The 53,703-nt window shown below is 72.3% G+C and carries 57 protein-coding genes and 1 pseudogene (1 of these 58 only partly in view); 29 read left to right on the top strand and 29 right to left on the bottom strand.

Annotation, left to right across the window (positions count from 1 at the left end):
- On the top strand, nt 1–530 hold the 3' portion of the coding sequence (locus ACZ63H_RS25680; protein ID WP_469868788.1) for a helix-turn-helix transcriptional regulator. 331 nt of this gene lie to the left of the window's left edge; the window shows 530 of its 861 coding nt (coding positions 332–861); its start codon lies off the left edge, out of view; the stop codon is at nt 528–530.
- Between the two features lie 19 nt (nt 531–549).
- On the opposite strand, the gene ACZ63H_RS25675 is transcribed toward ACZ63H_RS25680, so the two are convergent.
- The 6 genes from ACZ63H_RS25675 to ACZ63H_RS25650 form a co-directional block, all read right to left on the bottom strand.
- Nucleotides 550–2,010 (bottom strand): HAMP domain-containing sensor histidine kinase, encoded by a 1,461-nt coding sequence (locus tag ACZ63H_RS25675; protein WP_469868786.1) that lies wholly within the window; start codon nt 2,008–2,010, stop codon nt 550–552.
- Entirely contained in the window at nt 2,007–2,741 is a 735-nt protein-coding gene (locus ACZ63H_RS25670) for a response regulator transcription factor (protein WP_469868784.1), read from the bottom strand. The genes ACZ63H_RS25675 and ACZ63H_RS25670 overlap by 4 nt, the downstream gene beginning before the upstream one ends.
- A 90-nt stretch (nt 2,742–2,831) precedes the next feature.
- Nucleotides 2,832–3,059: a hypothetical protein gene (locus ACZ63H_RS25665; RefSeq protein ID WP_469868782.1), complete on the bottom strand. Its 228-nt coding sequence runs from the start codon at nt 3,057–3,059 to the stop codon at nt 2,832–2,834.
- 47 nt (nt 3,060–3,106) lie between these two features.
- Nucleotides 3,107–4,096: a S1C family serine protease gene (locus ACZ63H_RS25660; protein ID WP_469868780.1), complete on the bottom strand. Its 990-nt coding sequence runs from the start codon at nt 4,094–4,096 to the stop codon at nt 3,107–3,109.
- A gap of 103 nt (nt 4,097–4,199) precedes the next feature.
- Complete coding sequence (locus tag ACZ63H_RS25655) at nt 4,200–5,225, bottom strand: LacI family DNA-binding transcriptional regulator (RefSeq protein WP_469868778.1); 1,026 nt, start codon at nt 5,223–5,225, stop codon at nt 4,200–4,202.
- A gap of 105 nt (nt 5,226–5,330) precedes the next feature.
- Entirely contained in the window at nt 5,331–6,110 is a 780-nt protein-coding gene (locus tag ACZ63H_RS25650; RefSeq protein WP_469868776.1) for a response regulator transcription factor, read from the bottom strand.
- A 180-nt stretch (nt 6,111–6,290) separates the two neighbouring features.
- On the opposite strand from ACZ63H_RS25650, the gene ACZ63H_RS25645 reads away from it, so the two are divergent.
- From ACZ63H_RS25645 to besB, 6 genes are all read left to right on the top strand, one after another.
- Complete coding sequence (locus ACZ63H_RS25645; RefSeq protein ID WP_469868774.1) at nt 6,291–7,154, top strand: alpha/beta hydrolase; 864 nt, start codon at nt 6,291–6,293, stop codon at nt 7,152–7,154.
- 55 nt (nt 7,155–7,209) lie between these two features.
- Complete coding sequence (locus tag ACZ63H_RS25640; protein WP_318202714.1) at nt 7,210–7,464, top strand: MoaD/ThiS family protein; 255 nt, start codon at nt 7,210–7,212, stop codon at nt 7,462–7,464.
- 2 nt (nt 7,465–7,466) lie between these two features.
- Nucleotides 7,467–8,810 (top strand): hypothetical protein, encoded by a 1,344-nt coding sequence (locus ACZ63H_RS25635; protein ID WP_469868772.1) that lies wholly within the window; start codon nt 7,467–7,469, stop codon nt 8,808–8,810.
- 344 nt (nt 8,811–9,154) lie between these two features.
- Entirely contained in the window at nt 9,155–9,910 is a 756-nt protein-coding gene (gene besD, locus ACZ63H_RS25630; protein WP_469868770.1) for an L-lysine 4-chlorinase BesD, read from the top strand.
- Between the two features lie 103 nt (nt 9,911–10,013).
- Complete coding sequence (gene besC / locus ACZ63H_RS25625) at nt 10,014–10,781, top strand: 4-chloro-allylglycine synthase BesC (protein WP_469868768.1); 768 nt, start codon at nt 10,014–10,016, stop codon at nt 10,779–10,781.
- Nucleotides 10,778–12,328, top strand: a complete 1,551-nt coding sequence (besB, locus tag ACZ63H_RS25620) for an L-2-amino-4-chloropent-4-enoate dechlorinase/desaturase BesB (protein WP_469868766.1) — start codon at nt 10,778–10,780, stop codon at nt 12,326–12,328. The genes besC and besB overlap by 4 nt, the downstream gene beginning before the upstream one ends.
- A 59-nt stretch (nt 12,329–12,387) precedes the next feature.
- Here the strand turns inward: besB and besA are convergent, their stop codons facing one another.
- The 5 genes from besA to ACZ63H_RS25595 all read right to left on the bottom strand — a co-directional run bounded on the left by besA (nt 12,388) and on the right by ACZ63H_RS25595 (nt 16,355).
- The gene (besA, locus tag ACZ63H_RS25615; protein WP_469868764.1) at nt 12,388–13,782 is read right to left on the bottom strand and encodes an L-propargylglycine--L-glutamate ligase BesA; all 1,395 of its coding nucleotides are present in this window, start codon (nt 13,780–13,782) and stop codon (nt 12,388–12,390) included.
- 211 nt (nt 13,783–13,993) lie between these two features.
- The gene (locus ACZ63H_RS25610) at nt 13,994–14,281 is read right to left on the bottom strand and encodes a DUF1416 domain-containing protein (RefSeq protein ID WP_030792004.1); all 288 of its coding nucleotides are present in this window, start codon (nt 14,279–14,281) and stop codon (nt 13,994–13,996) included.
- Between the two features lie 33 nt (nt 14,282–14,314).
- Nucleotides 14,315–15,160, bottom strand: coding sequence for a sulfurtransferase (locus ACZ63H_RS25605; RefSeq protein WP_469868762.1), 846 nt, complete (start codon nt 15,158–15,160; stop codon nt 14,315–14,317).
- A gap of 125 nt (nt 15,161–15,285) precedes the next feature.
- A complete protein-coding gene (locus ACZ63H_RS25600; RefSeq protein WP_351326910.1) occupies nt 15,286–15,393 on the bottom strand; it encodes an Ms5788A family Cys-rich leader peptide in 108 nt (35 codons plus the stop codon).
- Between the two features lie 224 nt (nt 15,394–15,617).
- Nucleotides 15,618–16,355, bottom strand: coding sequence for an LmeA family phospholipid-binding protein (locus tag ACZ63H_RS25595; protein ID WP_469868853.1), 738 nt, complete (start codon nt 16,353–16,355; stop codon nt 15,618–15,620).
- A 97-nt stretch (nt 16,356–16,452) separates the two neighbouring features.
- Here ACZ63H_RS25595 and ACZ63H_RS25590 point away from each other — a divergent pair, with 97 nt between their 5' ends.
- The gene (locus ACZ63H_RS25590; RefSeq protein WP_358687942.1) at nt 16,453–16,755 is read left to right on the top strand and encodes a DUF3099 domain-containing protein; all 303 of its coding nucleotides are present in this window, start codon (nt 16,453–16,455) and stop codon (nt 16,753–16,755) included.
- Nucleotides 16,756–16,770: 15 nt separating this feature from the next.
- Here ACZ63H_RS25590 and ACZ63H_RS25585 read toward each other — a convergent pair whose 3' ends face one another.
- Nucleotides 16,771–17,133, bottom strand: a complete 363-nt coding sequence (locus ACZ63H_RS25585) for a DsrE family protein (protein ID WP_469868760.1) — start codon at nt 17,131–17,133, stop codon at nt 16,771–16,773.
- Nucleotides 17,134–17,426: 293 nt separating this feature from the next.
- On the opposite strand from ACZ63H_RS25585, the gene ACZ63H_RS25580 reads away from it, so the two are divergent.
- From ACZ63H_RS25580 to ygfZ, 3 genes are read left to right on the top strand one after another with little or no spacing between them, the layout of a single operon-like run.
- Nucleotides 17,427–18,002 carry a heme-binding beta-barrel domain-containing protein gene (locus ACZ63H_RS25580; RefSeq protein ID WP_467935106.1) on the top strand — a complete coding sequence of 192 codons (576 nt, stop codon included), beginning with the start codon at nt 17,427–17,429 and terminating at the stop codon, nt 18,000–18,002.
- 16 nt (nt 18,003–18,018) lie between these two features.
- Nucleotides 18,019–18,456: a Fur family transcriptional regulator gene (locus tag ACZ63H_RS25575; RefSeq protein WP_469868758.1), complete on the top strand. Its 438-nt coding sequence runs from the start codon at nt 18,019–18,021 to the stop codon at nt 18,454–18,456.
- A 9-nt stretch (nt 18,457–18,465) separates the two neighbouring features.
- Entirely contained in the window at nt 18,466–19,431 is a 966-nt protein-coding gene (ygfZ, locus tag ACZ63H_RS25570) for a CAF17-like 4Fe-4S cluster assembly/insertion protein YgfZ (RefSeq protein WP_469868756.1), read from the top strand.
- A 72-nt stretch (nt 19,432–19,503) separates the two neighbouring features.
- On the opposite strand, the gene dtd is transcribed toward ygfZ, so the two are convergent.
- Nucleotides 19,504–19,929 (bottom strand): D-aminoacyl-tRNA deacylase, encoded by a 426-nt coding sequence (gene dtd / locus ACZ63H_RS25565; protein ID WP_469868754.1) that lies wholly within the window; start codon nt 19,927–19,929, stop codon nt 19,504–19,506.
- A gap of 171 nt (nt 19,930–20,100) precedes the next feature.
- Here dtd and ACZ63H_RS25560 point away from each other — a divergent pair, with 171 nt between their 5' ends.
- On the top strand, nt 20,101–20,691 hold the full coding sequence (locus tag ACZ63H_RS25560) for an RsiG family protein (RefSeq protein ID WP_469868752.1): 591 nt from the start codon (nt 20,101–20,103) through the stop codon (nt 20,689–20,691).
- A 28-nt stretch (nt 20,692–20,719) separates the two neighbouring features.
- Nucleotides 20,720–21,204 (top strand): annotated as a pseudogene (locus ACZ63H_RS25555) (TetR family transcriptional regulator); the annotation flags it as partial.
- A gap of 177 nt (nt 21,205–21,381) precedes the next feature.
- Here the strand turns inward: ACZ63H_RS25555 and ACZ63H_RS25550 are convergent.
- The gene (locus ACZ63H_RS25550) at nt 21,382–23,772 is read right to left on the bottom strand and encodes an ATP-binding cassette domain-containing protein (protein WP_469868750.1); all 2,391 of its coding nucleotides are present in this window, start codon (nt 23,770–23,772) and stop codon (nt 21,382–21,384) included.
- Nucleotides 23,773–23,905: 133 nt separating this feature from the next.
- Here ACZ63H_RS25550 and ACZ63H_RS25545 point away from each other — a divergent pair, with 133 nt between their 5' ends.
- Entirely contained in the window at nt 23,906–24,766 is an 861-nt protein-coding gene (locus ACZ63H_RS25545; RefSeq protein ID WP_469868748.1) for a GNAT family N-acetyltransferase, read from the top strand.
- Nucleotides 24,767–24,836: 70 nt separating this feature from the next.
- Here the strand turns inward: ACZ63H_RS25545 and ACZ63H_RS25540 are convergent, their stop codons facing one another.
- The gene (locus tag ACZ63H_RS25540; RefSeq protein ID WP_469868746.1) at nt 24,837–25,940 is read right to left on the bottom strand and encodes an ABC transporter substrate-binding protein; all 1,104 of its coding nucleotides are present in this window, start codon (nt 25,938–25,940) and stop codon (nt 24,837–24,839) included.
- Between the two features lie 192 nt (nt 25,941–26,132).
- Here ACZ63H_RS25540 and ACZ63H_RS25535 point away from each other — a divergent pair, with 192 nt between their 5' ends.
- From ACZ63H_RS25535 to ACZ63H_RS25525, 3 genes are all read left to right on the top strand, one after another.
- The gene (locus ACZ63H_RS25535) at nt 26,133–26,621 is read left to right on the top strand and encodes a helix-turn-helix domain-containing protein (protein ID WP_469868744.1); all 489 of its coding nucleotides are present in this window, start codon (nt 26,133–26,135) and stop codon (nt 26,619–26,621) included.
- Between the two features lie 80 nt (nt 26,622–26,701).
- The gene (locus ACZ63H_RS25530; RefSeq protein WP_469868742.1) at nt 26,702–27,358 is read left to right on the top strand and encodes a hypothetical protein; all 657 of its coding nucleotides are present in this window, start codon (nt 26,702–26,704) and stop codon (nt 27,356–27,358) included.
- A gap of 109 nt (nt 27,359–27,467) precedes the next feature.
- The gene (locus tag ACZ63H_RS25525; protein ID WP_469868851.1) at nt 27,468–27,812 is read left to right on the top strand and encodes a DUF2516 family protein; all 345 of its coding nucleotides are present in this window, start codon (nt 27,468–27,470) and stop codon (nt 27,810–27,812) included.
- Between the two features lie 164 nt (nt 27,813–27,976).
- On the opposite strand, the gene ACZ63H_RS25520 is transcribed toward ACZ63H_RS25525, so the two are convergent.
- The 3 genes from ACZ63H_RS25520 to ACZ63H_RS25510 form a co-directional block, all read right to left on the bottom strand.
- On the bottom strand, nt 27,977–29,278 hold the full coding sequence (locus tag ACZ63H_RS25520) for a PP2C family protein-serine/threonine phosphatase (RefSeq protein WP_469868740.1): 1,302 nt from the start codon (nt 29,276–29,278) through the stop codon (nt 27,977–27,979).
- 512 nt (nt 29,279–29,790) lie between these two features.
- Nucleotides 29,791–30,876, bottom strand: a complete 1,086-nt coding sequence (locus ACZ63H_RS25515) for a C40 family peptidase (RefSeq protein ID WP_469868738.1) — start codon at nt 30,874–30,876, stop codon at nt 29,791–29,793.
- A gap of 199 nt (nt 30,877–31,075) precedes the next feature.
- Nucleotides 31,076–31,843, bottom strand: a complete 768-nt coding sequence (locus ACZ63H_RS25510; protein WP_469868849.1) for a class I SAM-dependent methyltransferase — start codon at nt 31,841–31,843, stop codon at nt 31,076–31,078.
- 246 nt (nt 31,844–32,089) lie between these two features.
- On the opposite strand from ACZ63H_RS25510, the gene mshA reads away from it, so the two are divergent.
- Entirely contained in the window at nt 32,090–33,424 is a 1,335-nt protein-coding gene (gene mshA / locus ACZ63H_RS25505) for a D-inositol-3-phosphate glycosyltransferase (RefSeq protein WP_469868736.1), read from the top strand.
- Entirely contained in the window at nt 33,417–33,917 is a 501-nt protein-coding gene (locus tag ACZ63H_RS25500) for a type III secretion system chaperone family protein (RefSeq protein WP_469868734.1), read from the top strand. The genes mshA and ACZ63H_RS25500 overlap by 8 nt, the downstream gene beginning before the upstream one ends.
- A 29-nt stretch (nt 33,918–33,946) precedes the next feature.
- Here the strand turns inward: ACZ63H_RS25500 and ACZ63H_RS25495 are convergent, their stop codons facing one another.
- The gene (locus tag ACZ63H_RS25495; RefSeq protein WP_469868733.1) at nt 33,947–34,564 is read right to left on the bottom strand and encodes a hypothetical protein; all 618 of its coding nucleotides are present in this window, start codon (nt 34,562–34,564) and stop codon (nt 33,947–33,949) included.
- Nucleotides 34,565–34,644: 80 nt separating this feature from the next.
- The gene (locus tag ACZ63H_RS25490) at nt 34,645–35,445 is read right to left on the bottom strand and encodes a helix-turn-helix transcriptional regulator (protein ID WP_469868731.1); all 801 of its coding nucleotides are present in this window, start codon (nt 35,443–35,445) and stop codon (nt 34,645–34,647) included.
- A gap of 49 nt (nt 35,446–35,494) precedes the next feature.
- Between ACZ63H_RS25490 and ACZ63H_RS25485 the strand changes: the two genes are divergently transcribed.
- On the top strand, nt 35,495–35,920 hold the full coding sequence (locus tag ACZ63H_RS25485) for a DUF2000 family protein (protein ID WP_469868729.1): 426 nt from the start codon (nt 35,495–35,497) through the stop codon (nt 35,918–35,920).
- Nucleotides 35,921–36,017: 97 nt separating this feature from the next.
- Here the strand turns inward: ACZ63H_RS25485 and ACZ63H_RS25480 are convergent, their stop codons facing one another.
- Nucleotides 36,018–37,277 (bottom strand): MDR family MFS transporter, encoded by a 1,260-nt coding sequence (locus ACZ63H_RS25480; RefSeq protein ID WP_469868727.1) that lies wholly within the window; start codon nt 37,275–37,277, stop codon nt 36,018–36,020.
- 181 nt (nt 37,278–37,458) lie between these two features.
- On the opposite strand from ACZ63H_RS25480, the gene ACZ63H_RS25475 reads away from it, so the two are divergent.
- Nucleotides 37,459–38,220, top strand: coding sequence for a phosphoglyceromutase (locus ACZ63H_RS25475; RefSeq protein ID WP_469868725.1), 762 nt, complete (start codon nt 37,459–37,461; stop codon nt 38,218–38,220).
- 60 nt (nt 38,221–38,280) lie between these two features.
- On the opposite strand, the gene ACZ63H_RS25470 is transcribed toward ACZ63H_RS25475, so the two are convergent.
- Entirely contained in the window at nt 38,281–38,841 is a 561-nt protein-coding gene (locus ACZ63H_RS25470; RefSeq protein ID WP_469868723.1) for a flavoprotein, read from the bottom strand.
- 115 nt (nt 38,842–38,956) lie between these two features.
- Nucleotides 38,957–39,217, bottom strand: a complete 261-nt coding sequence (locus ACZ63H_RS25465; protein WP_469868721.1) for a helix-turn-helix domain-containing protein — start codon at nt 39,215–39,217, stop codon at nt 38,957–38,959.
- 554 nt (nt 39,218–39,771) lie between these two features.
- Here ACZ63H_RS25465 and ACZ63H_RS25460 point away from each other — a divergent pair.
- Entirely contained in the window at nt 39,772–40,977 is a 1,206-nt protein-coding gene (locus ACZ63H_RS25460; RefSeq protein ID WP_469868719.1) for a GmrSD restriction endonuclease domain-containing protein, read from the top strand.
- A complete protein-coding gene (locus tag ACZ63H_RS25455; RefSeq protein ID WP_469868717.1) occupies nt 40,974–41,588 on the top strand; it encodes a hypothetical protein in 615 nt (204 codons plus the stop codon). The genes ACZ63H_RS25460 and ACZ63H_RS25455 overlap by 4 nt, the downstream gene beginning before the upstream one ends.
- Before the next feature lie 593 nt (nt 41,589–42,181).
- Here the strand turns inward: ACZ63H_RS25455 and ACZ63H_RS25450 are convergent.
- The gene (locus ACZ63H_RS25450; protein ID WP_469868715.1) at nt 42,182–42,667 is read right to left on the bottom strand and encodes a ribosomal protein L7/L12; all 486 of its coding nucleotides are present in this window, start codon (nt 42,665–42,667) and stop codon (nt 42,182–42,184) included.
- Between ACZ63H_RS25450 and ACZ63H_RS25445 the strand changes: the two genes are divergently transcribed.
- Nucleotides 42,627–43,064: a hypothetical protein gene (locus tag ACZ63H_RS25445; protein ID WP_469868713.1), complete on the top strand. Its 438-nt coding sequence runs from the start codon at nt 42,627–42,629 to the stop codon at nt 43,062–43,064. The genes ACZ63H_RS25450 and ACZ63H_RS25445 overlap by 41 nt on opposite strands.
- Before the next feature lie 32 nt (nt 43,065–43,096).
- Here ACZ63H_RS25445 and ACZ63H_RS25440 read toward each other — a convergent pair whose 3' ends face one another.
- On the bottom strand, nt 43,097–43,594 hold the full coding sequence (locus ACZ63H_RS25440; RefSeq protein ID WP_469868711.1) for a hypothetical protein: 498 nt from the start codon (nt 43,592–43,594) through the stop codon (nt 43,097–43,099).
- Between the two features lie 190 nt (nt 43,595–43,784).
- Complete coding sequence (locus ACZ63H_RS25435; protein ID WP_469868709.1) at nt 43,785–45,158, bottom strand: erythromycin esterase family protein; 1,374 nt, start codon at nt 45,156–45,158, stop codon at nt 43,785–43,787.
- Nucleotides 45,159–45,752: 594 nt separating this feature from the next.
- On the opposite strand from ACZ63H_RS25435, the gene ACZ63H_RS25430 reads away from it, so the two are divergent.
- The 3 genes from ACZ63H_RS25430 to ACZ63H_RS25420 all read left to right on the top strand — a co-directional run bounded on the left by ACZ63H_RS25430 (nt 45,753) and on the right by ACZ63H_RS25420 (nt 49,840).
- Nucleotides 45,753–46,610 carry an ABC transporter ATP-binding protein gene (locus ACZ63H_RS25430; protein ID WP_469868707.1) on the top strand — a complete coding sequence of 286 codons (858 nt, stop codon included), beginning with the start codon at nt 45,753–45,755 and terminating at the stop codon, nt 46,608–46,610.
- Nucleotides 46,607–49,132, top strand: a complete 2,526-nt coding sequence (locus ACZ63H_RS25425; protein WP_469868705.1) for an ABC transporter permease — start codon at nt 46,607–46,609, stop codon at nt 49,130–49,132. Before ACZ63H_RS25430 ends, ACZ63H_RS25425 begins: the two co-directional genes overlap by 4 nt.
- Nucleotides 49,133–49,393: 261 nt before the next feature.
- Entirely contained in the window at nt 49,394–49,840 is a 447-nt protein-coding gene (locus ACZ63H_RS25420; RefSeq protein WP_469868703.1) for a nuclear transport factor 2 family protein, read from the top strand.
- Nucleotides 49,841–49,859: 19 nt separating this feature from the next.
- On the opposite strand, the gene ACZ63H_RS25415 is transcribed toward ACZ63H_RS25420, so the two are convergent.
- The 3 genes from ACZ63H_RS25415 to phoU form a co-directional block, all read right to left on the bottom strand.
- On the bottom strand, nt 49,860–50,108 hold the full coding sequence (locus ACZ63H_RS25415; RefSeq protein ID WP_469868701.1) for an SCO4226 family nickel-binding protein: 249 nt from the start codon (nt 50,106–50,108) through the stop codon (nt 49,860–49,862).
- Between the two features lie 124 nt (nt 50,109–50,232).
- On the bottom strand, nt 50,233–50,391 hold the full coding sequence (locus ACZ63H_RS25410; protein ID WP_469868699.1) for a hypothetical protein: 159 nt from the start codon (nt 50,389–50,391) through the stop codon (nt 50,233–50,235).
- 278 nt (nt 50,392–50,669) lie between these two features.
- Complete coding sequence (phoU, locus tag ACZ63H_RS25405; protein ID WP_469868697.1) at nt 50,670–51,359, bottom strand: phosphate signaling complex protein PhoU; 690 nt, start codon at nt 51,357–51,359, stop codon at nt 50,670–50,672.
- 237 nt (nt 51,360–51,596) lie between these two features.
- Here phoU and phoR point away from each other — a divergent pair, with 237 nt between their 5' ends.
- Both phoR and phoP read left to right on the top strand, forming a co-directional pair.
- Nucleotides 51,597–52,898, top strand: coding sequence for a two-component system sensor histidine kinase PhoR (gene phoR, locus ACZ63H_RS25400; protein WP_469868695.1), 1,302 nt, complete (start codon nt 51,597–51,599; stop codon nt 52,896–52,898).
- 5 nt (nt 52,899–52,903) lie between these two features.
- Nucleotides 52,904–53,575 carry a two-component system response regulator PhoP gene (gene phoP, locus ACZ63H_RS25395; protein ID WP_465195177.1) on the top strand — a complete coding sequence of 224 codons (672 nt, stop codon included), beginning with the start codon at nt 52,904–52,906 and terminating at the stop codon, nt 53,573–53,575.
- The last annotated feature ends 128 nt before the right edge of the window (nt 53,576–53,703 follow it).

Raw genomic sequence — 53,703 nt, 5'->3', positions numbered from 1 at the left:
TGATCCCCGACGCCCCCGCCTTCCTCATCGACCACCGGCTGACCGTGCTGGCCGCGAACCGCCTCGGCGACCTGCTCTACAGCCGGCCGGTCGAGGGCCTGAACATCGCCCGGCACGTCTTCCTGACCGAGGAGGGGCGGGCGCTGTTCGGCGACTGGGAGGACTGCACCCTCGACATCGTGGGCCATCTGCGGCTGTCCGCCGGCCGCTGCCCCGGCGACCGGGAGCTGGCCTCCCTCATCGGCGAACTCGCCGTGCACAGCGAACGCTTCCGGCGGCTGTGGGCGCGCGCCGACGTCCGCACCCGCACCCACGGCCGCAAGGCGTACCACCACCCGGCGGTCGGCCGCCTGGAACTGCACCAGGAGAACTTCGCCCTCCCGGATGTCACGGGCACGGAACTGATCGTGCAGTCGGCCGCCCCCGGCACCACCGCCCACGACAACCTGCGCCTCCTGGCCAGCCTCGGCGCCACCACGAAGGAGGCGCCGGGTCCGCGGGCCGCCCCCGTCACCGACCGGCCCGAGTAGGCGGCAGGCACCGGACGGGTCAGCCGGCCGCGGTCTCCGGGGACTCGGGCGGCGGGGTCGGGGCGCCCGGCAGGCGGACCGTGGCCACCGTGCCGGTGCCCTCGGCGCGGGCCAGGGTGACCTCGCCGCCCGCCTGCCGGACCGTACGGGCCACGATGGACAGGCCGAGACCGGAGCCGGGCAGCGCGCGGGCACCGGGGGAGCGCCAGAAGCGGTCGAAGACGTGCGGGAGTTCCTGCTCGGGGATGCCGGGACCGTGGTCGCGGACCGTCAGCACGCCCTCGTGCAGGCCCACCTCGACCGTGCCGCCCTCGGGGCTGAACTTCACCGCGTTGTCCAGGATGTTGACCACGGCCCGCTCCAGCGCGGACGGCTCCGCCCGGACGTACCAGGGCTCCAGGTCGGCGGTGATCGACAGCTCCGGGCCGCGCAGCCGGGCCCGGCGCAGGGCGGCCTCCACGGTGTCCCGGAAGGAGACTACCTGGACCCGCTCCCCGCGCTGCCCCTCCGAGCGGGACAGCTCCTGGAGGTCGCCGATCAGCGCGGCCAGCTCGGTCATCTGCGCCTTCACCGAGGCGAGCAGCGCCTTGCGGTCCTCGGGCGGCAGCGGCCGGCCCGTCTCCTCGCTGCGGGTCAGCAGCTCGATGTTGGTCCGCAGCGACGTCAGGGGCGTCCGCAGTTCGTGCCCGGCGTCGGCGATCAGCTGCTGCTGGAGGTCCCGGGAACTGGCCAGCGAGGCGGTCATCGAGTTGAACGACCGGGACAGCCGGGCCACCTCGTCCTCGCTGTCCTCCTCCACCGGGATGCGCACGCTCAGGTCCTCGGTCCGCGCGACGTGCTCCACGGCCTCGGTGAGCCGGTCCACCGGGCGCAGCCCGACCCGCGCCACCGCGAGCCCGGCCGCGCCGGCGCCGAGGACCCCGATGGCCGACACCAGCAGCAGGATCAGGGCGAGGTCGCTGAGGTTCTGCTGCGTGCTCTTGAGCGGGATGGCGACGAGCACCCCGACATTGGGCCCGCGCTCACCGGTCGTGGACGCGGTCGCGAGCAGGGGCCGCGTGAGCACCCGTACGTCGTTGCCCTCGCTGTCGGTGCCGTTGCGGAAGTAGAGCGTGTTGACGTCCAGGTGCCGGATCTCCGACTTGTCCGCCTCGGTGACGTCGATCTTCGCCGAGGCGCCCCCGAACAGGCAGACCTTGCCGTCCTCCGTCACCACCTGGGAGTACCGGTCCCGGAAGGGGTTGTCGGACGGCGCGGTGTCCGTGCAGCGGGTGAGGGCCAGCAGCACCTGGTCGGACTGCGTCGTGTTCTTCAGCGACTTGCGCAGATCCTCGTCCACCTGGTCGTACAGCTTGCGTTCCACGATGAACCAGCAGGTCATCGACACCGCCGCCACCGCGAACGCCACTGCCGCCGCGACCAGCATCGCCAGCCGGGCCCGGATCGGCAGCGCCCGGTACCGGCGCACCAGACGCCTCACTCGGCGCCGCCCTGCCTCAGGACGTAGCCCACGCCCCGCACGGTGTGCACCAGGCGCGGCTCGCCGCCCGCCTCGGTCTTGCGGCGCAGGTACATCACGTACACGTCCAGCGAGTTGGAGGACGGCTCGAAGTCGAAGCCCCATACCGCCTTCAGGATCTGCTCCCGGGTGAGCACCTGGCGCGGGTGGGCCATGAACATCTCCAGCAGGGTGAACTCGGTGCGGGTCAGCTCCACCGGCCGGCCGCCCCGGGTCACCTCCCGGGTGGCCAGGTTCATGCGCAGGTCGGCGAAGGTCAGCGCCTCGTCCTGCCGGGCCTCGGCGGACACCGCCGCCGCGTAGGAGCTGCGGCGCAGCAGGGCGCGGATCCGGGCGAACAGCTCGTCCAGCTCGAACGGCTTGACCAGGTAGTCGTCGGCGCCCGCGTCCAGGCCGGTGACCCGGTCGCCGACCGTGTCGCGGGCGGTGAGCATCAGGATCGGGGTGGTGTCCCCGGTGCCCCGGATGCGGCGGGCCGCCGTCAGGCCGTCCATGCGGGGCATCTGGATGTCCAGCACGAGCAGGTCCGGCCGGTAGGCGCCCGCCTTCTCCAGGGCGTCCGCCCCGTCGACGGCGACCTCGGTGTCGTACCCCTCGAAGGCCAGGCTGCGCTGCAGGGCCTCGCGCACGGCCGGCTCGTCGTCGACGATCAGGATGCGCTGGGGGTCACGGTCGCCATCGGCGGGGCTCATCGCTCGCGGTTCCTCGGGGTGCGGTGGGGCGGGTGCGGACGTCTCTCAGCGTGCCACGTCCCGCGGGCCGCCGGGGGACGCGCGGGCCGGTCAGGTCCGGACCGTGCTCAGCCGGTGCAGCGGAACCTTGCGGCGGTGCCGGCGGACGGCGGAGGTGCGCAGGCCCATCAGCTGCGGGACCGGGGTCACGGCGTCGGGCGCCACCTCCGGGGCGCGGGGCGGCGGGACGGGCACGTGCAGCTCGGACACGATGGACAGGGCGAGGGTGAGGCCGGCGGGGCCGCGTTCGGCCATGCGGTGGGGAACGTGCTTGATCATGACCTGCTCCTTGCTGACTCGTGCGCCGGCTGGGCGCGCTGAGTGGTCTAGCTGGTGCCGCCCGACCGCAGTGCGGCCAGGTCGGACTTGACGGTGTTGACCGGGATGGCGAAGCCGAGACCGATGCTGCCCGCGTCCGAGGACGAGGACGCCTGCGAACCCGAGGAGTACATCGCGGAGTTGATGCCGATGACCCGGCCGTTCGCGTCGAACAGCGCGCCGCCGGAGTTGCCCGGGTTCAGGGACGCGTCGGTCTGTATCGCCTTGTAGGTGGTGGTGGACGAGCCGGTGTCGCCGTTGAACTCACGGCCGCCGAACTGGAACGGCCACTGGCCGTCGCCGTCCTGGCCCTGTCCCCGGCCCTTGTTCTCGTCGGTGGAGACGGTGACGTCCCGGTCCAGGGCGGACACGATGCCGCTGGTCACGGTGCCGGTCAGGCCCTCGGGGGAGCCGATGGCGACGACCGGGTCGCCGACCCGCACGGCGTCGGAGTCGCCGAGCGCCGCCGCCTTCAGGCCCTTGGCCCCCCGCACCTTGATCAGCGCGAGGTCCTTGGAGGCGTCGGTGCCGAGCACCTCGGCGGTGTGGCTCCCGCCGTCGCTGGTGCGCACCTTCACCGAGGTGGCGCCGGAGACGACGTGGTTGTTGGTGACGATCTCGCCGCCCGAGCCGATGATCACGCCGGAGCCGGTGGAGGAGCCGCCCGCGAGGGTCGCGTTGATCTCGACCACGCTCGGGCCGACCGCGGCGGCGATCGCGGCGACGTCGCCGCGCTTGGCCGTAGGCACCGCGGGGGCGCCGACGGCGGCGGCCGCGTCCTTGCCGGTCAGCTCCTGGACCGTGTAGGCCGTGGCGCCGCCGACCGCCGCCGCCACCAGCGCGACGGCCGCGAGCAGGGCCACCGGTCCGCGGGTCCGCTTCTTCCCCGGCCCCGGCTCCGGCGCCGGCGGGTGCGGCGGCGGGGGCGGCCACTCGGGGTTCACGGAGTAGGCGGGGGAAGAGAACGGCTGCTCGTAAGTGCCCTGGCTCTCGGTCATGTCACAAGAGTCCCCCGTGACCATGAGAGCTTCCTGAGTGCACGCTGAGAAGCCCGGCAGAACCGCGTTTGCCCGATATGAAGACGGGGAGGGGGCGTGTCCCTCAGCCCTCGCACCCGCAGCTCTGGCGTACCACCAGGCGGGACGGGAACGTCTTCAGCCGCTCCCGGCGGGAGCCCGCCACGCGCAGGCCGTCGTCCAGGACCAGGTCGACCGCCGCCCGGGCCATCGCCGACCGGTCGGAGGCCACCGTGGTCAGCGGCGGATCGGCGAGCGCGGCCTCCTTGATGTCGTCGAACCCGGCCACCCCCAGCTCGCCCGGCACGTCGATGCGCAGCTCGCGCGCGGCCCGCAGCAGACCGATGGCCTGGTCGTCGGTGGAGCAGAAGACCGCCGGCGGGCGCCGGGGCCCGGCGAGGATGTCCAGGGCGACGCGGTAGGCGTCGTAGCGGTTGTACGGCGCCTCGAACAACCGGCCCTCGATGGGCAGCCCCGCCTCCGCCATGGCCCGCTTCCAGCCCTCGACGTGGTCGGAGACCGGGTCGCCGACGGCCGGGGTCTGCGCGGTGCCGCCCATGCAGGCCACGTATGGGTAGCCGTGCTCCAGCAGGTGCCTGACCGCGAGCTGGGCGCCGCCGAGGTCGTCCGTCACCACGGCCACGTCGTCGATGGCCTCCGGCCGCTCGTGCAGCAGCACGATCCGGGCGTCCCAGGCGTCGATCTCGGCGGCGGCGAGGTCGTTCAGCGCGTGGGAGACGAGGATCAGGCCCGAGACCCGCATCCCGAGGAAGGCCCGCAGGTAGTGCACCTCGCGCTCGCCGATGTAGTCGGTGTTGCCGACCAGCACCATCTTCCCGCGCTCGGAGGCGGCCTGCTCGACCGCGTGCGCCATCTCGCCGAAGAACGGCTGGCGGGCGTCGGGGATGATCAGTCCTATGAGGTCGGTGCGGCGCGAGGCCATGGCCTGCGCCACCCGGTCGGGCCGGTACCCCAGTTCCTTGATCGCGGCGAGGACGCGCTCGCGCGTGGCCGGGGCGACCGGCCGGGGTCCGTTGTTGATGACATAACTGACGACGGCGGTGGAGGTCCCAGCCAGCCGTGCCACGTCATCCCGAGTCACCTTGGCCACGCGCGGAGTCTACGCGGATGGACCCCTTCTGGGCAGGGCGTATCACCAGGCGGCCAGGAGACCCGGCGGTGGCCGGGCCCCGCCCGAGCGGCGCCCGGGGACCGGTCAGGCCTCGGCGGGCACCTCGGCACCGGTGGGCACGGCGGTCGCGCCCGCCTGTTCCGCCTTCGCCCTTGCGGCCTTGCCCTTGGCCTCCTCGGCGGACCGGTCGGTCTTCTCGGGCGTGACGAACCGGTAACCGACGTTCCGGACGGTGCCGATCAGCGACTCGTGCTCCGGGCCGAGCTTGGCCCGCAGCCGCCGTACGTGCACGTCGACCGTCCGGGTGCCGCCGAAGTAGTCGTAGCCCCACACCTCCTGGAGCAGCTGGGCGCGGGTGAAGACCCGGCCCGGGTGCTGCGCGAGGTACTTGAGCAGCTCGAACTCCTTGAAGGTCAGGTCCAGGACCCGGCCCTTGAGCTTGGCGGAGTAGGTGGCCTCGTCCACGGACAGGTCGCCGTTGCGGATCTCCATGGGCGAGTCGTCGTTGACGATCTGCTGGCGGCCCATGGCGAGGCGCAGCCGGGCCTCGACCTCCGCGGGACCGGCGGTGTCGAGCAGGACGTCGTCGATGCCCCAGTCGGCGGTCACGGCGGCGAGGCCGCCCTCGGTGACGACGAGGACCAGCGGACAGCCGGGGCCGGTGGAGCGCAGCAGCTGGCACAGGCTGCGCACCTGGGGCAGGTCGCGGCGGCCGTCGACGAGGATGACGTCGGCACCCGGCGTGTCGACCAGCGCGGGGCCCTCCGCCGGGGCCACCCGCACGTTGTGCAGGAGCAGACCGAGGGCGGGCAGCACCTCTGTCGACGGTTGAAGGGCGTTGGTCAGGAGCAGCAGAGAACTCATACGTCTGGTTCCTCCTCGGTCCCTGCGAGGACGCTGTGCGGACGGGCACTGCTCTGCGATCCCGAAGGCCCCGTACACCCGCGGGACCCTGGGGAATCCCGCTCGTATACAACGCTTCCGAAAGCACAAAAGGACCCGGGGGCTACGCTGCCCGAGTCCTCTGCCAGCAGAATAGCCCACATGAACAACCGATCGGCAGGTGATGCGGCCCGTCCCGCCGATCGTCCGGATTACGGGACGATCGGAAGTGGCCAGGTCCGGGTCTTTCTCCGCACGGCAGACGGCGTGCCGGTCGAATCCGTATACGATCCGGGCGCCGGTGCCGTATACGAAGGCTTTGCCGACCCTTTGGAAGCCGCCGCTCCGGGCTCCCGCGGTCTCGCGTTCGTGATCGCCCACGGCTTCACCGGGGACGTGGACCGGCCGCACGTGCGCCGGGTGGCCGGCGTGCTGCGCGACCGCGGAGCGGTCGTCACCTTCTCCTTTAGGGGCCACGGACGCTCCGGCGGCCGGTCCACCGTCGGCGACAAGGAGGTGCTGGACCTCGCCGCCGCCGTGGAGTGGGCCCGCCGTCTCGGGCACGCGCGCGTGGTCACCGTCGGCTTCTCCATGGGCGGCTCGGTGGTCCTGCGGCACGCGGCGCTGCGACCCGGCACGGTGGACGCCGTGGTCTCGGTGAGCGCGCCCGCCCGCTGGTACTACCGGGGCACCGCCCCCATGCGCCGGCTGCACTGGCTGGTCACCCGCCCCGAGGGCCGCCTGGTCGGGCGCTACGGCCTGCGCACCCGCATCCACCACCGCGACTGGGACCCGGTCCCGCTCTCCCCGGTGCAGGCCGTCCCCCGGATCGCCCCGGCCCCGCTGCTCCTCGTGCACGGCGACCGCGACGGCTACTTCCCGCTGGACCACCCCCGGATGCTCGCCGAGGCGGCCGGCGACCACGGCGAACTGTGGATCGAGGCGGGCATGGGCCACGCCGAGCACGCGGCGGACGACGCCCTGGTGGCCCGGATCGGTAACTGGGCGGTGTCGGCGGCGGGCTAGCCTGACTCACACTGTCTTTGACTTTTCTCGTTCTTGCCGTCGATTGAGGATTCAGATGCCCAAGGTCACGGTCCGCTACTGGGCCGCCGCCAAGGCCGCCGCCGAGGTCGCCGAGGAGCCGTACGAGGCGGACACGCTGGCCGGTGCGCTGGCCGCCGTCCGCGCGCGGCACCCCGGTGAACTCACCCGCGTGCTCCAGCGTTGCTCCTTCCTCGTCGACGGCGATCCCGTCGGGACCCGCGCGCATGAGACGGTACGGCTGGCCGACGGCGGCACGGTCGAGGTGCTCCCGCCGTTCGCAGGAGGGTGAGCATGACCGACCAGCCGTACGAGGGCGGCCCGTACCAGGGCCACGACCCCTATCAGCAGCAGTGGCCCGGACACGAGCAGCAGTACGGGCACGATCCCGAGACGACCCAGCAGTGGCAGGGCCAGACCTGGGAGACCCAGACGCACCCGGCGGTGCCGGCGGAACAGACGCCGTACCCGCCGCGGCAGGAGCAGCAGGCGGGGTACCAGCAGCCGTACTACCAGGAGCCGCAGGCGCAGTACCAGGAGCCGCAGGCCCAGTACCGGGAACCGCAGGTCCAGTACCGGCAGCCGCAGCCGCAGCCGCAGTACCGGCAGCCGCAGCAGGTCCAGCAGTACACGGACCCGTACACGGACCCGTACGCGGGAGCGTATGAAGGGGCGCACGCCGGTATGCACACCGGGGCGCACAACGATTCGTACGCCGGGGCGTACGCCCCCGCTCAGGGATCCGGACCGGTCCCGGCGGCGACTCCCGCCCCGGCCCCGGCGCCCGCACCGGTCGCCCCGGCCGCCCCCGTCGCGGCCGGCGGCGCCGAGCCGGCCGACGAGCCCGCCTACGGCCCCGCCACCCTCGCCGGCAACGCCCGGATCACCGACGCGCAGCGGGCCCGCCTGGAGGGACGTTCGCCGATCATCGAGCCCGGCATGCAGCCGGCCGCGCTCACCGCGCTGCTGGGCCTGCTGCTGGCCGCGGCGGCGCCCGTCGCGTCGTACGCCCTGGTCGTGCCGCTCGTGGTGCTCCAGGCGGTGACGGCCGCGGGCTGGTTCCGGTTGAACGGCATGTGGCCCGCCCGGCAGGGCATCGCGCTGGCCTTCGCGGGCGCGCTGACGGCCGACGCGGCGGTCCTCGCGGCCGGCCGCGACCACGCCCTGGTGGCCATCCTCGGCTCGCTCGGCCTGTGGGTGCTGCTCTCCCTCGTCCTCCAGCTGCGCTCGCACGCCTCGCCGGACGAGCGGCTCAGCGGCCTGATGGCCACGGTCGTCTCGGCGGCCCTCGCGGTGCTGGCCACCGGCTACCTGGCCGCGGGCGCGCACGAGGTGTCGGTGGGCGCGGCGGCCGTCGCGGCGGCGGTCGTGGCCCGCGCCCTGCCCCTGCCGGGCCCGGCCCGGGTCGTGGTCGCGCTGCTCGCGGCGGCGGGCGCGGGCGTCGTGGTGGGCGGCATGACCGGCCTCGGCACCAAGGGCGCCGTCCTCGGCGCGGCGGCCGGGGTGTGCGCGCTGATCGGCCACCGGGTGGCGAGCTACGACTACCCGTCCCGGTTCGTGCACTTCACGGCGGGCGTCGCCCTGCCGCTGTCGGCGGCGGCCCCCGTGGTGTGGGCGCTGGGCCGCGCGCTGGGCTAGCCCGGTCCGCCCATGCCCTGGGCATATGGGGCCGGTAGGCATCGGGCCAATCCACCCGGCCACACGGCCCCCTTCCGTCCCAGGGGTTGCCGCCCGTGCGGACCGGCCGGCCCTCCGGGGAATTCCCCCGGAGATCCAATTCCGCGCCGCCGGCCCGCCGGCCTGCGTTTTCCCTGATCGTCGCGGTTCCGGCAGATGCTCTTGGCCGTAAAACGCGCCTTCCGGATCGGCAACCGTTGATCAGGCTCTGACCCCTATCTAGCCTCTTCAGGAGTCTTCACCGGGCCCAGACGCGCGTCGTCTTCGCCGAGCACGTAATCCCCAGCCGAGCATGGGAGATCACCGTGAGCAGCAATGGGCAGGAAAGCACTGTCGTCAACTCCCTGGAGCCGAGCGCCATCCGCCGCTTGGCGCACCACTACCACCGGTACGGCATCGTCACCGTCACCGATCTGATCCGAGAAGAGACCCGCAAAAGCGTACGGGCCGAGGCGGACCGGCTGCTGGAGAAGTACGCCGAGCGGCGCGACCTCCGCCTCCAGACCACCGGCTACACCCGTCGCTCGATGTCCGTGGTGCAGAGCGAGACGATCGCCGGCAACAGCGAACTGGTGACCTCGATCTACGCGAATCCCGAACTGCTCGGCGCGCTGGAGCGCATCGCCGGCGAGAAACTCCACCCCTGCCCCAAGGCCGACGAGGAATTCCTCATCACCCGGCAGGAACGGAGCGGGGACACGCACGGCTGGCACTGGGGCGATTTCAGCTTCGCCCTGATATGGGTCCTCCAGGCCCCGCCCATAGAGGTCGGCGGCATGCTCCAGTGCGTGCCGCACACGGAATGGAACAAGGACGACCCGCAGATCCACCAGTACCTGGTCGACAACCCCATCCACACGTACCACTTCCTGTCGGGCGACGTGTATTTCCTGCGCACCGACACCACGCTCCACCGCACGATTCCGCTGCGCGAGGACACCACCCGCATCATCCTCAACATGACGTGGGCGGGCGAGCGGGACCTGCGGCGCGAGCTCCAGGGCGACGACCGCTGGTGGGAGGACGCCGACGTGTCGGCCGCCGCCGCCCTGGAGGAGTGACCGGCACCCGTTCCCCCGGCCCGGCCAGGGCCTGTCGCACCTCTCCGCTTTCCTCCGCTTTCCCCCCGCTTTGCCACGCCTTCTCCCGCGACGAGGGACCACCATGACCGATCTGAACACCCCCGAAGCCAAGCCGCTGACGGACCACTTCGACCACGTGGAGCCGGGCATCCGCCGGCGGATCGCCGTGCAGGACCCGGAGGTCAAGGACTACCTGGACGGCGTGCTCGCGAAGATCGCCTCGCACCGGGGCGTCGAGCACCCGTACCTGAACGCGTACCGCACCACGGCGCTCACCCCCGAGCAGGAGCGCCTGATGTTCAGCGAGTGCTACTACTTCTTCCGCTACCTCCCCTTCTACATCACGGGGATGGCGGTCAAGACGCGCGACGAGATGATCCTGCGGGAGATCATCCTGAACGTGGCGGACGAGGTCGGCGGCGAGGTCACGCACTCCACGCTCTTCGCCGACTTCCTCGCCCGGATCGGCATCGACAAGGAGCACCTGGACGGCTACGAACCGCTGGAGGTCACCAAGCGGCTCAACGACGGCATCCGGGTCCTGTACACCGAGTCGCCGATCCACAAGGCCCTCGGCGCGCTCTACGCCGACGAGACCATGTCGTCCATCATGGTCTCGAAGATCAACGACGGGCTGCGCAACCAGGGCTACGACGACGACCTGCGCCACTTCTGGCAGCTGCACATCGACGTCGAGGTCGGGCACAGCAACTCCGTCTTCAACGCCATCGCCCCCTACGTCCACTCGGCCGCCACCCGCGCCGAGTTCGAGTCGGGCGCCTACGAGTTCCTCGGGCTGGTGGAGGACTACTGGGACGGTGTGCAGCGGCTCGTGGGCCTCGACGCATGAGCCCAGCGGCATCCGGCACCACCGGGCCGGCCGACGGCCTGCGGCACATCGCCGCCGGCCGGCCCGTCCCCGGGTCCGTGCACTCGGTGTCCGTCTCCATCCCCGACGTGGCCTCGGTCATCGGCTACGAGTCGCACGACCCGGCCACCCTGAGCCGCATCCCCTGGGGCTACCCGCGCTTCAGGCCCCACCCGTACGTGGCCCGGGTGGCGGAGCTGGCCGCCCGGGAGGACGGGGAGCCGGGCGCGGCGCTGCTGCCGACCCGCTCGGCGCGCGCGGCGCGGGCCGCCGCGGCCTACGCGGGCCTGCCGCCCGACGCGGTGCGCGACCTCACCCTCGGCGGACACGTCCTGTCCGGGGTGCGGCTGCCCGCCGGGGGGCCGCAGGCGGCGCGGGCGCGGGCCCACGTCATGCACACCGGCGGCCACCTGTCCTCCCGGCAGGCGGAGGACGTGCTGTGGGACGCGGGCCTGATCGACGGCCGGCAGCCCGAGGAGACGGTGGACGAGTCGCCCGGCAAGGCCGTCGCGGCGGCCCTCGCCGACGCCTACGGCGTGCCCGGACCGGCGTACGTGGCGCTGCGCAACAGCGGCATGAACGCGGTGGCGGCGGCCATCGAGGCGGTCACGGAGATCCAGCGGGACAGCGGGCGGCGCCGCTGGCTCCAGCTCGGCTGGATCTTCTTCGACACCATGCACCTGTTCGAGAAGAAGGTCGTGGACGCCGAGCACACCACCGTCCCCGACCCCTTCGACCTGGCGGAGGTCGCCCGGGTCGCCGCCGCGCACGCGGGCGAACTGGCCGGCATCGTCGCGGAGATCCCGAGCAACCCGGGGCTGAGCGTTCCCGACCTGCCGGCGCTGCGCGAGATCGCCGACCGGGCCGGCTGCGCGCTGGTCATCGACGCGACGATCGCCACCCCGCACAACGTCGACGTGGTGCCGTACGCCGACGTGGTCTGCGAGAGCCTGACCAAGTACGCCACCGGATCCGCCGACGTGCTGATGGGCGCGGTGGTGGTCGCGCCCGGCTCCCCGTTCGCGCGGGACCTGCTGTCCGTGCTGCCGCGGTACGGCGACGAGCCCTACCGCCGGGACACGGCCCGGGTGGCCGCCCGCATCCGCGGCTACGCCGAGCGGATGGAACGGGTGAACGCGGGCGCCCTCGCCCTCGTCGAGTGCCTGGACCGCCACCCGGACGTGGTCCGCGCCACCGGCTGGCCGCTCGATGCCCGCTCCGCCGCCAACTACCGCAAGGTGGCCCGGGACGCCGGCGGTCCCGGCGGACTGCTCATGGTGGATCTCAAGGTCCCCCTGGAGCAGGTCTACGACCGGCTCGCGGTGGCCAAGGGGCCCAGCTTCGGCGCGGAGTTCACCATGGCGTCCCCGCAGGTCTTCATCGCCCACTACGACCTGCTCACCACCGCCCGGGGGCGGGCCGCGCTGCGCGAGCGCGGGCTGCACCGGGACATGCTGCGGGTCTCCGTCGGCACCGAGCCGCCCCAGGCGGTGGTGGAGACCTTCGAACGGGCCCTGCGGCCCGGCTGACCGGCGCGCCGGGGAAGGAGGCGGGGCGGGTCCCGGGGACCCCCCCCGCTCTCGGCCGGTCAGCCGGCGGCGGGTGCGAGCAGGACGGACCGCGCGGCCTCGCTGTAGCGCTCGGCCGCCGCGAACGTGGGGGCCAGCGCGGTGAGTTCCACGAAGCCGCACGTCCTCAGCGCGCCCAGGACGTGCAGCGCGACGCCCTCGCCCCGGTCCCGGCGGTACAGCAGGTCCTCGGCGCGCAGCCGGGCCACGGCGCTCTCCGGGTCGAGCCGGCCCAGCGCCCCGGGATCGAGGATGCGGCCGTGGACGTAGCACATGGCCTGCCCGTCCGGCCGGCGCAGCCGCCCGTCCGCGCCCACTTCCCGGCCGACCAGGGCCTCGGCGTAGCGCAGCACGTGGCTGGGGCCGACCTTGCGCAGATTGATCTCCACGGCGAGCGGCCCGCGCTCCCCGGCGATCACGAAGTCCACGCCGAAGCTGCCCCGGTGGCCGAGCGCGGCGAGCTGCTCCCCCGTCCGGGCCACCGCGTCCGTGATGGCGGCCTGCCACCGCTCCTCGGCCGGGTACCGGCAGCCCCAGTACTGGCCCCCGGAGAGCACCTGGTCGTGGCAGGCGAGCACCTTCACCGTGCCGTCCGCGCCGATGCGGCCCTGGCCGCTGGGGGAGGAGGCCACGTCCTCCAGGAACTCCTCCACGATCACGCCCTCGCCGGCCAGCTCCCGGTGGAACTCCTCGGCGGACATCCGGATCACCTCGGCCGAGCCGAGCAGGTCCCCGGTGCCGGTGTACTTCCGGCAGTCGATCAGCACATTGCCGACCGAGGCCGCCCAGGTGCTCGCGCTGACCTTGACCAGCACGTGCCGCGGCCGGTCCGGTCCGCCGGCCAGCCGCCGGACCGCGGCGTCCACCTCCGCCTCGCTGCGCAGCGCCTCGGCCCCGCCGCCGGGCACGGGCACGCCGGCCCGCAGCAGGATCTCCTTGCTGCCCGCCTTGCCGCCCCAGCGGGTGACCAGGGAGGCGTGGCCCTCGTCCGGCTCGGCCCCGGTCCTGCGGGCCAGTTCGTCCAGCGCCTCGGACGCCATGAAGTGCACGATCCCGGCCCGCGCGGTCTTGCCGGCCGCGTCCCGCAGCGCGGCCACGAGGCCGTCGTCGCCGAGGACCAGGTCGTCCAGCGGACGCGGCCGGCGGGCGTCGGGGGTGAGCAGGGTCAGCCGCTCGCGGGCGCTTTCGATCATTCGGTCGTCAAAACCGAAGACATCACGGAAATGATATTCGAGGGTGTAGGGGTCGACGGGTTCCGAGGTGACGACGACGGCCCTTTGCGCCGGGTCCTTCAGGCTCCACAGATAACCCAGGCTCCGCTCGGCGGAGTAACGCAGATACGGCACCTCTTCCAGCATGCGATCGGCGTAGTTGAGCGCGTAGATCAGGATCTGCGTGTAACCGGAATTTGTCATACGGGGAGATTAGGGGTGGCGTCCGGGAAATGGTAGCGGAATAGCCCGTTCCGGTGGCGCTCGGAATTCACTCCGTCATCCTCGTATTCCACATTCACGCTTTCGTGTGGCATATGCCGAAGGGCCGCATCCCCACCGGCGTCCAACCCCGGGGATGCGGCCCTTCAGCCGTCACGGTGAGCCCTGTCGGTACGGGCCCGGTCCAGCGCGCTCAGACCGCGATGGCGACCTCCGCGAGCCCGCCCTTCTGGGCGACGACCGTGCGGTCCGCGGTCGCGCCCGGCACCAGGGCGCGCACCGTCCACGTGCCCTCGGCCGCGTAGAAGCGGAACTGGCCGGTCGCGGAGGTGGGGACCTCCGCGGTGAACTCGCCGGTGGAGTCCAGCAGCCGGACGTAACCGGTCACCGGCTCGCCGTCGCGGGTCACCTGTCCCTGGATCGTGGTCTCACCGGGCTTGATCGCCGAGGCGTCCGGGCCGCCGGCCTTCGCTCCGCACATGTCGTACTCCTGAGGGGTTTGAGGGGGGCGGACTTACTTGTTGGCGCCGAGCTCGATCGGCACGCCGACCAGGGAGCCGTACTCGGTCCAGGAACCGTCGTAGTTCTTGACGTTCTCCACGCCCAGCAGCTCGTGCAGCACGAACCAGGTCAGGGCCGAGCGCTCACCGATGCGGCAGTAGGCGATCGTGTCCTTGGCGAGGTCGACGTTCTCCTCGGTGTAGAGGGCCTTCAGCTCCTCGTCCGACTTGAAGGTGCCGTCGTCGTTGGCGTTCTTCGACCACGGGATGTTCCGCGCGCTCGGCACGTGGCCCGGACGCTGCGACTGCTCCTGCGGCAGGTGGGCCGGGGCGAGCAGCTTGCCGGAGAACTCGTCGGGCGAGCGCACGTCGACCAGGTTCTGCGCGCCGATGGCCGCCACGACGTCGTCGCGGAAGGCACGGATCGAGGTGTCCTGCGGCTTGGCCCGGTACGAGGTCTTCGGGCGCTCCGGCACCTCGTCGCCGGCCACCAGCTCGCGGGCGTCCAGCTCCCACTTCTTGCGGCCGCCGTCGAGGAGCTTGACGTTCTCGTGGCCGTAGAGCTTGAAGTACCAGTAGGCGTAGGACGCGAACCAGTTGTTGTTGCCGCCGTAGAGGACCACCGTGTGGTCGTTGGCGATGCCCTTCTCCGACAGGAGCTTCTCGAAGCCCTCCTGGTCGACGAAGTCACGGCGGACCGGGTCCTGGAGGTCCTTGGTCCAGTCGATGCGGATCGCGTTCTTGATGTGGTTCTTCTCGTAGGCGGACGTGTCCTCGTCCACTTCCACGATGGCGATGGTCGGGTCGTCCAGGTGCTCCTGGAGCCAGTCGGCGTCGACCAGGACGTCGCTGCGGCTCATGCTCTTCTCCTCCGGGGCAGTCGCGGCGGGGCGTGCGTATAGAGAGGGGTGCGCTCGGTGCCCGAGCGGCACACGGATGCCCTTCGGCAGGGCGGATGAGGGACGCGGGAGCCGGGGGCTTCCGCTCAGAAGGGACGACAGAGCATGGCGGCCACGCGGCACAGGTCCACTGCCCGCCGCTTGGTGAGATCCGCTTGTCCCCGCGGCCGGAGGACGCTCGTCGAGTACCGCATGGGGCCGATCGTAGGGAGGACGGGGCGGGCGTGTCACCGCCGTGTCACATGGCGAGACGCGATCGTCCGCATGGCGGTACGACACGAGCGCCCGGCCGACCCCGGGGGGTCCGCCGGACGCTCGTGCGCACGGGTGCGGCTACGGTGCGGACACGACCGTCTCGCCAGTCGGACGCCCGCTGTCCGTCCCGGGACGCCCGCTGTCCGTCCCGGGTTCCGGGCGCCTACCCCGCCAGCCGGACGTCCGAACCCTTCACGCTGATCTCGACGCCCTCCGGCGCCGCCTGCACCTTGTCCAGCTTGATCCCGCCGGGCAGCTGGTCGATGGCCTGCTGGAAGTCGGTGATCGTGCGGATGCGGTCCTCGGCGATCGCGGCGCCGGCCAGGCTGGGCAGCGAGTCCGCGTGCACCTCGACCTTTCCGTCCACCACGCCCACCGAGCTGAGCACGGACACCGTCTGCTTGATCCCGAGGGCCGGCGCGGACAGCTCCACGGCCACCTTGATCTTGCCGTTGCCGCCGTCGGAGAGCCCGGTGACCCGGGCGCTGGCCCCCGGCGCCACCTGGGTCGGCTCCGACTTGGCGGTCTTCAGCAGCTCGGCGTACGAGACCGTCCCGGTGCCGGTCGCGGTGGCCGCGGTGGCGGAGCTGTAGTCACCGGAGAACTCCACGCCCTTCATGTGGGCCTTCAGGTCCTCGACCCGGATCGTCTGGCCGGCCTTGCCGGTGGCCGCGTCGTACTCGTCGATCCCGACCTCGACGTCGTCCAGGGAACCGCCCGCGAGCTGGGTGAGGAACGGGAAGCCCTTGATGTCCACGTCCGGGGTGGCGGTCAGCTGCTCGTTCGCCTTCAGCTTGTCCGCGGCCTCGCCCTCGGCGAAGTGCACGGCGACCCGGTCCGCGACCACGAACAGCGCGCCCAGGATCACGACGACGATCAGCAGTATGCGCAGGCCTCGCATGGGTTCCCCCGGGTCGGTGGTGGTGGCGGTGGTGACGGGCGTCAGGTACGGATACGCCACGGTAACCCCGCGGGGCCCCGCGGCCGGAAACTTGTGGATCAGTTGTGACAGGGCCCGGCGGCCCTACTCTGGAGCTATGTACGCCCGGCGACGGCATCTCTACTTCGCCATGATGGGGACCTGTATCGGCCTCTTCGTCCTGGCCTGGGGGGTCGTACGCATCTGGTCGGTGCCCGCGGCCGTGGGCCTGTGCGTGGTGGCCATGGTCATCCCGCCGGTCGCCGCGATGGTCGCCAACCGGCGCGGCCCGGAGGACCGCTGGTGGGACGATCCCTCGGGCGACCCGGAGTCGGACGAGTGGTGGGACGAGCTGGACGGCAAGAAGCGCCCCCGTCCCTGAGGGCGGCCCGGCGCGTCAGTAGACGAGCGCCTGGGTGTCGTCGCCGAGGGCCTCCTGCACGAACACCTGCGCGCCCGCGATCCGTACGCCCTCGATGACGTCCTTCTCGGTGATCTCCCGGCGGGCGGCGCACTGCGTGCACAGCGTGACCCGCCCGGCCGCGAGGATCGACTCGATCAGGTCGGGCAGCGGCGCGGCGTGCGACAGCTCGAACTCGGCCGCCCGCCCCGGCAGCGCGAACCACGAGGACTCCCCGGTCAGCCACAGCGAGACGTCGACCCCGCTGGCCACGGCCACGGCGGCGACCGTGAACGCCTGCGAGCACCGCTCGGGAGCGTCCGCCCCGGCCGTCACCTTGATAACGAGCTTCTTGGTCATGCCGGAAGCGTAGTCGCGGGGCGATCGCCACGACCGGCGTGGCGAGCCGGGGCAGGCGGAGCGCGCCGCTCGTGACCTGCTACCGCGCACCTCGCAAAGAGGGCCGGGGCCCGGCCGCGTAAGCTGGGCCCCGGCTCTGTCGTATGCCCACCCTCGCTCAAGGAGCACCCGTGGAGATCTTCTTCGAAACCCTGCTGGTCCTGGTCTGCGTCGGCGTGCTCGCCTTCGCCGGTCTGACCGTGAAGAAGCTGTACCAGGGCCAGCGCTGACCCCCCTCTAGGAAAGCCTCCGTCATGATCGAGATCCCGTCCGACCTGCACAAGGACCTTGTCCCGCTCGCCTTCCTGCTCGGCAACTGGGCCGGTGCGGGCGTGCACGACTTCCCCGGCTCTGAGAAGTGCAACTTCGGGCAGGAGGTCAGCTTCACCCACGACGGCCGGGACTTCCTGGAGTACCGCTCCCACACCTGGGTGCTGGACAAGGACGGCAACAAGGTCCGCCCGCTGGAGTCGGAGTACGGCTTCTGGCGGATCGACGCCGACCGCAAGGTCGAGGTCACGATGACCCGCGACGACGGCGTCATCGAGATCTGGTACGGCGAGATGGCCGACAAGAAGCCGCAGATCGACCTGGTGACGGACGCCGTCGCCCGCACCCCCGGCTCCCCCGCCTACAGCGGCGGCAAGCGGCTGTACGGCTACGTGAAGAGCGACCTGATGTGGGTGGGCGAGAAGCAGACCCCCGAGGTCGCGCTGCGCCCCTACATGTCGGCCCAGCTCAAGAAGGTCGTCACCCCCGAGGACGTCGAGCGCTGGGCCAAGGCCCTCCCCGACGACATGCCGGACGACGGCATCGCTTTCTTCAAGTAGTCCTAGACTCGTCGGTGTGGTGAGCACCGACTGGAAGAGCGACCTCAGGCAGCGCGGTTACCGGCTGACGCCGCAGCGGCAGCTTGTCCTCGAAGCCGTCGACACCCTTGAGCACGCGACCCCCGACGACATCCTCGTGGAAGTGAGGAAGACGGCGTCGGGGGTCAACATTTCCACCGTCTACCGGACGCTGGAGCTGCTGGAGGAGCTGGGTCTCGTCAGCCACGCCCACCTCGGGCACGGCGCGCCCACCTACCACCTCGCCGACCGGCACCACCACCTGCACCTGGTGTGCCGGGACTGCGAGGACGTCATCGAGGCGGACGTGGGGGTGGCCGCCGAGTTCACGGCCAAGCTGCGGCAGCAGTTCGGGTTCGACACCGACATGAAGCACTTCGCGATCTTCGGCCGGTGCCAGGACTGTGCCCCGAAGGGTTCCGGTACCACGTCGTAGGCTTGCGTCATGAAGAGCCCCCTGCTGTCCCTGCCCGGCGCCGTCCCCGCCGAGGGTGTGGACGAAGGTGTCGCCGCCCACTACGGCGACCTGTTCCGCGAGCAGCGCGCCCTCGCCGACGGCACCGGTTTCGTCGACCTGTCCCATCGCGGGGTCGTCACCGTCAGCGGTGACGACCGGCTGAGCTGGCTGCACCTGCTGCTCACCCAGCACGTCAGCGACCTGCCCGCGGGCGAGGCCACCGAGGCCCTGATCCTCTCCGCGCACGGGCACATCGAACACGCGCTGTATCTGGTGGACGACGGGACGACCGTCTGGGCGCACGTCGAGCCCGGCACCCAGGACGCGCTGATCGCGTACCTGGAGTCGATGAAGTTCTTCTACCGGGTGGAGGTCGCCGACCGCACCGCCGACATCGCCGTGGTCCACCTGCCCGCCGGGTCCATCGCCGGCGTGCCGGACGGGGCCGTCGTGCGCGAGACGGCGTACGGCCGCGATCTGTTCCTGCCGCGCGAGCGGCTGGAGTCGTTCGCCGCGTCGCACGGTCCCGCCGCGGGGCTGCTCGCCTACGAGGCGCTGCGGGTCGAACAGCACCGGCCCCGGCTCGGGTTCGAGACCGACCACCGGACCATTCCGCACGAGCTGGGCTGGATCGGCACGGCCGTGCACCTCCAGAAGGGCTGCTACCGCGGGCAGGAGACGGTCGCCCGGGTGCAGAACCTGGGCAAGCCGCCGCGCCGGCTGGTCTTCCTGCACCTGGACGGCAGCGAGGTGCACCTGCCGGTGCCGGGGACCGGGATCCGGGTCGCCGAGGAGGGGCCGGAGGGCCGCAAGGTCGGCTTCGTGACGACGTCCGTACGCCACCACGAATTGGGCCCGGTGGCGCTGGCGCTGGTGAAGCGGAACGTACCGGCCGACGCGCGGCTGCTGGCCGGGGAGACGGCGGCGGCCCAGGAGGTCGTGGTCGAGCCGTAGCCGTGCGGCCGACGGGCGCGGGGCCGCCGGACGCGGCCCCGCGTCGCCTCCGGGCGTCGCCCCCGGCGGCGCTCACATCTCCAGCAGCACCGTGAACGGACCGTCGTTCGTCAGGTTCACTCGCATCCGGGCGCCGAAGCGGCCCGTCGCCACCGTGGCGCCCAGGGCGCGAAGTTGCGCCACGACCTCGTCGACCAGGGGCTCGGCGACGTCGCCGGGGGCGGCCGCGTTCCAGGTCGGGTGGCGGCCCTTGCGGGCGTCGCCGTAGAGGGTGAACTGGCTGATCACCAGCAGCGGCGCCCCGGTGTCACCGCACGACCGCTCGCCGTGCAGCATCCGGATCGTCCACAGCTTGCGCGCCAGCTGGGCCGCCTTCTCCTTGGTGTCCTCGTGGGTCACCCCGACCAGGACGCACAGCCCCTCGCCCTCGATCGCGCCGACCGTCTCGCCGTCCACGACGACGCTCGCGCCGTCCACCCTCTGCACCACCGCACGCATGCCGACCATGATGCCCGGTGCCCCCCGCCCGCCCGCACAGGGCCCGGACGGGAGCCGGTATGGATCCGTTACCGCCCATCTGGGGCCGTTCGGGGGCTCTCGGTCACATAGCGGCCGGTTGGGGTGGCACGATGCTTCCCACACGCCGGTCGAGGGGACGGTCACAGGCAGATGAGCACACCGAGCACGAGCGGGCGGCCGGGGACGGCGGCGACGCACCGGCCGCCCGCGCAGCGCACCGACGGCCCCCCGGACCCCGTGCCCGACGAACCCGACCTGGCCCGGCTGAGCCTGCCCGAGCTGCGCACCCTGCGCCGCGACGCCCAGCGGGACGAGGCGGACCTCAGCTATGTGCGGCGGCTGCTCCAGGGCCGCATCGACATCCTGCGCGCCGAGCTGGGCCGGCGCGGCCGGGCGTCCGTGCCGGCGCCCGCCGACGGCTCCGTGGTCGACCGGCTCCCGGAGATCCTGCGCGACGCCCCGGCCCGGCAGCGCTCCTCGGCCCGCCACGTCACGCTCGGCACGCCGCACAACGAGGAGTACGGGCGGCTGGCCGCCGAGATGCTCGCCGAGGTGGAGCTGTCGGACCTGACGGCGCGGACCGACCCGGAGCTGACCGCCGCCATGGGCCGCCTGGTCCGTTACGAGCAGGAGGTCTCGCGCTGCCGGCAGCGGCTCCAGCGCACCGCGGACGACTGCAGCGGGGAGATCACCCGCCGGTACCGGGAGGGCGAGGCCCAGGTGGACGACCTGCTGACGTGAGCGGGCGCCGACCGGCCGCGTAGGCCCCGTGGGGGAGCCGGGCCCGCGCGAGCGCAAGAAGCGGCGGATGCACGAGGACGTGCCGGTCATCGCCGTACGGCTGTTCCCGGAGCGCGGCTTCGACGCGCTGTCCGTGGCGGAGGCCGCCGCCGCGGCCGGGATCTCCGAGCCGGCCCCTTCCGGTCCTTCCCGGCCGAGGAGGACCTGGTGCCGCACCGGATCACCGGCCACGAGACGGAGGCCCCGCGGCCGTCCGTCGGGGCGGCGGACCCGGTGGCCGCGCTGCGTCGGCACGTGCCGGCCGGGCTGGACCGGCGCGGCCCGGTGACCGGCCCGAACGACCGCCCCGGGGGTGCCGGCCTTCCACCGGCTGCTCCACGGCACCCGTCCTCGGTGGCGCGGGCATATGCCCACCAGGAGCGCGCCGAGGCGCCCGGCGGCGGCCCGGACGCGCGGCCGTCCGCCGGGGCGGCGGACCCGGTGGCCGCGCTGCGTCGGCGCGTGCCGGCCGGGCTGGACCGGCGCGGCCCGGTGACCGGCCTGCACGACCGCCCCGGGGTGCCGGCCTTCCGCCGGCTGTTCCACGGCACCCCGTCCTCGGTGGCGCGGGCATATGCCCACCAGGAGCGCGCCGAGGCGCCCGGCGGCGGCCCGGACGCTCGGCCGGCCGCCGGGGCGGCCCCGGGGGGCTCAGCCGCCGACGTACTCCGCCAGGTGCTCGCCCGTGACGGTCGAGCGGGCCGCGACCAGGTCGGCGGGGGTGCCCTCGAAGACGATCCGGCCGCCGTCGTGGCCGGCGCCCGGGCCGAGGTCGATGATCCAGTCCGCGTGCGCCATGACCGCCTGGTGGTGCTCGATGACGATCACCGACTTGCCCGCGTCGACCAGCCGGTCCAGCAGGCCGAGCAGTTGCTCCACATCGGCCAGGTGCAGCCCGGTGGTCGGCTCGTCCAGGACGTAGGTCCCGCCCTTCTCGGACATGTGCGTGGCCAGCTTCAGCCGCTGCCGCTCGCCGCCGGACAGCGTGGTCAGCGGCTGGCCGAGGGTGAGGTAGCCGAGGCCCACGTCGGCCAGGTTCCGCAGGATCCGGTGCGCGGCCGGGGTGCGGGCCTCGCCGGTGCCGAAGAACTCCTCGGCCTGCTCCACCGTCATCGCCAGCACCTCGCTGATGTCCCGGCCGCCGAGCCGGTACTCCAGCACGGAGGCGTCGAACCGCCGGCCCTCGCACTCCTCGCAGGTGGTGGCGACCCCGGCCATGATCGCCAGGTCGGTGTAGACGACCCCGGCACCGTTGCAGGCCGGGCAGGCGCCCTCCGAGTTCGCGCTGAACAGCGCCGGCTTGACCCCGTTGGCCTTGGCGAACGCCTTGCGGACCGGCTCCAGCAGGCCGGTGTACGTGGCCGGGTTGCTGCGCCGCGAACCGCGGATCGGGGTCTGGTCGACGAAGACCACGCCCGCACCGGCCGGTATCGACCCGCGCACCAGCGAACTCTTGCCCGAACCGGCCACCCCGGTGACGACGGTCAGCACCCCGAGCGGCACGTCGACGTCGACGTCCCTCAGGTTGTGGGCGGTGGCACCGCGGATCTCCAGCACACCGGACGGCTCGCGCACCGTCTTCTTCAGCGCGGCCCGGTCGTCCAGATGGCGGCCGGTGAGCGTGCGGGCGGCGCGCAGCCCGGCGACGGTGCCCTCGAAGCAGACGGTGCCGCCGGCCGTGCCGGCGCCCGGTCCGAGGTCCACCACGTGGTCGGCGATCGCGATGACCTCCGGCTTGTGCTCCACGACGAGCACCGTGTTGCCCTTGTCCCGCAGGCGCAGCAGCAGGTCGTTCATCCGCCGGATGTCGTGCGGGTGCAGACCGGCGGTCGGCTCGTCGAAGACGTAGGTGACGTCGGTCAGCGAGGAGCCGAGGTGGCGGATCATCTTCGTACGCTGTGCCTCGCCGCCCGAGAGGGTGCCCGCGGGCCGGTCCAGGGAGAGGTAGCCGAGCCCGATCTCCACGAACGAGTCCAGGGTCTCGCGCAGCGAGGCGAGCAGCGGCGCCACGGACGGCTCGTCCAGCTCCCGCACCCACGCGGCCAGGTCGCTGATCTGCATCGCGCAGGCGTCGGCGATGCTGATCCCCTTGATCTTCGAGGAGCGGGCGGCCTCGCCGAGCCGGGTGCCGTCGCAGCCGGGACAGGTGGTGAAGGTGACCGCGCGGTCCACGAACTCCCGGATGTGCGGCTGCATCGCCTCGCGGTCCTTGGCGAGCATGGACTTCTGGATGCGCGGGACCAGACCCTCGTACGTCATGTTGATGCCCGCGATCTTCATGCGGGTCGGCTCGCGGTACAGGAAGTCGTCCAGCTCCCGCTTGCCGAAGTCGCGGATCGGCTTGTCCGGGTCGTAGAGGCCGGACTCGGTGTAGAGGCGGTGGTTCCAGCCGCCGGGCTTGTAGCCGGGAATGGTGAGCGCGCCCTCGTTGAGGGACCTGCCGGCGTCGTAGAGCTGGGTCAGGTCGATGTCGGTGACCGTGCCGCGGCCCTCGCAGCGCGGGCACATGCCGCCGGTGATGCTGAACTCGCGGCGCTCCTTCACCGTCTTCCCGCCGCGTTCCAAGGTGACCGCGCCGGCCCCGCTGATCGAGGCGACGTTGAAGGAGAACGCCTTGGGCGAGCCGATGTGCGGGGTGCCGAGCCGGCTGAAGAGGATGCGCAGCATCGCGTTGGCGTCGGTGGCGGTGCCGACCGTGGAGCGCGGGTCGGCGCCCATCCGCTGCTGGTCCACGATGATCGCGGTGGTCAGCCCGTCGAGCACGTCCACGTCGGGCCGCGCCAGCGTGGGCATGAAGCCCTGCACGAACGCGCTGTACGTCTCGTTGATCAGCCGCTGCGACTCCGCGGCGATGGTGTCGAACACCAGGGAGCTCTTGCCCGACCCGGAGACGCCCGTGAACACCGTCAGCCGGCGCTTGGGGATCTCGACACTGACGTTCCTGAGGTTGTTCTCCCGCGCGCCGTGCACCCGGATCAGCTCGTGGCCGTCGGCGGCGTGCGGTGCCGCCACCGCGTCGTCCGTCCTCGTGGTCATGCTCATCGTCTCTCCCGTCCGTGAAGCCCCCGCCACGCTAGCGGCGCGACCCGCCCGGCCGCTTCTCCATTCCTGACGGAAGGGCCGCTCCCCCGCCCGGCCGGGGTTTGCGGCGCGGCTCGCGGCGGAAGGTTCCGGCATGCACCCGGACGGCTGGCGGCTCACCGAAGACATCCACGACTTCCTCGGCACGGCCGGGCGCTTCCTGCGCGCGCGGCCGGATCTGCACACCATGGCCCTGACCCTGACCGAGACACTGCGCACCCGGGGCGCGGAGGCGTACGGCGGCCGGGCCCCGCTGCTGGGCTACCTGCTGGAGTCGGGCGAGGTCCGCGCCGCCTTCCACCGCAGGACGCCCGGCCTGCTGAGCCCCACCCCGCTCACCCCGGGGCAGGCCGGCGCCCTCGCCGCGCGGCTGGCCGGCTCCGGTCACGTCCTCGCCGGGGTCAGCGCCGAGCGGCACACCGCCGCCGCCTTCGCCGAGGCGTGGCGACGGGCGACGGGCGCCACGCCGGCCCTGCGCGCGCAGCGGGTGCGCCTGTACCGGCTCGGCACCCCGATCCCGCCCCGGCCGCCGTGCGAGGGCCGGGCGCGGGTGGCCGGCGTCCGCGACCACGGCCGGGTCGTGCGCTGGTGCCGCGCGTTCGCGGCGGACGTCGGGGAGGACTTCCCCGCGGACGACGCCGCCTGGCCCGGCACCCGCTTCGCCGCCAAGCGCTTCACGTTCTGGGAGACCCCGGACGGCACCCCCGTCTCCCTGGCGGGGGCGACGCCGATGACCGCCGGTCACGTCCGGGTGGACCCCGTCTACACCCCGTCCGGCCTGCGCGGACGCGGCTACGCGGGCGCGGTGACGGCGGCGGTGGGCCAGGCGGCGCTGACGGCGGGCGCGCGGGCCGTCGTCCTGTTCGCCGACCCGGCCAACCCCACGAGCACCGCGCTCTACCGGCGCATCGGATACGTCCCCGTCGCCGAGTTCACGGTGTACGACTTCTCGTGAGGGCGGCCGTACGCCGGTGCTCCGGGACGGTGTCGCGCCGCTGCCCCGGTCCGGTGCGCAGGACGGGCGCTCAGCCGGTGCGCAGGACCCGGAAGCGGGCGGGGTCCGCCGGGTCGCGGTCGGCGACCTGGACGGGCGGGCGGGCCCACTGCCGGACGCCGGTGCCCGGTACGCGGGAGAAGCGGATCGGGCCGCGGGTGCCGTCGACCGCGACGTGCGGCCAGGACGCGGCGACGCGCGCCCGGTCCGTGCCGTGGGCGCGCAGCACGTCGGCGAGGACGGCGATCGTGTCGTAGCCCTCGAAGGCGACGAAGGAGGGCGCTTCGGCCGACCGCCCGCGCAGGGCCGCCGCCACGCGGGTGCCGAGCGGGGTGAGGCGTTCGGGCAGGTAGCGCAGGAACGGCACCCCGGCGCCGTCGGCGCCCAGCAGCGCCGCCCACTCGGCGAACTCCGGCTGCCCGGCGGGGGCGCCGATCAGGACCCCGGCGAGGCGCGGGTCGCGGCGCACGGACCGGACGACCGGCACGGCCGGCTCCGGGTGGCCGACGAGAAGAAGGAGGGCCGTCGCGCCGTGGGCGGCGAGGGCGTCGCACAGGGCGGCGGGGCCGAGCGCGCTCATGTCGAGTTCCACGACGCTGCCGCCGTGCGGTGCGAGGTGGTCGCGCAGGATGCGGGTGCCGGCCGCCCAGTAGGCGCTCGGCTGGGTCGCCACGGCGATGCGGCCGTGACCCGCGCCGAGCAGGAAGTCGGCGTAGATCCGCCAGCTATGGGACTGCGCCGGGGCGATCCGCGCGACCCATTCCGTGGGCTGTTCGGTGAGCGCGTCGAGGACCGCGGACGAGCACAGGAAGGGCACGCCGAGGGTGTCGGCGCGGGCGGCGGCGGCCCGGGCGACGACGCTGTGGTACTCGCCCGCCACGGCGGCCACGCCCAGCCGGGCCAGTTCGTCCACGGCCGCCGCGGCCCGCAGGGGATCGGCCGCGGTGTCCCGGACCACCAGCTCCAGCGGCCGTCCGCCGACCCCGCCGGCGTCGTTGACGTCCCGCGCGCCCAGCTCCAGCCCGGCGAGCAACTGCCGCCCCGCCTCGACCCAGCCGGGCCGGGTCAGCGGCACGAGGACCCCGACCCGGACGGCCGCCCCGTCACTTCGCTCCGCCCCCGGCGACGTACTCATCCGCCGCCACCTCCGTCCCGTCCCGCCCCGGCGGCCCACCCGGCCGATCACGCGGGCCATTGCACCCACGCTCTTCGACGGCGGGCAACCGATTTACCCGGGGCCGGCCCGGCCACGGGCCCGGACCGGTCGCGACACACTCTTGCAAGCGGATGCTTGCAAAAGTTAGCGGAGGTGGGGCAAGGTGGAGGCATGGCATCGCTGAACGTCGGCAATCTCGGTGAGTACCTGCGCGAGCAACGGCGCACCGCCCAGCTCTCGCTCCGGCAGCTCGCCGACGCCGCCGGGGTGTCCAACCCGTACCTGAGCCAGATCGAGCGCGGGCTGCGCAAGCCCAGCGCGGAGGTGCTCCAGCAGGTCGCCAAGGCCCTGCGCATCTCCGCCGAGACGCTGTACGTCCGCGCCGGCATCCTCGACGCCGAGCGGGACCGCGACGAGGTCGAGACGCGCGCCGTCCTCCTCGCCGACCCCTCGCTCAACGAGCGCCAGAAGCAGGTGCTGCTCCAGATCTACGAGTCCTTCCGCAAGGAGAACGGATTCGGGACCGGCGAGCCCGAGCGGCCCGGGGCGGACGGGGACGGTCCCGTGGACCAGGGGGCCGGTGGCGGAAGCGGTACGGCCGGCGGAGGCGATGCCGCCGGAAGCGACACCGACGCAGGTCGGCGACGGACGGCCGGATAACGCCGGACCAGGGCTCGGACGCCCGCCGCGGACCTCGTCAACCCAGCCGAACGCGAATTCGATCCGGGAGGATCCCCACCATGGCCATCACCGACGACCTGCGCAAGACCCTCAGCGACCCGACCCCCCTCTACTTCGCCGCCGGCACCGCCGATCTGGCGCTCCAGCAGGCCAAGAAGGTGCCGGCCCTGGTCGAGCAGCTGCGCGCCGAGGCCCCGGCCCGCATCGACGCCGTACGCAACACCGACCCCAAGGCCGTGCAGGAGAAGGCCGCCGCCCGGGCCAAGGAGGCGCAGGAGACCCTGCAGACCAAGGTCGGCGAGCTGATCGGCGCCCTCGACGTGAAGAAGCTCGGCGAGACCGCCCAGGACCTCGCCCTGCGCGGCGTCGGCGTCGCCGCCGAGTACGCCGTCAAGGCCCGCGAGACCTACGAGAAGGTCGCCGAGCACGGCGAGCAGGCCGTGAAGACCTGGCGCGGCGAGGCCGCCGAGGAGATCGAGGACCTGGCGATCGCCGTCGAGGGCAAGCCCGAGCCGGCCGCGGCCAAGCCCGAGCCGGCCGCGGCCCGGCCCGAGCCCGTCGTGGTGAAGGACGAGCCCGTCGAGGCGAAGGGCGACGAGCCGAAGCCGGCCACCGCCGGGACCGCCGGGACCGCCGAGGAGAAGCCCGTCACGAAGAAGGCGCCGGCCGCCCGCAAGTCCACCACCCCCAAGAAGACCGCTCCGTCGGCCGACTGAGAACGGCCGGCGGGACGGGCGCGGGCCGGGCACCTCGGGGGTGTCCGGCCCGTTGTATGGGTACGGTGGCGGCGTAGCAGGGACCGGGAATCAACGGACGGTGGACGACATGCTGATGCTGGGCTTCGCGGGGTTCATGGGCATCTTGAAGATCATCCTGATGGCCCTGGCCGCGTTCGGGCTGTTCGACGCCGCGTTCCGCCGCGAGGACGCCTTCCGCGCGGCCGACAAGCAGAACAAGGTCTTCTGGCTGATCATCCTCGCCATCGCGCTCGTGGTCAGCTATCTGTTCTCGCTCCTGTCCATCCTGCCGATCGCCGGCGCGGTCGCCAGCATCGTCTACCTCGTCGACGTCCGCCCCGCCCTGCGGCAGGTGGGCGGCGGCCGGGGCTGGGGCGGGCGCCGGGGCAGCAGCAGCGACGGTCCGTACGGGCCGTGGAACGGCGGCCGGTAGCGGCCTCCCCGCGCGGGGAGGCCCGCTCCGCGTGACGGGCGCGGGTCGCCCGGGCCGGGCGCGCGGCTCCCCTTCGGAGGGGTGAGCCGCGACCTGCTCCACGCGGCGCGCGGGCCCGCGCACCCGGCCCTGGCGACACCGCGCCGGCCCCGCGTCGCGACCCCCTACGCGGCCCGGTCCAGCAGCACCACGGCCACGTCGTCCGTCAGCTCGCCCCCGTTCAGCTCCCGCACCTCGTGCACCGCGGCCCGCAGCAGCTCCTCCCCGCGCAGGCCCTCGGCGAGCTGCCGACGGATCATCTCCACCATGCCGTCCTCCCCGAGCCGCTCCCCGTCCACGCCGACCCGGCCCTCGATCAGGCCGTCGGTGTAGAGCATCAGGCTCCACTGGGCGCCCAGCTCCACCTGCGTGCGGGGCCAGCGGGCGCCGGGCAGCAGCCCCAGGGCGGGACCGTTGTTGTCGTAGGGCAGCAGCCGCGGCGGCCTGCCGGGGCGGGCGATCAGCGGGGCCGGGTGGCCCGCCAGGCACAGGCCCGCGCGGCGCCCGTCGGGGGCGATGTCCACCGTGCACAGCGTCGCGAAGATCTCCTCGTCGGCGCGCTCGTGCTCCAGCACCTGCTGGAGGGTGTTCAGCAGCTCGTCCCCGCACAGCCCGGCCAGGGTCAGCGCCCGCCAGGCGATGCGCAGCTCCACGCCGAGCGCGGCCTCGTCCGGGCCGTGGCCGCAGACGTCGCCGATCATGGCGTGCACGGTGCCGTCCGGGGTGCGGACGGCGTCGTAGAAGTCGCCGCCGAGCAGGGCCCGGGAGCGGCCCGGCCGGTAGCGGGCGGCGAACCGCAGCGCGGAGCCCTCCAGCAGCGGGGTGGGCAGCAGGCCGCGCTCCAGGCGGCGGTTCTCCTGCGCCCGCAGCCGGCCCTCGGCGAGCCGCCGCTCGGCCGTCTCGGACCGCTTGCGCTCCACGGCGTAGCGGATGGCGCGGCTGAGCAGCCGGCCGTCCAGCTCGTCCCGGAACAGGTAGTCCTGGGCGCCCACGCGCACGGCCTCGGCGCCGCGCTCGGCGTCGCCGGAGGCGGTCAGCGCGAGCACGGCGTGCCGGGGCGCGAGCCGCAGCACGTGCCGGAGCACGGCCAGCTCGTCGTCGGTGTCGTCGCCGCCCGGCGCCGGGAGCGCCAGGTCCAGCAGGATGCAGTGGACGTCGTCGGTGAGCAGCCGCTCGGCCTCGGTGAGGTTGCGGGCGGTGCGCACGCGGATCGGCTTGCCGGCCGGGTCCAGCAGGTCGGGCACGATCGGCGAGCCGGCCGGGTCGTCCTCGATCAGCAGCAGGGTGAGGGCGGCGCCGGTGCCGTGCGCGGGCGTGGTGTCGCGGTGCGCCTCTTCCTTGAGGGGGCCGCCGGCGGTGTGCGGGGCCTGCGCCTGACCACTCTCCACGGCCGGGATCGCTCTCTGCCGCGGTACGGGTACGGGCATCGTCTTGGGTTCCTTCCCTCCCCCCGAGGGCTCGGCGGCATCGAGGGTCTCGACCCACCGACGGGTGACCATAGCGGCTGGGACCGCCTCGACGGAATGGTGTGAGCCGCGTCGCTCCGCCGTCCGCCGCCGTCATATGCCGCGTTCCGTACCGCAGTTGGACACGCCGACGGCGCGGCCGGGATGACGAAGCTCACGTCGGGCGGGAGTTGGCCGTGCGGTGGGTCACGTGACGGAGGTCACCGGGCGTGGGAGCGTTCCCGGACGAGCCCGTCACCCCGGGCGCGGAAGCGGCCCCGAGGGACCTGTCGCCCCGGGTGCGGGTGCTGCCGGGAGCCTGTCGCCCGGGGTGCGGGGGTGCTCCCAGGGGCCTGTCGCCCATGGTGCGGAAGCGTTCCCGAGGGACCCGTCGCCCCGGGTGCGGGGGTGCTCCCGGGAATCCCTCGCCCCGGGGCGAGCGGGTGTTCCGCGGGAGGCCGCCGCCCGGGGCGCGGGGCCGCGTCCGGGTGCCGTCAGGCGTCCGGTCGTACGACGCCCAGGATCGGCATGGAGCCGGCGCCCGCCTCCGTCACCGTGCGGCCGGGGCGCGGGGCGTGGATGACCGTGCCGTCGCCGATGTACAGCGCCACGTGGCTGGCGTCGTCGAAGTAGATGACGAGGTCGCCGGGGCGCATGTCCTCGACGTCCACGTGCGGCAGCTGCCGCCACTGCTCCTGCGAGGTGCGCGGGACGGGGTGCCCGGCCGCCGCCCAGGCCTGCGAGGTCAGGCCCGAGCAGTCGAAGGAGTCCGGGCCCTCGGCGCCCCACACGTACGGCTTGCCGAGCTGCGCGGCGGCGTACTCCACGGCCTTCTCGCCCGGCGCGGACGCCTTGTCGTGGGCGTCCTTGAGGACACCGGTGTCCAGCCAGGCCGTCTGCGCCTTCTTAGCGGCCTCCCGCTCCAGCTGGGCGAGCCGCTCCTTCTCCTTCTTCTCCAGCCGGGACTCGAGCTTCTCCGCCGCGTCGATCTGCTCCTCGATCTCCTTCTTGGCGGCGGCCTTGGCCTTGCGGTTGCCCTCCAGCCGCTCGCCCTGCGCGGCGGCCTCGTCGGCGTAGGCCCGCAACTCCCGCTGCGCGCGGGACATGTCGGCCATCAGCCCGGTCGCCGCCCGCTGGCCCTGGAGCACCCGGCCGGCGCCGTCGAGGAACCGGCCCGGGTCGTCGGTGAGCAGGAACTGGGCGGTGGAGGACAGGCCGCCCGTGCGGTACTGGTCCCGGGCCGCCGCGCCCGCCCGGTCCTTCAGCCCGTCCAGCCGCCGCTGCCCCTGGTCGATCTTCCGGGACAGCTCCTCGATCTCGGCGGACTGCTTCCTCGCCTTCTCCTCGGCCGCGTTGTAGGCGTCGGTGGCCACGGCCGCGTCGTGGTACAGCTCGTCCAGCCTGGTGCGGACCTCCTCAAGGTCCTTGTCCGGCGCGGGAGTCGCCGCCGGGGCGGGCGTGGGCGTGGGTGCGGGTATGGGCGCCAGGGCCGCGAACGCCGTGCCCGGCGCCGCGAGGACGGTCACCGCGCAGACCACGGTCAAAGCGGCCGCGAGCAGGCCGCGCTTGCCCGAACCCATACCTGTTCCCCCAAACTGATTTACCGTCAGTAACTTACGGTCGTCTGAGGGATCGTGCCACGGTCGCGCGCAAAGCGACAGGGTCCGTCGGGGACGGGATGCCCCCCTCCCGGCCACCGCGTACGGCGACCACCTCGCCGGTGTGACGAACGGGGCGCGGGAAGCGTTCCCCCACCCGGGCGCACGGACCGGCGGGCGGTCAGCCCACCGGAGCCAACGCCGCCCAGGACACGGTGACTTCGCCCTGCCGCCAGCGCGCCGGGGAGTCCGTCACCGGCCAGTCGGCGGTCAGGTCCCGCACCGCGCGCATCCAGCGCTGCCGGGCGCCGTAGGCGGCGTAGGGCGCGGCGGCGGCCCAGGCGCGGTCGAAGTCGCGCAGGAAGGCGTGCACCGGTTCGCCCGGGACGTTGCGGTGGATCAGCGCCTTCGGCAGGCGCTCGGCGAGGTCGGAGGGGCGCTCCAGCGAGCCCAGCCGGGTGGCGAAGGTGACCGTGCGGGGGCCCTCCGGACCGAGCGCCACCCACACGTGCCGGCGGCCGATCTCGTCGCAGGTGCCCTCCACCAGCAGCCCGTCCGGCGCGAGCCGCGCGCACAGCCGCCGCCACACCGGGGCGACCTCGGCCTCCTCGTACTGCCGCAGCACGTTCGCCGCGCGGATCAGCACCGGGCGGCCGGAGACCGGTACCTCGAAGCCGCCGTGCCGGAAGACCAGGCCCTCCCGCTCGTACGCCCGCGCCGCCGCGACCCGGGCCGGTTCGATCTCGATGCCGGCCACGTGGGTGCGGGGCGCCGCCGTGCGCAGCCGGGTCAGCAGTTCGACGGCGGTCCAGGGCGCGGCGCCGTACCCCAGGTCGACGGCCAGGGGGTCGCTCGCGCGGCGCAGCGCGGCGCCGTGCGTGGCCGCGATCCAGCGGTCCATGCGGCGCAGCCGGTTGGGATTGGTCGTCCCGCGCGTCACCGTGCCCACGACGGCGGCCCCTTTGCCCGGGCGCGGCCGGGCGTGGGGGAGGGGTGCCGCGGGGGTTCTCATGGCTACGAGGGTAAGGGGGCCCCGCGCCCCACCCGGGAGGCATCGAACAGTTGCCCGACTCAAGGTAATGATTCGGCAAAGCCGCTTGATCGGGAAATGGCAGGGCACTCGCCCGCTGTTGGATCCCCAGGGAGGGCACGGTGGGCCCTTCCCCGGCATGCCCGCATCAAGGAGGTCCGCCACGTGAGCCAGTACGTCAGCAGGCTCGGGCGACGCTCCCCGTCGGCCTCCCGGCTCCGGCTGTCCCGCAGACCCCGCCGGGTCGCCATGCTCTCCGTGCACACCTCCCCGCTCCACCAGCCCGGCACCGGCGACGCGGGCGGCATGAACGTCTACATCGTGGAGCTGGCCCAGCGGCTCGCCGAGATCGACATCGAGGTCGAGATCTTCACCCGGGCCACGACCGGCGGCCTGCCCCCCGCCGTCGAGCTGGCCCCCGGCGTCCTCGTCCGGCACGTCGACGCGGGCCCCTACGAGGGCCTGGCCAAGGAAGACCTCCCCGCCCAGCTGTGCGCCTTCACCCACGGCGTCATGCAGGCGTGGGCCGGCCACCGCCCCGGCCACTACGACCTCGTGCACTCCCACTACTGGCTCTCCGGGCACGTCGGCTGGCTCGCCGCCCAGCGCTGGGGCGTCCCCCTGGTGCACGCCATGCACACCATGGCCAAGGTCAAGAACGCCAACCTGGCCGAGGGCGACACCCCCGAGCCCGCCGCCCGCGTCATCGGCGAGACCCAGATCGTGTCCGCCGCCGACCGCCTCATCGCCAACACCGCCGAGGAGGCCGGCGAACTGGTTAGGCACTACGCGGCCGACCCCGCGAAGGTCGCCGTGGTCCACCCCGGCGTCAACCTCGACCGCTTCCGCGCCGCCGACGGCCGCGCCGCCGCCCGCGCCCGCCTCGGACTGCCCCAGGACGCGCTGATCCCGCTCTTCGCCGGCCGCATACAGCCGCTGAAGGCGCCGGACGTCCTGCTGCGCGCCGTGGCCGTGCTGCTGGACCGGCGCCCCGAGCTGCGCTCCCGCCTGGTCGTCCCGGTCGTCGGCGGCCCGAGCGGCAGCGGGCTCGCCAAGCCGGAGGGCCTGCAGAAGCTCGCGGCCCGGCTGGGCATCGCGGACGTGGTCCGGTTCCGGCCGCCGGTCGGGCAGGAGCAGCTGGCCGACTGGTTCCGGGCCGCGTCCGTGCTCGTCATGCCGTCGCACAGCGAGTCCTTCGGCCTGGTCGCCATCGAGGCGCAGGCGACCGGCACCCCGGTGCTCGCGGCCTCGGTCGGCGGTCTGCCGGTGGCCGTGCGCGACGGCGAGACCGGCTTCCTCGTCCAGGGCCACGACCCGGCCGACTACGCCCGCGTGCTGGGCCGTTTCGCCGACCACCCGGACCTCGCGGCCCGCATGGGCCGGGCCGCCGCCCGGCACGCCCAGTCCTTCGGCTGGGACACGGCCGCCGCCGCCACCGCCGACGTCTACACGGCCGCGACCCAGTCCCACCGTCGTCGCGTACGCTCCCACCATGGGTGATGTCGAGAAGGCCGGACAGGTCCTGGAGGCCGTCTTCAAGGACGCGGAGCTGGAGTGGGAGCACCCCGCCCCCGGGAACTACGTGGTCACGCTCCCCGGCACCCGCAAGCTCTCCACGACGGTCTCCTTCCTCGTCGGCCGCCACTCCCTGTCGCTGAACGCCTTCGTCATCCGCCACCCCGACGAGAACGAGCCCGGCGTCCACCGCTGGCTGCTGGAGCGCAACCTCAAGCTGTACGGCGTGAGTTACGCCGTGGACCGCCTCGGCGACGTCTACGTCACCGCCCGCCTCCCGCTCGCCTCGGTCACCCCGGACGAGGTCGACCGCCTCCTCGGCCAGATCCTGGAGGCGGCCGACGGCGCCTTCAACACCCTGCTGGAGCTGGGCTTCGCCTCATCGATCCGCAAGGAGTACGCCTGGCGGGTGGCCCGCGGCGAGTCCACCGGGAACCTGGCGGCGTTCACGCACCTGATCGAACGCCCGGCGGACTGACGCGGGCCGCCCGCGGACCGGGCGAAGGCTCAGGAGGACGGCTCGGGCAGGGGAGTCGGGGTCGCGGTGGCGCGGTCGAGTTCGTCGGCGAACGCCCGCAGGGCATCGGCCAGTTCCTTCTTGGTCGGCAGCCGGTCGACCTTCCTGTCCAGCTCCGTGATGCGCCGGTTCAGCTCCTCCAGGCTCGCGGCCCCGGTGGGCTCGTCCGTGGGGCCGGTGCCGCCGTCGGCGCCCGCGTCGCCGCCGCCGTCGCTGCTGCCGCCGTCCACGAGTCCGCCGGAGCTGCCGGAACCGGCGACGGAGCCGTCCTCCGGGCCGCCGTCGGACGTGCCGCCGTCGGACGTGCCCCCGCCGTCGGACGTGCCGCCGTAGAACAGGCCGCCGCCGGCCGCGGTGCCGCCGGTCGACGACACGCCCCCGTCGGAGGTGCCCCCGCTGTCCGAGTCCGGCGGGACGCTGGCCGCGACGCCGCGCCCCTGACGGGGGGCCTCGTCCGAAGGGGCCGCCAGCGCCACGCCGACGCCCACGGCGACCAGGGCCGCGGCACCCGCGACGGCGAGGGAGAGGCGCCTGAGGGGCAACGCGCGGGCGGTGACGGGGGCGTCAGCCGAGGTCTGTGTGTCCTGTGCTTCCGGTGTGTCAGCCATGCGGGGAGGCTAACCACCGGTGACCGGCGGACGGGCGGCTTCCGCCGATTCCCCCGCCCACCCCCGCGCGTCCCCGTGACTCAGCGCCCGCTGTCGCGGTACCGGCCCGGCGTCACGCCGACCAACTTCCGGAAGTGCCGGGTGAGATGGGCCTGGTCGTAGAACCCGGTGGCCGGCGCGACCTCGCCCGGCGGCACCCCGTCGAGCAGCAGCCGCCGGGCCATCCCGACCCGCCGGGACATCAGGTACTGGTGCGGCGCGATGCCGTACGCACCGCTGAACGCCCTGACCAGGTGCGCCGGATGGGCGTGCAGCGACCGCGCGGCCTCCTCCAGGGAGAGACCGGCGACCACCCGGGCGTCCAGCAACTCCCGCAGCTCACGGGCGAGTACCGGGTCCCGGAACCGGCGCGGCACACCCTCGCGGGGCCGCAGGTGGAGGCGCAGCCGCTCCGCGACCAGCGTCAGCCTGCTCTCCGCCTCCAGCTCGTCACCGGGCCGGGCGAGGGCGGAGTGCAGCCGGGCGACGCGCGCCCGCAGCACGGGGTCCCGCAGGTCGGGGGAGTCCACGGCCGGACCGATCAGCTCCTTGCCGAGCCGGCCGGCGTCGAGGTACACGACCCGCTTGCGGAAGCCCCCCGGCGTGGCGGGGGAGCCGTTGTGCGGCACGTGCGGCGGCAGCAGCGACACGGTGTCGTGCGGGGTGCCGTGCTCGTGCCGGTCGAGGTCGTACCGTACGGCCCCGTCGTCCACGATCAGCAGCGTCCACGCGTCGTGGACGTGCATCGGATAGGCGTACTCGGTGAAGCGGGCGTGGAAGACCTCGGTGACGCCCGGCACCACGGGGCGCCACGCGGTGACGAGTTCCTGCCCGGCGGCCATGCAAAAAACGTACAAGACCGGGCCGCGCGCCGGAGGGGAGTCTCGGTCCATGAACACCGAACCCGTCCGCTTCGATACGAAGATCGCCGTACTGCTGCGCGAGGACCTGGAGTCCTGGCAGCGCCTGAACGTCACCGCATTCCTGGTCAGCGGCCTGGGCACCGAGGTCCCCGAGGTCATCGGGGAGCCGTACGAGGACGCGGACGCCGTGCCGTACCTGCCGATGTTCCGCCAGCCCGTGCTGGTCTTCGAGGGCACCAAGGAGACCCTGAAGGCGGCCCACGGCAGGGCACTGGGCCGCGCCCTGCCGCGCGCGGTGTTCACCTCGGACCTGTTCGCCACGGGCAACGACCGCGACAACCGCGCGGCGGTCCGGGCCGTCACCACGGACGGCCTGGACCTGGTGGGGCTGGCGGTGTACGGCCCGAAGAACGCCGTGGACAAGGTCCTCAAGGGGGCGCGGATGCACCCGTGAGCGCGGTCGGCCCGACACGGCGTGCACCTCACCGGCGGCCGCGGCCGCGGGGATGCGACGCGGACGGCTGCGCCCCCGGCCCCACCGGCGGACCGGCTCAGGCGGTACGGACCTCCGCCCCCGCGTCGGCGGGCGCCGGGACCGGCGCCGGGGTCGGCCGCTCGGGAGGCAGGCGGCGCATCAGCACGCCGTACCCGGCACCGGCCGCCGTCCCCACCACCGCGCACATGCCCCACAGCCAGCCCGCGCCCAGGTGGTCGATGACCGCGCCCGACATCAGCGGGGCGACCAGCGCGGCGACGGACCAGGACAGGGTGTACACCCCCTGGTAGCGCCCCCGGCCGTGCACCGGCGAGAGCCGGACCACCAGGCTGGTCTGGGTCGGGGCGTTGACGATCTCGGCCAGCGTCCACACGCACACGGTCAGCATGAAGACGCCGACCGACCCGGCGAAGGCGGTCAGCCCGAAGCCGTACCCGGCGAGCAGCGAGGAGACCACCAGCAGGGAGCGCGGGTCCCGGTGCTCGATGAACCGGGTGACGGGGATCTGCAGGGCGACGATCAGGACGCCGTTGACGGCGATGGCCAGGCCGTAGTCGACGGGGGAGAACCCGGCCCGCCCCATGGCCACCGGCAGCCCGACCGAGCCCTGCTGGAAGACCAGCGCGACGAGGAAGGACAGCCCGACCACGGCCATGTACCGCCCGTCGCGCAGCACCGAGCCGAGGCCGATCTCCGTCCCCGCCTGCCGGGCGGCGGGCGCGGGCCGCGACTCGGGCACCTTCGCGAACACGACGACCGCGCAGGCCAGGGTCATCCCGGCCTCGATCAGGAACCCGGCGCGATAGCTGACCTCGGCGATGAACCCGGCGGCCGTGGAGGAGACGGCGAAGCCGAGGTTGATCGCCCAGTAGTTGAGGGAGAAGGCGCGCACCCGGTCCTCGGGGCGCACGATGTCGGCCATCATCGCCTGGACGGCCGGTCGGGAGGCGTTGGAGGCCATGCCGACGAGGAAGGCGACGGCGGCGATCGCCACCGGATCGGCCATGAACCCGAGCAGCGCCACGGAGCCGGCGGTGGCGCTCTGCGCGATCAGCAGCGTGGGCCGCCGCCCCAGCCGGTCGGCCATCACCCCGCCGGCCAGCGAGGACACGACCCCGCCGAGCCCGTGCAGGGAGGCGACCAGACCGGCGTACGAGGCGGAGTAGCCGCGGTCGAGCGTGAGGTAGAGCGCCATGAAGGTGGCCACGAAGCCACCCAGCCGGTTGACGAGCGTGCTGGTCCACAGCCACCAGAACTCGCGTGGCAGCCCGGAGACGGACTCCCGGACGGCACGTCTGACACGGGCTGAAGACATCGAGGATCCCCCACGGCGGTAAGCGGCTCAAGCGGTGGTCATACCTTACGAAGGGGGTGCCGGGCGCCGCCAATCAATTAGCGGAACATGTCAATCGGCGCGGGTCGCCGGCGCACGTCCGCCGCCCGCCCGCCGCCCGTCCGCGTCCCATCCGGGATTTTCCTTAGGTAGGCTCAGGACCATGGCCGACGCACCGTACAAGCTGATCCTCCTCCGCCACGGCGAGAGCGAGTGGAACGCGAAGAACCTGTTCACCGGCTGGGTGGACGTCAACCTGAACGAGAAGGGCGAGAAGGAGGCAGTCCGCGGCGGCGAGCTCCTCAAGGACGCCGGTCTCCTGCCCGACGTGGTCCACACGTCCCTCCAGAAGCGCGCGATCCGCACGGCCCAGCTGGCGCTGGAGGCCGCGGACCGCCACTGGATCCCGGTCCACCGCTCCTGGCGCCTGAACGAGCGCCACTACGGCGCCCTCCAGGGCAAGGACAAGGCGGCGACGCTCGCCGAGTTCGGCGAGGAGCAGTTCATGCTCTGGCGCCGCTCCTACGACACCCCGCCCCCGCCGCTGTCCGACGACTCCGAGTTCTCCCAGGCCCACGACGCGCGCTACGCGACGATCCCGCCGGAGCTGCGCCCGCGCACGGAGTGCCTGAAGGACGTCGTCGTCCGGATGCTCCCCTACTGGTACGACGCCATCGTCCCCGACCTCCTGACCGGCCGCACGGTCCTGGTCGCCGCCCACGGCAACAGCCTGCGCGCCCTGGTCAAGCACCTGGACGGCATCTCCGACGCCGACATCGCGGGCCTGAACATCCCGACGGGCATCCCGCTGGTCTACGACCTGGACGCCGACTTCAACCCGGTCACCCCGGGCGGCAAGTACCTGGACCCCGAGGCGGCCGCGGCGGCCATCGAGGCGGTCAAGAACCAGGGCAAGAAGAAGTAAGCGGAGTTTCATGGGGCCCCCTGTCTGCGGTTTCGCCGCGGGGAGGGGGCCCACCGCTGCCTACCGAGCCACGATGATCTCCTCGACCGCGCCGAGCAACAGGTGCCACGGGTACTGCTCCGGCTTGCCCTCACCCGGCTGGTTGGGGACGAAACCGTCGTCCCCGCCGTCGCCGTACAGAACCCGTACACCCATCTCACGCAGTTCCGCGATGCTCCGCCCGAACTGCCGGTGCCGCGCGTAGGCCGCGTTCACACAGGGCATCGCGACCATGGGGATGCCCTTGCCGATCCCTTCGGCGGCGACGCCGACCACGAAGTCCCGCGTGATGCCGAGCGCCCACGCGTTGACGGTGTTGAACGTCGCCGGCGCGACCGCGATCACGTCCGCCTTCGGCCACACGTCCGGCTCGCCCGGCAGCTTGTACGCGCTGCGCACGGGGTGCCCGGTGACCTTCTCCAGTTCGGCCCTCTGCGGCTCCAGCCAGCGTGCCGCGGTCGGAGTCAGCCCGAGACACACGTCGAACCCCCGACTCCGTGCGTCCGCGACGACCCCGCCCACGTCGAACACCGGAGGGGCGGCGGAGCCGAACAGGTAGAGGACAGGACGAGTTGTCGTCATGCGCCCATCCGATCACACACGGCCGCCGCCATCACGGCCACCACTGCCCTCATGGGTGACGAGGAACAGAAACCCCGTAGCCCTACTCCTCCCCCAGTACGGTTGCCGTGGGTGCTCAGAACGGAGACCGGCATGCCGACTCGGCCAGCAGCTCCCGCACCTCGCGAGAGGCCAGCTCATCGAGGCCGAGGGCGCCCAGGATCCGGTCGAGCACGTCCCGGCTCGGCACCATGCGCCCGGTCTCGATCTTCGACACGGTCGGCTGCCCTACGCCGGCCCGTTGCGCCAGCACGGCACCCGTCAGACCCGACTCTCCACGAAGCACACGAAGACGCGCACCCAGCACCTTCCTCCGCTCCCGCCGCTCACTCCCCATGCCCGGGGTTCTACACCACGAGCCAGCAGGCACCGGTACGACCAGACCCAGCAACCACCAGCCGGGCGTGATTCAAACTTTCTCTACTGGTTCAAGGCCCGGCTGAGCTCCGCTCCGCCGGGCGCGCTCCCGGCTCCGCCGCAGGCGACGCTCCTGCCTCCGGCCCGCTCCGCCCGCGCTGCGCCGACGCGCGCCCACGATTGGGACGGGTCGAGGCTGCGAGGCGAGCACCGCACCGGCAGGGCTACGGTGAAGGACATGCCTCCGGCGGGGGCGCTCGGGCTCCGAGATGGAGGAGACGCCGCGGCGGGTGCGGGCCGATGGTGGCAGACGGGATGGGAGCTGGGGTGGCTGAAGCAGTCAGCTATTGACAGGAAGTCATCTTCGCGTGTATCTCGACCCCACGGCTTGATGACTATGCGTTGGTCCCAGAGCTCACCGTAGCTCAAAGCAACGCCGACCGACCGGTACTCGCCGCTAAGACCCCTCACCCGGTACGGTATTCGCGACATCACGCCAGTTGAGCAGCCTGGTCGGCCAAAGGAAGTCTAAGTATGAGCGAGCCCGAAGAGACAGATGACCTCACTCTGTTCGGGGAGGAGATAGAGGAAGCCGGCGAGGAAGCAGATTCCGACCTCGAAGAGCTCTCTGAACTCGACTTCGCGGAGACATCTCTTGCCCCTACTGACTGGACAGTCGAAACAATCCTTAGCCAGCTCAAGGATACAGCTCTTGACTTGGATCCAGCCTTTCAGCGACGCGACGCTTGGACGAACCAACGAAAGAGCAAATTCATTGAATCACTAATGCTCGGACTGCCTGTGCCGCAACTCGTTTTGGCTGAAGGGGATCCCGACGAAGGCACTTATGTTGTCATCGACGGAAAACAAAGACTTCTAACCCTGGAAAAGTTCTTTAACCCTAATGCCAGTTTCAAGCTCACGGCATTGACCGCACTAAAGAACCTCAACGGAATGACTCGCGAGGAGATTGAAGCTGACCCCGTCCTAAAGAAGTACATCAGGCGCCTAAAGAATCGCACTATTCGAACGGTAGTGATCCGCAAGTGGCCTAATGACTCATTTCTTCACCTCGTATTCCATCGCTTGAACCATCAGACCCTACCCTTGTCGGCCCAGGAGTTGCGTCAAGCATTGAGCCCGGGCAGGTTCGCAACGTACGTAGACAGGTACGCCGGCAAAAGCGAACATATTAACGCCTCGCTCGGCGTTAAGGGTGCCGACTTCCGGATGCGAGACGTTGAACTACTTGTCCGCTACTTGGGATTCCACTTTCGCATCGAAGAGTACGCAGGCAATCTGAAGAGGTTTCTAGACGAGACCTGCAATATCTTTAATAAGGACTGGAAGAATCAAGAAGCGTCAGTCGCGGAAGCGTGCAAAAAATGCGATGCGGCGATCGTAGCCACAAATGCCATCTTCGGGGAGAACGCCTTTAGGCGGTACGACAATGGTCGTTACGAGTCGCGATTCAATCGTGCCGTGTTTGACGTTATGACCTACTATTTCTCCGAAGGTGATGTCGCCGCCAAGGCGATGGAAAATCCCGAAGCTGTAATCCAAGCGTTCGAGCAACTGAGCACTAACGATCTCGCCTTTGCAAGCTCTCTAAAGTCGACGACGAAGACAATCGATGCAACAAACACTCGCTTCTCTAAGTGGGGTGACGCTCTAGCCGAAGCGCTCGGCATGCAGCTCAAGGTGCCGCGCCTTGCGGGCAGGAGGATGCGCATCTCATGAGCAGGGCCAAGGTGCTATTCGAGAAGCTAAATAAGCGCCTTACTGGCCTGGAACATCTGTTGCCCCATCCAACGCCAACCAATCTATACAGTCAACAAGAGCAAGATCGAATGCTCGGCTACAGGCTTCTTTGCCATGCAGAACTAGAGGGGTTCTTCGAGGCACTCACACTGCTTGCCGTTGACGAAGTGTGGCCAAAAGCAAAAAGACTACAGGAGATCTCTCCAGCGGCTCAGGATATGATCGATTACCGCGAGAGGGTTCTGTACCCACCGAAGAAGCTCACCTTGCAACCCGCGGCCGAAATGAAGGTTCTCGAAGAGGCCATTCAGGATCTAACCAACAAGGCGAGCAAAAACATGGGGATAACCGAGAAAGACATCCTTAAGCTATTCCTCCCTCTAGGGTTTGATCCGTCTAATTTCGATCACGCATGGCTGAAATCCCTGGATTTTCTCGGAGAGTTCAGAGGGGACGTAGCTCACAACCCTTGGGAGAATGCCACATACGCCGAGACGAATCCTCGCGCTGAAAAGAGGGCGGTGCAGGACGTACTGGAAGGAATACCCGACCTAATTATAATGATCGATTCCTTCATTGCTCGATGCTAGTGGGCTGTTTTCTCACCTGGTCAAATCCGGTGGACTTGAGTCCCTGCGGGATGAAGCTATCGTGCCAGAACGTGCGGGGAACCACGGGGAACATCGGTAACTGCCTCAATGACGGGCCGTACGCCAGCGCCGCTCCGTCGCAGTTCAGCCCCACAGCCACCGCTGAAGCACCCAAGCTTCCCAAGTTGAGGGCTCAGGCACTGTGATTACGCGCCGGCCACTGCGGGCTGCTCTGGCCGACAGCAGTGGCAGCGTGGGTAAGGCCGGTGGGGGGTGCAACAAGACACACGCGTGCCTGGTTGGTCGGCTGCTCGCCGTCGCGGTTGCCTTCGTCGGCTGAGGTTCAGACGCCCTATCGGATGCCCCGGCGACCAGCCAGGCAGTCCTGCCTGGGCAGGGCTGGGCCGTGTGCACGAGCCCACCGCCCCTGACTAGCAAAACCACAGGTTCCCAAGCTCCTTGGTAAGACCCAGGGCAAGAAGAAGTAACCAGAGCTGTAGAGGGCCCCTTTCCTGTGGTTTTTCCGTTGGGCGGGGCTTTTCACCTGTCCTGGGCCGTCTCAAGGGCTGTCAACCAGTCGATCGGCGCGGCGTTCAGTGCTTCAAGGGATCCGGCTCGGGCTGCTTGCTCGGCTCTGCCCAGGCTCCCCCAACGCGGAGGGTCGAGACAGCCGTCGCCGCGTCTTCCTCGGGCACGTCGGTGAGAACGACGACCGGAGCCTGCGTCACCAGCACCTTGCTACGCCAGAGGCTCAGCCCAGTCAGCCGACGCACGACCTGGACGACGTCCCTCCCGTGGGGCCCAGGATCCGTGAGCACCACGTCATGAGGCACGTCGTCGCACACCGGCAAAAAGTACTCGTCTGCCCTTGCCAGACCACCGGCCCCGCCTCTCGATGTTGAGCATATGGGCCAGCGCTCTTCCTGTGTACGGAATATAAGTTTCGAAGCTTTTTTATCTCTGGCAGCGTGATGCTGTCGGTCGGAGATCACCTTCCCGGAACAGAACCTGTCCTGAGGGAACAAGAGGAGCGCACCGATGCGTAACCGATTCTGGACAACCCTGGCCCTCGCGGCCATCGGCGTGACGTTAGCCGGCGCCGTTCCGGCAACGGCGAGCGAAGACACGGCGGCCGGCACCGTTCCCTGGTCCGTCAAGTTCGGCACCGCCTCCGCGGCGGGCAATCGGTGGACCGAGCCCGTGGGCACTTACAGCGACGACCTGGTGCTCAGCGGCAAGCTCACCAACACCGGTACCGGGTGTTACTCGCTGTGGGCGCAGTACTGGCACGACTTCAGTGGAACCCCTGCCGCGAAGCAGGTCGAGATCTGTGGTTCCGGAACCGTGGACGTCAACGTGCGTCATGACTACGACTACATGACGTCGGGGCAGATCACGCTCTGCAAGGGCACGACGAGCACCACCGAGTGCGGCCCATGGGTGGACGTCACGTGGTGGCCCATAGGCAAAAGCTGATCCCGGAGTTCACTGCTGCATGACCGAGGTCGTCACTCCGTACTCCGGCGGGCTGCCCCGTCCGGCCAGATGACATCCACGGGGATGCCCGCGGCCCGCGCTTCCCTCACGGTGTCGGCGGTGCCGCCCCCCTTGCCGCCGGGCGGCGCCCCGTCCCAGACGGCCACCAATCGGTCGGCGCGCTGGAGGAGTACGGCATTGGCGGCCTCGTACGCCCGTCGGTCGGCGGTGTCGTGGGGGAGGACCAGCACCTCGTCGGCCGCTTCGGTGAGCCGGTCGAAGGTGGCGGCGTGGTCGGCCTTGACCTTCTTGAGGCGGTAGTCCTGTGAGGGGACGACGACGGCGAACCGTCCGCCGGCGGCGAGGACCGCCTCGGCGAACAGGGAGTCGGCGCCCTTGGCGATGCACGAGACCCCGATGAGATCACCGCCGGCGGCGTACGGCTTGAGCAGGTCGTCCAGTGCGGCACGGACCAGGGGGACGGTGTCCTCGGCGAGATCCATGTGCCCGGTCACCGCGATGGTCGTCACGGTCGTGGCCCTCCTCGTTCAGGTCGACAGCAGGTCGCGGATCGGATCCTGTCGCGAGCGCCTCGCGCACGGGCCGCGCGGCACTGTTGCCCACGGTGTACGGATGCGACTACCCAAGCTGGTCCCGGACTCGACTCGACCGTGTCACCCGGGCGCCGCGTCCACCGCGAGGTGATCGGGCGGACAAGTCCTAGTTGAGCATGTGGGCGGCCCGGACCTGATGGAGGTGGATGAGGACGTCGTGGGTCTGGGCGAGGCGGATCTGGGGGGCGTCGGCGATGCCGGGGTAGGTGGCGCCGATGTTCTTGATGGTGTGGGGTTCGGCGAGCCAGGCGCGGGCCGCGGTGGGGGCGGTGCGCAGGTCGACGACGTAGTCGCGGTGGCGGACCTTGTCGAGGGTGTGTTCGGCGGTGCCGGGTGCGGTGGGCGGGGCGGTGAAGCGCTGCGGGGCGCCGTCGTGGTTGAAGGCGTTGAACGTGCCTTGGTTGAAGCTGAGGCCCACGCTCAGGTAGCCGGTGCCCAGTTGCTCGCGCAGGAACTCGCCCTGGACGTGGGGGTGGCTGGCGGGGGCGTAGGTCTTGAGGGCGGTGTGGCTGTTGTGGGCGGAGAGCATGATCTTGCTGCCGGTGCGCTGCTGCCACCAGGCGATGTTGTCCGCCATGACGCGGTCGCGGTAGAGCATGGCGCCGGGGACGTTCCGTGGGTCGTCCCAGTCGAAGGCGTAGAGGGTGGTCATCTGGTGAATCGCGCTGGCGTGCTGCACGGCCCAGGCATGGGCGTCGGGGTCGGCACCGGGGTGCTGCTTGAGCAGGTCCACCGCACGGCCGGTCCGCTCGGCGATCGCCTTGCGCTCGGCGAGCGGCTTCGCGAGGTAGTCGTCGACGTAGGTCTCGGCGCTGACGGTGGGCCGCAGTCCTCGGTACAGCTCGGTGATCCGCGCGGCGAGTTCGGGGCCGGCCGCGGCCGCGAACGTGTTCACCTGGTCGTACAGCTGCGGGCCGGCGAAGCCGTTGTCGTCGCCGACGAAGCGGACGGGGTCACCGGGGTGCTGGATGTTGTAGGAGCGCGCCCACTGGAACAGATCGCGGTACTCGGCGTTGTTCCACCAGTGGTAGGTGCCCTGGAACTCCTCGTCCATGATCTGCTTCAGGTCGCCCTCGCCCCGGGTGAGGTAGGCGTCGATCCGCAGTCCGCTGCTCCAGGCGGCTTCGAGGGCGAAGGTGCGGAAGCCCTTCTCCTCGACCAGGTACCGCAGCATCCGGTGCTTGAGGGTGACGAACTCGTGCGAGCTGTGGGTGGCCTCGCCCACGCCCACCACGGTGGCGTCGCCGACCATCGTGCCGAACGGGCGCAGGTCGGCGACGTTGCCGCGCGGTTCGGTGGTGCGCAGCGGGTGCGCCACCCGGTCGAGGGCGGCCTCGGGAGAGCGGAACGCGACGGCGTCGGGGGAGGCCGGCGCCGCGGACGCGGCGGGCGGAGCGGTGGCGGAGGCGGCCGGAGCGACAGCCAGGGTGGCACCGAGCGGGACGAGCAGGGCGGCGAGCAGGAACTTGCGCGTGATCATGGCCCTCACCCTCGTCGCCCGGGAGCTCCTCGCACCATCCGCTGCACCCCCCGATCGGCCCGGGGGTTTGCCTCACCCGCCGACGGGCGCGGTGGTAGACCCCGCTCCTGGCCGGTCGTCGGCTTTTCGCTGGGGTGGCCGCCTCATGGACCGGCTGGGCCGTCCTCGGCCGCCGTGGGCGGACGGTGGGCGTGGCCGGTGTCCGGGCCGGGCGCGTTCAAGAGGGCCGGGTTCTCGGCCGTCGCCGCCGGCGGGCTGGGCCCGGCTGCCGACCCGCTGCTTCTCCTTCTTCGCCCCGCACCAGCCCGCGGCGGAGGGCTCTTCGCGGGTCGCGCAGCGGCCGGCAGCCGCTTCACCACCACGTTCGCGGCGAGGCGGACGCCGGCCGCGACCGCCGGCAGCCGTGGACGGCCCGGCTTCGCGTGCCCCTCCTCGCCACGCGCCGGACCTCCCACCTGCGGATTCCCGCCGCCGGGAAGCGGGGGGATAACCCCACCTCCGTTCCGCCGGTGGCCTGCATGGTCCGCGCGGCCCCCGCTTCCTAGGTTTGAGGACGTTGACGACGAGCGCCGCAGAACCGAAGGAAGCCCCTCCATGGCACGCCACCGAGAGCACAGGACCGACGGGCCCGGAGCGGCCCCCTACACCGCAGCCCCGTTCACCGCGCACCCGTACGGCTCGGCCCCGCACCTCGGGGCCCCGTCCGGGGAGCCCGCGATCGAACTGCGGGGTGTGCGCCGGACGTACGGAAGCGGCGCGGCGACGGTGCACGCGCTGCGCGGGATCGACCTGGCGCTCGCCCGCGGCAGCTTCACCGCCGTCATGGGCCCCTCCGGCTCCGGCAAGTCCACCTTCCTGCAGTGCGCGGCGGGCCTGGACCGCCCGGACGAGGGGCAGGTCCGGCTCGGCGGCGAGGACATCACCACACTGAGCGAGGACCGGCTCACCAAGCTGCGCCGCTCCCGCATCGGCTTCGTCTTCCAGTCCTTCAACCTGCTGCCCTCGCTGAGCGTCGAGCAGAACGTGCTGCTCCCGCAGCGCCTCGCCGGGAAGCGCCAGGACCGGGCCAGGGCGCGGGAACTGCTCACGCGAGTGGGCCTGGGCGAGCACGCGTCGCGCCGCCCGGGACAGCTGTCCGGCGGCCAGCAGCAGCGGGTGGCGATCGCCCGCGCGCTGATCACCCACCCGGACGTGGTGTTCGCCGACGAGCCGACCGGCGCGCTGGACACCACCACCGCGCACGAGGTACTGGGCCTGCTGCGGCAGGCCGTGGACTCGCTCGGCGCGACCGTGGTCATGGTGACCCACGACCCGGTGGCCGCCTCCTTCGCCGACCGGGTGCTGTTCCTGGCCGGCGGCGCGATCGCGGACGACCTGCCGCACCCGACCCCGCGGACCGTCGCGGACCGGATGGTCGCGCTGACCGCCCCTGCGGCGGGAGTGGCGGCATGACGAACGGGCTCGCCCGCGCCTCGGTGCGCTTCCGGCCCGGGTCCTTCGTGGGAACCCTGGTCGCCCTGCTGCTGGGCGCCGCCGTGGTGGTGGCCTGCGGCACGCTGCTGCAGACCGGCCTGACCGCGAGCCTGAAGCCCGAACGGTACGCCGCCGCCCCCGTGGTGGTCGCAGCCGACCAGGCGGTCAGGATCGAGCGCAAGACCGGTGGGGAGACCGAGACCCAGGAGCAGGCCACCCCGGAACGGGCCCGCACGGACGCCGCGCTGGTCGGCCGGCTGACCGCCCTGCCCGCGGTCGCGGCGGCCCGCCCCGACACGGCCTTCCCGCTGCCCGCCGGGGAGAGGACACCGGCCATGACCGGCCGGGGCTTCGCCGCACTCGGGATCGCCGGACCCGGCGACAAGCTGGTCGAGGGCCGCGCACCCGGCGCGAACGAGATAGTGCTGGACACCGATACGGCGCGTGCCGCCCATCTCGCACCCGGCGCGAGCCTCGCGCTCACCGCGCCCGGCGGCACCGCGCACTACCGGATCTCCGGTCTGGCCGCCGCCCAGCAGAGCGGCCCCACCGCCTGGTTCGCCGACACCACCGCCGACCGCCTCTCCGGCCACCCCGGCCGCATCGACGCCATCGCGGTGCAACCCCGCGAAGGCGTTCCCACCACCGAACTGGCGGCCCAGGTCCGCCGGGCTCTCGGCGGCGACGCCAGGACCTTCACCGGGGACGACCGGGGCACCGTCGAACATCCCGCCCTCAGCACTGCCCGCAGCATGCTGACGGCCCTCGGCGGCACCTTCGGCGGCTACGCCACCATGACCGCCGTGTTCGTGGTGATGAGCACCATCGCCCTCGCCACGGGCCAGCGCGCCCGCGAATTCGCGCTGCTGCGCGCCATCGGTGCCACCCCACGCCAGATCCGCCGCACCATCGCCACCGAGGCGATGCTGGTAGCGCCCGTCGCCGCCGCGCTCGGCATCCTGCCCGGGCTGGCCCTCGCCCGCTGGTGGTTCGGCCAGCTGACCGACCGCGGCGCCGTACCCGCAGACGTCCGTCTCGACATCGGCCCGCTGCCGATGCTCGCCGCCGTGCTCCTGTGCACCCTCGCCGCGCTGACCGCCGGCTTCCTGGCCGCCCGCCGCCCCTCCCGGATGCGGGCCGCCCAGGCACTCGGCGACGCCGCCGTCGAAGCACCCCGCCCCGGCAAGGTGCGCACCGTCCTCGGCGTGCTCTTCGCCGCCGGCGGCTGCACGGCCGCCGTCGTCGCCAACGCCCTGGACGGCGAGAAAGCCGCCCAGACCGCACTCGGCGTGGTGATGTGCTTCATGGTGACCGTCGCCCTGCTCGGTCCCCGGCTCGCCGCGGCAGCCGCCGCGCTGCTCGGCGCCCCGCTGCGGGCCGGCGGCGCGCCCGGCTCGCTCGCCGCCGACAACGCCCGCGCCAACGCCCGCAGACTGGCCTCCGCGATCACCCCCATCGTTTTGGTCACCGCCTTCTGCGGCACCCTGCTGATCCTCCAGAGCAGCGTGCGCCACACCTCCGGCGAGAACGTCAAGGCCGGCGTCACCGCCGACCACGTGATCGCCACCACCGGCCCCGGCCTGCCCGCCGGAACCGCGGAGACGGCCGCCCGGGTGCCCGGTGTGGACACCGCCATCGGCCTGCTGCGCACCGGCGTGGTCTACGAGAGCGGCGACATGCTGAGCTCCGCCCCCGCCCTCGGCGTGGGCGGCGACCCGGCCCGGCTGCCGAAGGTGCTCGACCTCGACGTGCGCACAGGCTCCCTCGCCGACCTCGGCCGCGCCCCCGACACGATCGCGCTGAGCACAACCCTGTCCGGCACACTCGGCGCGAAGGTCGGCGACCGGGTGCCGCTGTGGCTCGGCGACGGCACCACGGTCCGGCCCGCGGTGGTCGCGGTGTACGAGCGGGGGCTCGGCGTCGGCCAGGCGCTGCTGCCCCGGGCCGCGGTCGCATCGCACGTCACCGCCGCCTACGACAGCCAGGTGCTGGTCGCCGCAGCGCCGGGCGCCGACCGCGCGGCCCTGGCCGCCGGTCTGGGCGCGCTGCCCGGGACGGCCGTGACCGACCGGGCCGGGTTCGTCGCCCAGGCGGACAAGGAGCTGGAGATCAGCGGCTGGGCCAACACCGTGATGGCGGCCGTGCTCGGCGGGTTCGCCGCCGTCAGCGCCGCCAACACCCTGGTCATGACGGTGATCGACCGGCGCCGCGAGGTCGCGCTGCTGCGGCTGGCCGGCACCACCCGGCGCCAGGTGCGCCACATGATGCGCTGGGAGGCGCTGCTGGTGGCCGTGACCGGGCTCGCGGTCGGCGCGTCGATCGCCGGGCTCACGCTGGTGCCCGTCGCCCGGGGCGTGACCGGCTCCGCCCCCCACGTGCCGCCGGTGCTCGCGCTGACACTGGCCGTCGGCACCGTGCTGCTCTGCCTCGGCTCGACCGGCCTGCCGGTGCGCGCACTGCTGCGGACCCGGCCGGCGACGCTGGGAACGGCACGCCAGTAGCAGAGTGCGGAAACCGTCGGAGGGGGCTGCCCGGGGAACACCCCGGGCAGCCCCTCCGACGTCCGCGTTCACGCAGTCACCCGGAGCCGCATGGCATACACACCGCCGGCCTCCGGGAAGACGTACGCGACCGCGTCCTGCCGCAGTCGGCTGCCCCTTACCTCGTGGGTAATCGCCCCACCCCTCCCTCCCCTGGCAGGGTCGGGCCCATCGACGGAAACCCCCGCCGGGAGCCGGCCCCGCAGTCGTGAGGAGAGCTTCATGTCCGACAAGTCCAGTGTCGTCACGGCGAGTCCAGATGCCGTCGCCGAGGCCACCCGTGCCGTCGTGAACGAGTTCCTCGCCGCTCGCCTGGCCGGGGACACCGAGCGGCTCGTGGAGATCTTCGCCGACGAAGTGGACTGGCTGCTCGCCGGGAACCCGGGTGTTCCGTGGATCCGGCCGAGGTCCACCGGGGCCGAGTGTGCCGCTCAGTTCGCGGAGTTGACGGAGCACACCGTGCCCGAGGACGCTCGCGCCTCCGTCGACGCCTTCCTCGTCGATGGCGCCGACGCCGTGCTGATGGGGCACCTGTCGGGGACCGTGCGCGCCACGGGGAAGTCCTTCGAGGGGCCGTTCGCCCTGCGGCTCACCGTCGAGGACGGGCGGATCGTCCGGCACCACCTCTACGAGAACAGCTTGTCCATCGCCGAGGCATGCACCCCCTGAGCAGTGGAAAACGGCAGGGTCAGACCTGTAGCGGGACCGGGTGTACCTCGTCCGCCCGGTGTCCCGCGCGCTCGTGGACGCGTTGGACCGCCTCCGCCGACGGGGCCTCGGAGAGGCAGTAGACCGTGCCGGAGTCCGGGTCCGCCCAAGCGTGTTCGAAGTGGACCGACTCGTCCCGCTCGATCGCTAGGTCGGCCTGGTGCGCCGCCATCAGCTGGTCGGCCGTGATGCCCTGCATGCCGCGGTGGATGTCCATGAACCTGCCCATGGCCCCGCGCCTCCTTCCGGCCGGACGCTTCCCCTGCGTCCATGCTGCGCCCCGGCGGCGGGGCGGGCACCCGGAGCGGCGAAAGGCCGGCGTGAAGCGCGTTCACACCGGCCCCGGGCGTCGGTCAGCCGCACTGGCAGGGGTTGCCCGACTGGCACCCGCAGCCGCAGCCCGAGCCGCAGCCGCACGCGGCGAGCAGTGGAAGGGTCCTGATCTCGGCGGGGTGCTCGGTCTCGCGCTCCTGCGTGGGGTCGGGCGTGGTGCTGCCAAGGGATTCGGCCATGGGTCCCTCCTAATACCTCGGGGCAGGGATGCCCTCGCCCATTTCATGCCCGTTCGGCCGGGCGCATCAACGGCGCACGGAGGCGTCCGGGCCACCGGTCACCCGTGGGCCATCGGTCACCCCCGGGCCATCGGTCACCCCCGGGCCATCGGCCATCCCCAGGTCACCGGTCACCCATGGGGACTCCCCGCCGCACCAGCACCCCGCCACACCGGCGGCGCTACGGCAGGCCCCGCCAGCCCCCAGCCCCCAGCCCCCAGCCCCCAGCCCCCGGAGGGCTACGCCCCCTCCACCCCCGTGACCCCCTGGATGTCCGGCTGCAGCTCGTCCGCGTGCTCGCCGGTCACCAGGTACACCACCCGCTTGGCGACGGCCACCGCGTGGTCCGCGTACCGCTCGTAGTAGCGGCCCAGCAGCGTGACGTCGACCGCCGTCTCGATGCCGTGCTTCCAGCGGTCGTCGATGAGGTGCTGGAAGAGGGTGCGGTGCAGCAGGTCCATCTCGTCGTCGTCCTGCTCCAGCTGGAGGGCGAGGTCGACGTCCTTCGTGACGATGACCTCCGCCGCCTTCGCCATCAGGCGCTGGGCGAGCTGGCCCATCTCCAGGATGGTGGCGTGCAGGTCCTGCGGGACCGCGCGCTCCGGGAAGCGCAGGCGGGCCAGCTTCGCCACGTGCTGGGCGAGGTCGCCGGAGCGCTCCAGGTCGGCGGACATCCGCAGCGACGTGACGACTATCCGCAGATCCGTGGCGACCGGCTGCTGCCGGGCCAGCAGGGCTATCGCCCGGGCCTCCAGGTCGTGCTGGAGCTCGTCCACCTTCTGGTCGGCCTCGATCACGCTCTCGGCCAGCTTCAGATCCGCGTCGAGCATGGCGGTCGTGGCGCGCCCGATGGCCGACCCGACCAGCCGGGCCATCTCCACCAGTCCGTCGCCGATCGAGTCCAGTTCCTCGTGGTACGCGTCCCGCATTGTGGGTTCCCTCTCGTGCGTCGTCGTCCGGGAGTGTCGGGGGCCGTCACATCACACGTGCGCCCCTGGCGAAACCGGCGGTACGTGCCCCACGTTCCACGCTGTGCCCCGTACGCGTCTGTTTCCGCCACCCCAAATGAACCGGTGCTGGCTCCAAGGTGAACTCTGGGCGACGAGTGTTCGAGGTCGCACCTGGACGGCTGTGGGCATGTCGTACCCCATGCCTAACCTTGAGCCATGGACGTGAACGCGGCGGTCGCCGCAGCGGCAGCGATCGCCGGGGTGCTCACCGGTGTCATCGCCATGCTGGCGTTCCGCTGGAGCGAACGCGACCAGAAGCGACCGACCAGGACTTCCTTGCACACCGATCCCGTACTCCCGCCCGGCGTGGACACCGTCTTGTCGGTGCTGCGCTCCTCGGCCGTGGTCCTCGACGAGGCCGACGCCGTCGTCAAGGCCAGCTCCGCCGCCTACGCCCTCGGGCTGGTGCGCGGCGGCAAGCTCTCCGTGGAGCCCATGCTCCAGATGGCCCGGGACACCCGCAGGGACGGGGAGATACGCCAGGTCGAACTGGATCTCCCCCGGCGCGGCACCGGACGCGGCGAGGCCCTCGCGGTCTCGGCGCGGGTGGCCCCGCTCGGCTCCCGCCTGGTCCTGCTGCTGGTCGAGGACCTGACGGAAGCCCGCAGAATCGAGGCGGTACGACGCGACTTCGTGGCGAACGTCAGCCATGAGCTGAAGACGCCCGTCGGCGCGCTCTCCCTCCTCTCGGAGGCCGTCATGGACGCCTCCGACGACCCCGAGGCCGTACAGCGCTTCGCCGGCCGGATGCAGATCGAGGCGACCCGCCTGACCAACCTGGTCCAGGAGCTGATCGACCTCTCCCGGGTGCAGAACGACGACCCGCTGGAGGACGCCGAGCCCGTCCGGGTGGACGAGCTGGTCGCCGAGGCCATCGACCGCTGCCGCCACCAGGCGGGCACCAAGCAGATCACGATGGCCACGAACATCCTGGCGCCCGAAGGGCCCGATCAGGGCGGTGGCGGGCGACGGGAGGGCGGCACCGCCGACCTGCACGTGTGGGGCAACCGCGGACAGCTGGCCGCCGCCCTCGGCAACCTGGTCGAGAACGCCGTCAACTACTCCCCGGCCCGCACCCGCGTCGGCATCGCGGCCCGCCGGATCTCCGCGCCCGGCGGTGACATGATCGAACTGGCCGTCACCGACCAGGGCATCGGCATCTCCGACAAGGACAAGGAGCGCATCTTCGAGCGCTTCTACCGCGTGGACCCGGCCCGCTCCCGCGCCACCGGCGGCACCGGTCTCGGTCTCGCGATCGTCAAGCACGTGGTCGCCTCGCACGGCGGGGAGGTCACGGTCTGGAGCGCCGAGGGCCAGGGCTCCACCTTCACCCTCAGGCTGCCGGAGGCGGGCGCGGCCCGCGACCGCGCACAGCAGCACCCCGGCCTCGACGACGAGGCCGGAACCCCCGACTCATCCCCGTACGCTTCGCTTCCCGCCCCGGAGGTCCTTCCGTGACCCGTGTGCTCGTCGTCGAGGACGAGGAGTCCTTCTCCGACGCCCTGTCGTACATGCTCCGCAAGGAGGGCTTCGAGGTCGCCGTCGCGGCGACCGGTCCCGACGGACTGGACGAGTTCGAGCGCAACGGCGCCGATCTGGTCCTCCTCGACCTGATGCTGCCGGGCCTGCCCGGCACCGAGGTCTGTCGCCAGCTGCGCGGCCGCTCCAACGTCCCCGTGATCATGGTGACCGCGAAGGACAGCGAGATCGACAAGGTCGTCGGTCTCGAAATAGGAGCCGACGACTACGTCACCAAGCCGTTCTCCTCCCGGGAGCTGGTCGCCCGCATCCGCGCGGTGCTGCGCCGGCGCGGCGAGCCGGAGGAGGTCGCCCCGGCCGCGCTGGAGGCGGGCCCGGTCCGCATGGACGTCGACCGCCACGTGGTCACCGTCGCCGGCTCCAAGGTCGACCTCCCGCTGAAGGAGTTCGACCTGCTGGAGATGCTGCTGCGCAACGCGGGCCGGGTGCTCACCCGCATGCAGCTCATCGACCGCGTCTGGGGCGCCGACTACGTGGGCGACACCAAGACCCTGGACGTCCACGTCAAGCGCCTGCGCGCCAAGATCGAGCCGGACCCGGGCGCGCCGCGCTACCTGGTGACGGTGCGCGGGCTGGGCTACAAGTTCGAGCCGTAGGCCGCGGCCGGTCCGCACGTGTGACGGAGGGGGGCAACCCCCACCGGGCGCCCCCCCCCCCCCCACCCGCCCCCGCCGCCCGTCCGGCCGCCGGGGGCCGGTCGGTCCGTCGCCCTCTTGGCCGTACC

The organism is Streptomyces sp. NPDC104831 (genome assembly GCF_055583025.1).
Note: the sequence above shows the minus strand (reverse complement) of the source record. Positions and strands in the feature narration are given on the sequence as shown.

Excerpts from the sequence above, each read along its gene's own strand:
- ACZ63H_RS25410 (WP_469868699.1), bottom strand. The coding sequence starts at position 50,391 with ATGGCCGAATCCCTTGGCAGCACCACGCCCGACCCCACGCAGGAGCGC.
- besA (WP_469868764.1), bottom strand. The coding sequence starts at position 13,782 with ATGACAAATTCCGGTTACACGCAGATCCTGATCTACGCGCTCAACTAC.
- ACZ63H_RS25600 (WP_351326910.1), bottom strand. The coding sequence starts at position 15,393 with ATGCGGTACTCGACGAGCGTCCTCCGGCCGCGGGGACAAGCGGATCTC.
- ACZ63H_RS25485 (WP_469868729.1), top strand. The coding sequence starts at position 35,495 with ATGAACACCGAACCCGTCCGCTTCGATACGAAGATCGCCGTACTGCTG.
- ACZ63H_RS25635 (WP_469868772.1), top strand. The coding sequence starts at position 7,467 with ATGACCGACCAGCCGTACGAGGGCGGCCCGTACCAGGGCCACGACCCC.
- besC (WP_469868768.1), top strand. The coding sequence starts at position 10,014 with ATGACCGATCTGAACACCCCCGAAGCCAAGCCGCTGACGGACCACTTC.
- ACZ63H_RS25475 (WP_469868725.1), top strand. The coding sequence starts at position 37,459 with ATGGCCGACGCACCGTACAAGCTGATCCTCCTCCGCCACGGCGAGAGC.
- ACZ63H_RS25660 (WP_469868780.1), bottom strand. The coding sequence starts at position 4,096 with ATGACCGAGAGCCAGGGCACTTACGAGCAGCCGTTCTCTTCCCCCGCC.
- ACZ63H_RS25525 (WP_469868851.1), top strand. The coding sequence starts at position 27,468 with ATGCTGATGCTGGGCTTCGCGGGGTTCATGGGCATCTTGAAGATCATC.
- ACZ63H_RS25665 (WP_469868782.1), bottom strand. The coding sequence starts at position 3,059 with ATGATCAAGCACGTTCCCCACCGCATGGCCGAACGCGGCCCCGCCGGC.
- ACZ63H_RS25415 (WP_469868701.1), bottom strand. The coding sequence starts at position 50,108 with ATGGGCAGGTTCATGGACATCCACCGCGGCATGCAGGGCATCACGGCC.
- dtd (WP_469868754.1), bottom strand. The coding sequence starts at position 19,929 with ATGCGTGCGGTGGTGCAGAGGGTGGACGGCGCGAGCGTCGTCGTGGAC.
- ACZ63H_RS25530 (WP_469868742.1), top strand. The coding sequence starts at position 26,702 with ATGGCCATCACCGACGACCTGCGCAAGACCCTCAGCGACCCGACCCCC.
- ACZ63H_RS25645 (WP_469868774.1), top strand. The coding sequence starts at position 6,291 with ATGAACAACCGATCGGCAGGTGATGCGGCCCGTCCCGCCGATCGTCCG.
- ACZ63H_RS25480 (WP_469868727.1), bottom strand. The coding sequence starts at position 37,277 with ATGTCTTCAGCCCGTGTCAGACGTGCCGTCCGGGAGTCCGTCTCCGGG.
- ACZ63H_RS25585 (WP_469868760.1), bottom strand. The coding sequence starts at position 17,133 with ATGACCAAGAAGCTCGTTATCAAGGTGACGGCCGGGGCGGACGCTCCC.
- phoU (WP_469868697.1), bottom strand. The coding sequence starts at position 51,359 with ATGCGGGACGCGTACCACGAGGAACTGGACTCGATCGGCGACGGACTG.
- ACZ63H_RS25490 (WP_469868731.1), bottom strand. The coding sequence starts at position 35,445 with ATGGCCGCCGGGCAGGAACTCGTCACCGCGTGGCGCCCCGTGGTGCCG.
- ACZ63H_RS25450 (WP_469868715.1), bottom strand. The coding sequence starts at position 42,667 with ATGGCCGCGAGGGCCAGGGTTGTCCAGAATCGGTTACGCATCGGTGCG.
- ACZ63H_RS25445 (WP_469868713.1), top strand. The coding sequence starts at position 42,627 with ATGCGTAACCGATTCTGGACAACCCTGGCCCTCGCGGCCATCGGCGTG.
- ACZ63H_RS25650 (WP_469868776.1), bottom strand. The coding sequence starts at position 6,110 with ATGAGTTCTCTGCTGCTCCTGACCAACGCCCTTCAACCGTCGACAGAG.
- ygfZ (WP_469868756.1), top strand. The coding sequence starts at position 18,466 with ATGAAGAGCCCCCTGCTGTCCCTGCCCGGCGCCGTCCCCGCCGAGGGT.
- ACZ63H_RS25540 (WP_469868746.1), bottom strand. The coding sequence starts at position 25,940 with ATGAGTACGTCGCCGGGGGCGGAGCGAAGTGACGGGGCGGCCGTCCGG.
- ACZ63H_RS25605 (WP_469868762.1), bottom strand. The coding sequence starts at position 15,160 with ATGAGCCGCAGCGACGTCCTGGTCGACGCCGACTGGCTCCAGGAGCAC.
- ACZ63H_RS25500 (WP_469868734.1), top strand. The coding sequence starts at position 33,417 with ATGGGTGATGTCGAGAAGGCCGGACAGGTCCTGGAGGCCGTCTTCAAG.
- ACZ63H_RS25435 (WP_469868709.1), bottom strand. The coding sequence starts at position 45,158 with ATGATCACGCGCAAGTTCCTGCTCGCCGCCCTGCTCGTCCCGCTCGGT.
- ACZ63H_RS25535 (WP_469868744.1), top strand. The coding sequence starts at position 26,133 with ATGGCATCGCTGAACGTCGGCAATCTCGGTGAGTACCTGCGCGAGCAA.
- ACZ63H_RS25580 (WP_467935106.1), top strand. The coding sequence starts at position 17,427 with ATGATCGAGATCCCGTCCGACCTGCACAAGGACCTTGTCCCGCTCGCC.
- ACZ63H_RS25550 (WP_469868750.1), bottom strand. The coding sequence starts at position 23,772 with ATGAGCATGACCACGAGGACGGACGACGCGGTGGCGGCACCGCACGCC.
- ACZ63H_RS25455 (WP_469868717.1), top strand. The coding sequence starts at position 40,974 with ATGAGCAGGGCCAAGGTGCTATTCGAGAAGCTAAATAAGCGCCTTACT.
- ACZ63H_RS25465 (WP_469868721.1), bottom strand. The coding sequence starts at position 39,217 with ATGGGGAGTGAGCGGCGGGAGCGGAGGAAGGTGCTGGGTGCGCGTCTT.
- ACZ63H_RS25425 (WP_469868705.1), top strand. The coding sequence starts at position 46,607 with ATGACGAACGGGCTCGCCCGCGCCTCGGTGCGCTTCCGGCCCGGGTCC.
- ACZ63H_RS25430 (WP_469868707.1), top strand. The coding sequence starts at position 45,753 with ATGGCACGCCACCGAGAGCACAGGACCGACGGGCCCGGAGCGGCCCCC.
- ACZ63H_RS25560 (WP_469868752.1), top strand. The coding sequence starts at position 20,101 with ATGAGCACACCGAGCACGAGCGGGCGGCCGGGGACGGCGGCGACGCAC.
- phoR (WP_469868695.1), top strand. The coding sequence starts at position 51,597 with ATGGACGTGAACGCGGCGGTCGCCGCAGCGGCAGCGATCGCCGGGGTG.
- ACZ63H_RS25470 (WP_469868723.1), bottom strand. The coding sequence starts at position 38,841 with ATGACGACAACTCGTCCTGTCCTCTACCTGTTCGGCTCCGCCGCCCCT.
- ACZ63H_RS25515 (WP_469868738.1), bottom strand. The coding sequence starts at position 30,876 with ATGGGTTCGGGCAAGCGCGGCCTGCTCGCGGCCGCTTTGACCGTGGTC.
- ACZ63H_RS25545 (WP_469868748.1), top strand. The coding sequence starts at position 23,906 with ATGCACCCGGACGGCTGGCGGCTCACCGAAGACATCCACGACTTCCTC.
- ACZ63H_RS25670 (WP_469868784.1), bottom strand. The coding sequence starts at position 2,741 with ATGAGCCCCGCCGATGGCGACCGTGACCCCCAGCGCATCCTGATCGTC.
- besB (WP_469868766.1), top strand. The coding sequence starts at position 10,778 with ATGAGCCCAGCGGCATCCGGCACCACCGGGCCGGCCGACGGCCTGCGG.
- ACZ63H_RS25640 (WP_318202714.1), top strand. The coding sequence starts at position 7,210 with ATGCCCAAGGTCACGGTCCGCTACTGGGCCGCCGCCAAGGCCGCCGCC.
- ACZ63H_RS25610 (WP_030792004.1), bottom strand. The coding sequence starts at position 14,281 with ATGTGCGGAGCGAAGGCCGGCGGCCCGGACGCCTCGGCGATCAAGCCC.
- ACZ63H_RS25595 (WP_469868853.1), bottom strand. The coding sequence starts at position 16,355 with ATGCGAGGCCTGCGCATACTGCTGATCGTCGTCGTGATCCTGGGCGCG.
- ACZ63H_RS25460 (WP_469868719.1), top strand. The coding sequence starts at position 39,772 with ATGAGCGAGCCCGAAGAGACAGATGACCTCACTCTGTTCGGGGAGGAG.
- ACZ63H_RS25495 (WP_469868733.1), bottom strand. The coding sequence starts at position 34,564 with ATGGCTGACACACCGGAAGCACAGGACACACAGACCTCGGCTGACGCC.
- ACZ63H_RS25520 (WP_469868740.1), bottom strand. The coding sequence starts at position 29,278 with ATGCCCGTACCCGTACCGCGGCAGAGAGCGATCCCGGCCGTGGAGAGT.
- ACZ63H_RS25420 (WP_469868703.1), top strand. The coding sequence starts at position 49,394 with ATGTCCGACAAGTCCAGTGTCGTCACGGCGAGTCCAGATGCCGTCGCC.